Genomic DNA, 55825 nt, shown 5'->3' with positions numbered 1-55825 from the left:
TCGAGCAGCAGGACGTCGGGCTTCGAGAACAGCGCCTGCGCCAGCAGCACGCGCAGTTTCCAGCCCGGCGCCACGTTGCTCATCGGGCCGTTGTGATCGTTGATGTCGATGCCGATTCCCAGCAGCAACTCGCCCGCGCGGGCCTCGGCCGTGTAGCCGTCGTACTCGGCGAACTTGGCTTCCAGGTCCGCCGCGCGCATGTAGTCGTCGTCGGTGGCGTCGGGGTTGGCGTAGATCGCGTCGCGCTCGGTCATCGCGGCCCACATTTCAGTGTGGCCCATCATGACGACGTCGAGCACGCGCATGTCTTCGTAGGCGAACTGATCCTGGCGCAGCTTGCCTAGGCGAATGTTCGGCTCCAGCATCACGTTGCCGGAACTGGGCTCGAGATCGCTGCCCAGAATCTTCATGAAGGTGGATTTGCCGCAGCCGTTCGCCCCGATCAGCCCATAGCGATTTCCTCCGCCGAACTTGACCGAGATGTTCTCGAAGAGGGGCTTGGGCCCGAATTGCATGGTGATGTTGGCGGTAGACAGCACGGCGCGTCCTTTCGAATGGGGTACGACGAAAAACCTAAGATTTTAGCAGCTTTTGGCAGGGTTTGAGGCTTGTTCAGGCCCGAAAGCCTTGCTCGCGTGCCTCGAAACCATGCGTCGAAACGAATCGGGGCGCAGCGACGGCCGCTGCGCCCCGTGCGTTCCCGCGACGCTCCGCACGCGGCGGACGCGCGCCCGTAGTCAGGTGCGCTCGGCGATGAACGCTTTCACGACGTCTGCATCAGCAGGAACGATATCGAACCTTTGTGGCAGTTTTTCAAGTCCCGCGAACGCCGCCGGGCGCTCCGGCTCGCGCTTCAGCGCTTCGCGGATCGTCTCGCCGAACTTGATCGGCTGCGCGGTTTCGAGAACGATCATTGGCACGCCGGGCTTCAGATTTTCCCGCGCGACCTTCACGCCGTCCGCCGTGTGGGTGTCGATCATCGTGTGATAGCGCTCGAAGACGTCGCGAATGGTGTTCACGCGCTCGTCATGGCCGCTGCGGCCCGACACGAAGCCGAATTCCTTCACGCGCGCGAAGTCGCCGCTCGCGGCGAGGTCGAAGCCGTCCTTTTCCTCGACGTCGCGGAACAGTTGCAGCACGCGCGCCGGATCACGTCCAAGCAGGTCGTACACGAAACGCTCGAAGTTCGACGCCTTCGAAATGTCCATGCTCGGGCTCGTCGTGTGATACGTCTCCGCCGCGCCGCGCACGCGATACACGCCGGTGCGGAAGAATTCGTCGAGCACGTCGTTTTCATTCGTGGCGACGACCAGCTGGTCGATCGGCAAACCCATCATGCGCGCGATGTGTCCCGCGCACACGTTGCCGAAATTGCCCGACGGTACCGTGAACGACACCTGCTGGCTGTTGTCCGTGGTCGCCGCGAAATAGCCGCGGAAGTAGTACACGACCTGCGCGACGACGCGCGCCCAGTTGATCGAATTGACCGTGCCGATCTTGTGGCGCGCCTTGTAGGCGTGATCGTTCGACACCGCCTTTACGATGTCCTGGCAATGGTCGAAGTTACCTTCCACCGCGAGGTTGAAGATGTTCGGATCCTGCAGCGAGAACATCTGCGCGGTCTGGAACGCGCTCATCTTCTTGTGAGGCGAAAGCATGAACACGCGCACGCCGGCCTTGCCGCGCATCGCGTATTCGGCGGCGCTGCCGGTGTCGCCGGAGGTCGCGCCGAGGATGTTGAGCGTCTCGCCATGTTTCGCCAGCGCGTACTCGAACAGGTTGCCGAGCAGCTGCATCGCCATGTCCTTGAACGCGAGCGTCGGACCGTTCGACAACTCCAGCAGCGACAGCGCCGTGCCATTCTCCACGCCGAGCGTCCTGAGCGGCGTGATCTGCACCGCGCTTTCCTCGTGGCGCACGTTGCTGTACACCTGCGCCGTGTAGGTCTTGCGCGTGAGCGAGCGGAGATCGGCGGCGGGAATGTCGTCGCTGAAGCGGGAGAGCACTTCGAATGCGAGATCCGCGTACGACAGCGTGCGCCAGCGCGCGAGTTCGTCGGCGCTGATTTTCGGATACTCCGCCGGCAGATACAGCCCGCCGTCTTTCGCGAGTCCGCCCAGCAGGATATCGGAGAACGTGTGGCGCTCGCTGCTGCCTGCGCCGCGCGTCGAAATATAGTTCATGTCACGTACCTGATCAGTTGAGCGCTTCCATGCGCAGCTTCGTCACCTTCGAGACCACCGTGGACAGCGCCTCAATCTCCGCGATCGCCGCGTTCACGTTCTTTTCCACCGTCTCGTGCGTGATGAGGATGATGTCGGTCTCGCCCTTGCCGGCGCCGTCCACTTCCTCGGATTCCTTCTGCAACAGCGCGTCGATGGAAATGCCCTTGTCCGCCAGGATGCGCGTGATGTTGGCGAGCACGCCGGTCACGTCGGCGACGCGCAGACGCAGGTAGTAGCCGCTCGTCACGTCGTCGATCGGCAGGATGGGCGTGTTCGACAGGCTGTCCGGCTGGAACGCCAGATGCGGCACGCGATGCTCCGGATCGGCCGTATGCAGGCGCGTCACGTCGACGAGATCCGCGACCACCGCCGACGCCGTCGGCTCCGCGCCCGCGCCCTTGCCGTAGTACAGCGTGGTGCCGACCGCGTCGCCATGCACGACGACCGCGTTCATCGCGCCCTCGACGTTCGCCAGCAGGCGCTTCGCCGGGATCAGCGTGGGATGCGTGCGCAGTTCGATGCCCTGCTCCGTGCGCCGCGCGATGCCCAGCAGCTTGATGCGGTAGCCGAGGTCTTCGGCATAGCGGATGTCGATGGCGGCAAGCTTGCTGATGCCTTCCACATACGCGCGCTCGAACTGCACCGGCACGCCGAACGCGATGGCGCTCATGATCGTGACCTTGTGCGCGGCGTCGACGCCTTCGATGTCGAAGGTCGGATCGGCTTCCGCATAGCCCAGTTCCTGCGCGGCCTTGAGCGCGGTCGCGAAGTCGAGCCCGCGATCACGCATTTCGGAGAGGATGTAGTTCGTGGTGCCGTTGATGATGCCGGCGATGTACGCAATACGATTTGCCGTCAGTCCTTCGCGCAGTGCCTTGATGATCGGAATGCCGCCCGCCACCGCGGCCTCGAACGCGACCATGACGCCCTTCGCGCGCGCCGCCTCGAAGATCTCCGTGCCGTGCACCGCGAGCAGCGCCTTGTTGGCGGTGACCACGTGCTTGCCGTTCGCGATCGCGCGCAGCACGAGTTCGCGCGCGTAGCCCGTCCCGCCGATCATTTCGCAGACGATCGCGATGGCCGGGTCATCCACCACCGCATTGAAGTCATCCGTCACCGCGATGCCCTGCGCCGCGGCCGCTTCGGCCTTGGTCGGCGTGCGCACGGCAATGCGCGTGATTTCGATGCCGCGGCCCGCCCGGCGTGTGATTTCTTCCTGGTTGCGGCGCAGCACCGTGAAGGTGCCGCTGCCGACCGTGCCGAAGCCCAACAGTCCTACTTTGATCGGTTCCATGCAGCGTGCTTCTTAAAAAGGGAAATTAAGCGGAGTGGCGTTTGCGATAGCCGTCGAGGAATCGTGCGATGCGATTCACGGAGTCGGCGAGGTCGTCGACATTCGGCAGGAAAACCACGCGGAAGTGATCCGGCGTCGGCCAGTTGAAGCCCGTGCCCTGCACCAGCAGCACGCGCTCCTCCAGCAGAAGGTCCGTAATGAATTGCTGGTCGTCCTGGATCGGGTACATCTTCGGATCGAGGCGCGGGAACATGTAGAGCGCCGCCTGCGGCTTCACGCAGGTCACGCCCGGAATGGCCGTGAGCATCTCGTAGGCGAGTTCCCGCTGCTTGTAGAGGCGTCCGCCCGGCAGGATCAGGTCGTTGATGCTCTGGTAGCCGCCGAGCGCCGTCTGGATCGCGTACTGGCCGGGAACGTTCGGGCACAGGCGCATCGACGCCAGGATGCCCAGCCCTTCGAGATAGTCCTTCGCGCGGCGGCGGTTCTCTTCGATCAACCCCGAAATGGCCATCCAGCCCGCGCGATAGCCGCACGAACGATAGCTCTTCGACAGGCTGTTGAAGGTCACCGTGATCACGTCTTCGGAGAGCGCGGCCATCGACGTGTGGGTGAGTCCGTCGTAGATGATCTTGTCGTAGACCTCGTCGGCGAAAATGATGAGGCCGTGCTCGCGCGCGATGGCGATGAGGTCCAGCAGCAGCTGATCCGAGTACAGCGCGCCGGTGGGATTGTTCGGGTTGATGACGACGAGCGCCTTCGTGTTCGGCGTGATCTTCGCGCGGATGTCGTCGAGGTCGGGCATCCAGCCGTTGCCCTCGTCGCACAGGTAGTGGCGCGGCGTGCCGGACGAAAGGCTCACCGCCGCCGTCCACAGCGGATAGTCGGGCGCGGGCAGCAGAACCTCATCGCCGTCGTTGAGGAGCGCCTGCATGGCCATGACGATCAGCTCGGAGGCGCCGTTGCCGATGTAGATGTCGTCCAGTCCCACGCCTTCCACGCCTTTTTGCTGCGTGTAATGCATGATCGCCTTGCGCGCGGCGAACACGCCTTTCGAATCCGAGTAACCCGACGAACCCGGCAGGTTGCGGATCATGTCCTGGATGATTTCGTCGGGGGCCTCGAAACCGAACGGGGCCAGATTGCCGATGTTGAGCTTGATGATGCGGTGGCCTTCTTCCTCGAGGCGCTTCGCGTGCTCGAGCACGGGTCCGCGAATGTCGTAGCAGACGTTTTGCAGCTTGTTGGATTTCAGAATCGGTTTCACGGCTGGCGCTCTGGTCTGGATGTGTGGACGGACGTGGTCTGGTTCGGTGCGGCTTGGGCGTCGTGCCCGCTGATTTTGCCCGCTGGCGTTGCCCGACTAAGGTTGCGCGATTCCGGCCCGGTCATCCGTGCGGCCAGCCTCGCGCGCGGACAGCGGCGGATGAGCGTGCCGGAGCGGGATTGGGGCCTCACTGAAGACTGGGCTTCGAAGTCACATTTGCAATGGACCTTCGAAGCCAGCCGCTTGAGTCCCGGGCAAGCCGCCCAGGCGCGGGACGACATATTCTAGACGCAGCGCCGGGTAGGCTTGAGCGTTGCGGACCGGGGGCTAAGCCGGAAGCGGCGATTGCGCGCGGAGGCGGCTTGTGGCGGCAGCGAGCGCAACGGGCGCCGCGAGCGGGCCCGGCAGCCGGAAAGTTATAATTTACTGATTATGGCTCAGTTCCGCAATGCACCAAAGCCGCGCCGCCGCGCCCTGCGGGCGGGCACGAGGGACCTGCACGGCGCGTCCGCTGGCTTGCACGTTGCGTAATGCTGGCTGAGCCCTTCATCCCTTCCCTGCCGGATCACTGTTTTGAAACTTCACCAGGATTCCACCAGCGCGCTCAATACGATCACGAGCTACGGAGACGGTTTCGTCGCGATCAACCTCGAACGGCACGAAGGCAGCGTGATCGTGATGCCTGAAACGCCGGTGACCGCATGGCCGGTTGCATCGTTCGACGCGTTGACCGCCGAGCACTTCCAGGCGCTGGTCGACGCCGCCCCCGAGGTGGTCATCTTTGGCAGCGGCACGCGCCTGCGCTTTCCGCATCCGCATCTCACGGCGAGTCTGGCGCGCCATCGCATCGGCGTGGAAACGATGGACTTCGGCGCCGCCTGCCGGACCTACAACATCCTGATGTCCGAGGGCCGGCGCGTGGCGGCGGCCTTGTTGATCGAGGGTTGATCGAGCCTGGCGCAAGCGCCGGGATGCGCTAAGGAACCGTTAAGGATATGACTGGCAGACTCCGGCCGCGCGCCTGAATTCGGCGCTGCCTTCGGTGCAGGCGAGCACGCTCCAGCAGTTTGCGCCGTGGCGTACTGCTAAACTCCCGCCCGGCATTCATGGCAACGGACCGCAAGACGCCGGACCGGCGCGGCGGCAACGCAGACGCGCCCGACGCCGCGAACGCCCCGAACCGCCGGGCGGTTGCTGCCCCTTTCGTTCCACTAGCGCCGCGCATCGCGGCATCGGACAGGTCGACTTCATGAACGATACGCCTTCGCGGCTACCGCTCACCCGTCTCACGCTCATTCTGCTGGTTCTGGCGCTCGCGCTCGTCTGGTTCGGGCCGCTGGGCTATCGCCATCTGGTGCCGAGCGACGAAGGCCGCTACGCCGAAATGGCCCGCGAAATGTTCCTGACCGGCGACTGGATCACGCCGCGCTACAACGGCTACAAGTATTTCGAGAAACCGCCCCTGCAAACCTGGGCGAACGCGCTGACCTTCGCGTGGTTCGGCATCGGCGAATGGCAGGCCCGGCTTTATACGGCACTCACGGGCTTTGCCGGCGTGCTGCTGGTCGGCTATACCGGCACGCGCGTCTTCAATGCGATGACGGGCTTTGCCGCCGCCGTCGTGCTGGCCACCTGTCCGTACTGGAACCTGATGGGCCACTTCAACACGCTCGACATGGCCCTGTCGTTCTGGATGCAGGTCACGCTGTGCGCGCTGCTGCTGGCGCAGCGCCCCGGACTGCCGCCGCGCGCCGTGCGCGGCTGGATGTGGCTGTGCTGGGCCGGCATGGCCGCGGCGGTGCTGTCGAAGGGCCTGGTCGGGCTGATCCTGCCGGGCGCCGTCCTGATCCTCTATTCGCTCGTCGCGCGCGACTGGGCGCTGTGGAAGCGCCTCTATATCGGCAGCGGGCTGATCGTGTTCTTCGTCATCGTCGCGCCGTGGTTCGTGCTCGTGCAGATGGAGAATCCCGAGTTCTTCAATTTCTTCTTCATCGTCCAGCAGTTTCAACGCTATCTGACGCCCGAGCAGAATCGCCCGGGCGCGTTCTATTACTTCGTGCCCGTGCTGCTGGTCGGCTTTCTGCCGTGGCTGTCGGTGGCCGCGCAGAGCGTGTGGCACGGCATCCGCACGCCGCGCCAGCCGAACGGCTTCGCGCCCGTGACCTTGCTGCTGGTCTGGTCGGCGTTCATCTTCCTGTTCTTCAGCGCGTCGCACTCGAAGCTCCTCTCCTACGTGCTGCCCGTCGCGCCGGCGCTGGCGCTCGTGATCGGGCTCTATCTGCCGTCACTCACGCGGCCGCGCTATCGCATGCATCTGATCGGCTATGCGCTGTTCCTGATCGCGGCGGCGCTCGGCGCAATTTTCCTCGGCCGGGCGGGCAGCGCCAACACGCCGAACGCGCTCTATCGCGCGTTCCAGCTCTGGGTGTGGGCGGCGCTCGGCGTAGCCTTCGTCGTGACGCTGGTCGCGCTGTGGCTGAACCGCCGCAGCGTCCTGGCGGGCGCAACCGGACTCGGCGCCGCGTGGCTGCTGCTGGGCACGATCGCCGGCTCGGGCCACGATGTCTTCGGCACGCAGAGCTCGGGCGTGCAACTCGTGCCGGCCGTCAAGGCCGCGATGGCGAAACTGCCGCCCGACACACCCTTCTATTCGATCGCCAAACTCGATCACACGATGCCCTTCTACCTCGGCCACACGATGATCATGGTCGGCGAAGCGGACGAACTGAGCTTCGGCGTGCATGCGGAGCCGCAGAAATGGGTGCCGAGCATCGACGAGTGGATCAAAATCTGGGATTCGGAGCACGCGGCGCTCGCGCTGATGCCGCCCTACCGTTACGACGAACTGGAGAAGCTTCACGTGCCCATGCAGGTGATCGCGCGCGACGAGCGTCGCGTGATCGTCGAGAAACCGCAGCCCTGAGCCTTCGAATGCCTTACGGTCGCGCCGGATGATCGCACGGTCGTGCGGCAACCGGCGGCGAACCGGTTATCCTTGACCCGCACCCGACCTTTCACGATGAACCTGATTTCCTTCATTTGCATCATCATCGGCGTATCGTTGAACGCATGCGCGCAGTTGCTGCTCAAAGCCGGCGTGAACGCGGTGGGCCATTTCGACTTCACGCCGGCCAATATCGTGCCGGTCGGCATCAAGATTGCCACGCAGCTGCCCATCATCGGCGGGCTCGCCTGCTACGTGCTGAGCGTGGTCGTGTGGATCGTCGGGCTGTCGCGCGTGGACGTGTCGATCGCCTATCCGATGCTCTCGCTCGGGTACGTCGTCAACGCGTTCGCGGCCTGGTACCTGTTCGGCGAAGTGATGTCGATGCAGCGGCTCATCGGCATCGGCATCATCCTGGTCGGCGTGGTGGTGCTCGCGCGCGGCTGAAGCGCGGCCCGCCTCGCGTCCCGACCCGCGGCGGCCCTGTCCGGATCAATCATCAATTACAACGCATAGTCCATGACCCAAACCTCGCGGCCGTTCCTGCCTTTCGTGAAGCCTGACATCGACGAAGAAACCATCCAGGGCGTGGTCGACGTGCTGCGTTCGGGCTGGATCACCACCGGCCCGCAGAACCAGCAGTTCGAAGCGGAGCTGTCGGCGTATTGCGGTGGCCGGCCGGTGCGCGTGTTCAACTCCGGCACCTGCACGATGGAAATCGGCCTGCGCATCGCGGGCGTCGGCGCAGGCGACGAAGTCATCACCACGCCAATGACCTGGGTGTCCACGGCGAACGTGATCCTCGAGGTGGGCGCGACGCCGGTGTTCGTCGACATCGATCCGGTCACGCGCAATCTCGACCTGAACCTGCTTGAAGCCGCCATCACGCCGCGCACGAAAGCCATCATGCCGGTCTACCTGGCGGGGCTGCCGGTGGACATGGACCGGCTCTACGAGATCGCGCGGGCGCACGGGCTGCGGGTGATCGAGGACGCGGCGCAGGCATTCGGTTCCAGCTGGAACGGCAAGCGCATCGGCGCGCTCGGCGACCTGGTTTCGTTCAGCTTCCACGCGAACAAGAACCTGACGTCGATCGAAGGCGGCGCGCTCGTGCTCAACAACGAGGACGAGGCGGAGCTCGCGCGCAAGTATCGCCTGCAAGGGATCACGCGCACCGGCCTCGACGGCATGGACTGCGACGTGCTGGGCGGCAAGTACAACCTGACCGATGTCGCGGCGCGCGTCGGGCTGGGCCAGCTGCGCCAGATCGACCGGTTCACGGAAAAACGCCGCCAGCTGGCGCGCGCGTACTTCGACGCGTTCGAAGGCGGCGCGGCCGTGCGGCTCGGCGTGGGCCTGCCGCCGCGCAACTTCAGCGACGCCAACTGGCACATGTTCCAGATCGCACTGCCGCTGGAGCGGCTGACGCTCACGCGCGCCGAGTTCATGCAGGAGATGAAGGAACGCGGCGTCGGCACGGGCGTGCACTATCCGGCGCTGCATCTGTTCACGCTGTATCGCGCGCGCGGTTTTCACGAAGGCATGTTCCCGCATGCCGAGAAGCTCGGCGCGGCCACGCTCACGCTGCCGCTTTTCACGCTGATGGAAACGGGCGACGTGAATCATGTCGTGAGTTCCATCGATGCGATCTGCGAGCAGTTCGGAAAGTGAAGGCGCACTGAGAAAGGCAAGCAAATGCAGCACAAGCCAATAACGGGCAACCCAGGGACAACCAGCGCAACATGAGTCATTTCGATTTTCCGGCGACTTCCCCCGAGCTTTCGGTGATCATCCCCGTCTACAACGAGGAAGCCGGCCTCGCTGCGCTGTTCCAGCGCCTGTATCCGGCGCTCGACGCGCTCGGCACGTCGTACGAGGTGATCTTCATCAACGACGGCAGCCGGGACAAGTCGGCGGCGCTGCTTGCGAAGCAGTTCCACGCGCGCCCCGACACCACGCGCGTCATTCTGCTGAACGGCAACTACGGCCAGCACATGGCGATTCTCGCGGGCTTCGAGCAGTCGCGCGGCGAGATCGTCGTCACGCTCGACGCCGATTTGCAGAACCCGCCCGAGGAAATCGGCAAGCTCGTGGCGAAGATGCACGAGGGTTACGACTACGTCGGCACGATCCGCCAGCAGCGACAGGACAGCCTGTGGCGCAAGAAAGCCTCGCGCGCGATGAACCGGCTGCGCGAGCGCATCACCAAGATCCGCATGACGGACCAGGGCTGCATGCTGCGCGCCTACAGCCGCCATATCATCGACACGATCAACCGCTGCGGCGAGATCAACACCTTCATTCCGGCCCTCGCCTACACCTTCGCGCAGAACCCGATCGAAGTGGACGTGGCCCACGAGGAGCGCTTCGCGGGCGAATCCAAGTATTCGCTCTACAGCCTCATCCGCCTGAACTTCGATCTGGTCACCGGCTTTTCGGTGGTGCCGCTGCAATGGCTGTCGTTCATCGGCGTGATTCTCTCGGTGGGATCGGCGGGCCTGTTCCTGCTGCTCCTGATTCGCCGCTTCATGTTCGGCGCGGAAGTCCAGGGTGTGTTCACCCTGTTCGCCATCACCTTCTTCATGCTCGGCGTGATCATCTTCGCGCTCGGCCTGTTGGGCGAATACATCGGGCGCATTTATCAGCAAGTGCGCGCGCGGCCGCGCTATCTGGTGCAGACCATCCTCGAGGAACGCGACGGCCTGCCCACCGCCACGCGGCCGCTGCAGGACGCCGTGCAGCAGGTCGCCGTGGTCACGCGCGAGGAAGACGGCGTATGAAGCCGCGCGCAGTCGTCTTCGCCTATCACGACGTCGGCGTCCGTTGCCTGCAAGTGCTGCTCGCGCGCGGCGTGGAGGTCGCGCTCGTGGTCACGCACGAGGACAGCGCGAGCGAGAACATCTGGTTTGGCAGCGTCGCGCAGGTTGCGGCGGAGCATGGCATCGCCACGCTCACCCCGGCCGATCCGGAGTCGCCCGAGCTTCACGAAGCCGTCGAACGCCTCGCACCCGACTTCATCTTCTCGTTCTACTACCGGCACATGCTGCCGGTGGCGCTGCTGTCGCTCGCGCGGCGCGGCGCGTACAACATGCACGGCTCGCTGCTGCCGAAGTACCGCGGACGCGTACCCACCAATTGGGCGGTGCTCAACGGCGAAACCGAGTCCGGCGCGACGCTGCATGAAATGGCCGCGAAGCCCGACGCCGGCGCGATCCTCGCACAGACGCCGGTGCCCATCCTGCCCGACGATACCGCCGCGCAGGTCTTCGACAAGACCGTGGTCGCCGCCGAGCAGACGCTCTGGCGCGTGCTGCCCGCGCTGCTGGCCGGCGAGGCGCCGCGCCTGCCCAACGATCTCGCCGCCGGCAGCTACTACGGCGGGCGCAAGCCGGAAGATGGGCGCCTCGACTGGACCCAGCCGGCCGCGCGCGTCTACAACCTGATTCGCGCCGTGGCGCCGCCTTATCCGGGTGCGTTCACGGATCTCAACCCTGACCGCTTCATCGTCGCGCGCGCGCGGCTCGTGCCGGAAACCGGCGCGCCGGGCATCGCGCCGGAAAGGCTCGGTGAGCTGCGCGGTTTGCCCCCGGGCCTTGCCGTGACGGATAATGCGCTGTTCGGCGTGTGCGGCGATGGCCGCGTCATCGCCATCCACGAATTGCGCCATCGGCCGCTGTCCGCCGACGGTCAGCCCGTGGGCGACGAGCGCGCCGTCAGCCCCGCCGAATTCGCCACTGCTTTCGGCCGCCTCACTCAATCCTCTCGTCATTCATGAAAAAAGTTCTGATCCTGGGTGTCAACGGCTTCATCGGCCACCACCTGTCCAAGCGCATCCTCGAGACCACCGACTGGGAAGTCTTCGGGATGGACATGCAAACCGATCGTCTGGGCGACCTCGCGAATCACGAGCGGATGCACTTCTTCGAAGGCGACATCACGATCAACAAGGAATGGGTCGAGTATCACGTCAAGAAGTGCGACGTGATCCTGCCGCTGGTCGCCATCGCGACGCCCGCCACCTACGTGAAACAGCCGCTGCGCGTGTTCGAACTCGACTTCGAGGCGAACCTGCCCATCGTGCGATCGGCCGTGAAGTACGGCAAGCACCTGGTGTTTCCGTCGACGTCCGAGGTGTACGGCATGTGCACCGACGAGCAGTTCGACCCGGAGAACTCGCAGCTCTCCTACGGCCCGATCAACAAGCCGCGCTGGATCTACGCGTGCTCCAAGCAGCTGATGGACCGCGTGATCTGGGGCTACGGTATGGAAGGCCTGAACTTCACGCTGTTTCGTCCGTTCAACTGGATCGGCCCGGGCCTCGACTCCATCTACACGCCGAAGGAAGGGTCGTCGCGCGTGGTGACGCAGTTCCTCGGCCATATCGTGCGCGGCGAGAACATCAGCCTCGTCGACGGCGGCGCACAGAAGCGCGCGTTCACCGACATCGACGACGGCATCGGCGCGCTGATGAAGATCATCGAGAACAAGGGCGGCGTGGCCAGCGGCAAGATCTATAACATCGGCAACCCGACGAACAACTTCTCGGTGCGCGAACTGGCGGGCAAGATGCTGGCGCTCGCCAACGAGTTCCCCGAGTACGCGGACATGGCGAAGAAGGTGCAGCTCGTCGAGACCTCGTCGGGCGCGTACTACGGCGAGGGCTACCAGGACGTGCAGAACCGCGTACCGAAGATCGACAACACGATGCAGGAACTCGGCTGGGCCCCGAAGGCCAGCATGGACGACGCGCTGCGCAAGATCTTCGAAGCGTATCGCGGGCATGTGGGCGAGGCCCGCAAGCTCGTCGAGCAAGCGTAAGCGCGAGGACGCCGCGTGGCCCGCATTGTCCTCAAGATCGACGTCGATACCCTGCGCGGCACGCGCGAAGGCGTGCCCAACCTCGGGCGTCTGCTCGACCAGTACGCCGCGCGCGCCACCTTTCTCTTCAGCCTTGGTCCGGACCATACCGGCTGGGCCTTGCGCCGCGTGTTCCGGCCAGGCTTTTTAAAGAAGGTGTCGCGCACCTCGGTGGTCGAGCACTACGGCCTCAAGACGCTGATGTACGGCGTGCTGCTGCCGGGACCGGACATCGGCCGCGAAGCCGTGTCGGAGATGCGCGCCATCCACGAAGCCGGCTTCGAATGCGGCATCCATACGTGGGACCACGTGTACTGGCAGGACAACGTGCGCGCGCGCGACCGCGACTGGACCGTGACGCAGATGCAGCAGAGCCATGCGCGCTTCATCGAGATCTTCGGCGCGCCGCCGGTCACGCACGGCGCGGCCGGCTGGCAGATGAACGGCCACGCGTTCGAGCAGATCGACGCCTGGGGCATGCGCTACGCCTCCGACGGCCGCGGCCACACGCCCTACATCCCCGTGCTCGACGGCCGCACGCTGAACCATGTGCAGATGCCCACCACCTTGCCGACGCTCGACGAAGTGCTCGGCGTGGCGGGCGTCGACGAAAGCAATGTCGCGGCGTATCTGCTGAAGCACACCGAGAACAACCCGCACGACCAGGTGTTCACGCTGCATGCGGAACTCGAAGGCCAGAAACTCGCGCCCGTGTTCGGGCAACTGCTGGCCGGCTGGCGCGCGCAAGGACACGTCTTCGCCACGATGGGCGATTATCATGCGGCGCTGGACCGCGCGACGCTGCCCACGTACCCTGTCACGTGGGGCGAGATTCCGGGCCGCGCGGGCGAACTCATCGTCCAGCCGGGTTGAATTGATGCCCGGGCAGCGTGCGCGGCGCGTGTCCAGATCGTCTCCCTCACCAACAATCCACAACAACGGAGAAGCCTTCGTGTCAGTCGCTGTCGACCAGCCCGTCCCCGATTTCACCGCGCCCGCAACCGGCGGCGAGTTCACCCTCTCCTCCCTGCGCGGCAAGAAGGTCGTGCTGTTTTTCTATCCGAAGGACAACACGCCGGGTTGCACGACCGAAAGCCTGCAGTTCCGCGACCACTACGAGCAGTTCCAGAAAGCCGGCGCGGAAGTGGTCGGCATCTCGCGCGACAGCGTGAAGTCGCACGACAACTTCAAGGCCAAGCTGGAACTTCCCTACACGCTGGTGTCGGACGGCGACGAAGCCATCTGCGCACAGTTCGATGTCATCAAGATGAAGAAGATGTACGGCAAGGAAGTGCGCGGCATCGAGCGCTCGACCTTCCTGATCGACGCGCAGGGCGTGCTGCGGCAGGAGTTCCGCGGCGTGCGCGTGCCGGGGCACGTCGAGGCCATCGTGGAGGCTGTACAAGCCATTTGAGGCACGATATATTGGTTCGCAATGAGCGCCTGTCCCTTCACTTTCCTCCTTCCCGGCACGAGCCGTCGTGCGCCCTGCGGCGCGGTCGGCATGGATCCGGGTTATCCGGGCGGTGAGGCAGCGGGTCGGCGCAGGCGCTCTGAAAGAGAAGTCAGCCGCGGGTTCCGGTAGTCGGAACGGCGGCTTTTTTATTGGATATCGCGCGGAAGCCACGCAGTTCCCCGCCGCGCGATAACCCACGGACGCACTCCCGAGGAGCAGATCGACACCTAGGCGAACCGGCGTTTTCGACATTGAAGCGCGCCGCCGGGCGCAAACTGCGGCACGCGTCTCGCTGCGAGGGCGGACGAGCAGGATGCGACAGGCGGCGCACGATACACGACCCGATTCCTTTCGAGGGAACACCATGCCTTTGCCTACCGCCCCGGCCAAGCTCGGCCATCTCCTTCCGTCCGACGAGTACAAGGCCAAAGCGCGGCCTTCGAAATCGTCGAAGAAGCCCGCTGCAGCGAGCGACGACGATGCCCACGGCGGCGCCGCCACCGCTACCGCCGAACGTCCCGCGAACGCGGCGCACACGCTGCGCGCCATCGCCAGCGAAGTGCTGATCCAGGTTCCCGCCGAAGCGCAGGTGGATGCGGCCGTGCCGCCGCCCGCGCCCGGCACCATCCCGACGCGCGGCCGCAAATCGCGGCAGACCGCGGCGTTGTTGCAGCCGGCGCCCGCCGTCCGGTCGAAACAGGACGAACCGCAAGCACACGTTGAACACGCGGAAGTGCCCGTGGCTAGCGCGAAGGACACACGTGCGGTGCCCAAGCGCCGCAAGGGCGCCGCCGCCGAAGCCGAATTGCGCAAGCTGTTCGTGCTCGACACGAACGTGCTGATGCACGATCCAAGCTCGCTGTTCCGCTTCGAGGAACACGACGTCTATCTGCCGATGATGACGCTCGAAGAGCTCGACAACCACAAGAAGGGCATGTCGGAAGTGGCGCGCAATGCGCGTCAGGTGAGCCGCACGCTGGACGGACTGGTCGCGCATGCAGGCAAGATGACGGAAGGCATTCCGCTCGCCGCGCAAGGCAACCGTGACGCGCTCGGCCGCCTCTACTTCCAGACGACGCTCACCGACATCGAGCCGGTCGAGGGCCTGCCGGTCGGCAAGGCCGACAACCAGATTCTCGGCGTCGTGCGCGCGTTGCAGAAGGAGCGCCCGGAGAGCCAGGTCGTGCTGGTGTCGAAAGACATCAACATGCGCATCAAGGCGCACGCGCTCGGGCTGCCCGCCGAAGACTACTTCAACGATCAGGTCCTGGAAGACAAGGACCTGCTCTACTCCGGCGTGCGCGCGCTGCCGCAGGACTTCTGGACGCGGCATGCCAAGGGCATGGAAAGCTGGCAGGACACCAAGACCGGCACCACGTACTACCGCGTGACCGGTCCGCTGTGCTCGTCGATGCTCGTCAACGAGTTTGTCTATCTCGAGCCGCAGAACGGCGAGCCGTCGTTCCACGCCGTGGTGCGCGAACTCAACGGCAAGACCGCGCTGCTGCAGACGCTGCGTGACTACGGCCATCACAAGAACAATGTGTGGGGCATCACCGCGCGCAATCGCGAGCAGAATTTCGCCCTCAACCTGCTGATGAACCCGGAAGTCGACTTCGTCACGCTGCTCGGCCAGGCCGGCACCGGCAAGACGCTGATGGCGCTCGCCGCCGGTTTGGCGCAGGTGCTCGACGACAAGCGCTACAACGAGATCATCGTGACACGCGCCACCGTGCCGGTGGGCGAGGACATCGGCTTCCTGCCGGGCACCGAGGAAGAGAAGATGCAGCCGTGGATGGGCGCCTTCGACGACAACCTCGAAGTGCTCCAGAAAACCGACGACGCCGCCGGCGAATGGGGCCGCGCCGCGACGCAGGAGCTGATCCGCTCGCGTCTCAAGGTGAAGAGCATGAACTTCATGCGCGGCCGGACCTTTGTTGACAAGTACGTGATCATCGACGAAGCGCAGAACCTGACGCCGAAGCAGATGAAAACGCTCGTCACGCGCGCGGGCCCGGGGACCAAGATCGTGTGTCTCGGCAATATCGCGCAGATCGACACGCCTTACCTGACCGAAGGCAGTTCGGGCCTCACGTATGTCGTGGACCGCTTCAAGGGCTGGACGCACGGCGGGCACGTGACGCTGGCGCGCGGCGAACGCTCGCGACTCGCCGACTACGCGTCGGACATCCTGTAAGCGGTTTGATTGCAATGCACGGCCCGGCGGAGCGATCCGCCGGGCCGTTTTTCATGGGGCTTCAGTTCTTTTCGCCGTTCCGCGACGGCAACACTTATGGCCGAATCCTCATGTAAAACTTCAACAGCGCTTGCCGCACGCCCGTGCGACGGGCTAGTATCGGCACACTGCCATCCTTGGGCGAGCCTGCGCTCGCCTTTCTGCAATGCGTCGAATCTGGTTGCCGCTTCTCGTGTCCGTGCTGCTCGCCGCGTGTGGTTCCGCGCCGCAGCAGGCCACGCGCAAGCCCGCGTCCAGTACCGCCGCCACGCGTACCTTCAAGCCGCCGCCCGGTTTCCCGACCTTCGTCGATCACAGCATCGGGCGCGAGGAAATCTCCATCCAGGCGATGTCGCTCGTCGGCGTGCCGTATCGCTGGGGCGGCAACACGCCGGATGCAGGCTTCGATTGCAGCGGCCTCGTGCGCTATGTCGTCGAGCGCGCCGCGTCCGTCGATCTGCCGCGCACCACCGGCGAGATGAGTTCGCGCGGCGAATCGGTCGAACCGGACGAAATCGCCGCCGGCGACCTGATCTTCTTCAATACGACTGGGCGGGCGCATTCGCACGTCGGCATTTACGTGGGCAAGCTGCGCTTCGTGAACGCGCCATCGACGGGCGGCACGGTGCGTCTCGATTACCTCACGAATCCATACTGGGCCAAGCGTTTCGACGGCATCCGCCGCGTCGCGGCGCCGAAGGCCGCACCGACGCCATTCGATGGCCCGACTTATCTGGCATCGCCTGCGCCTGCCGCACCTGCCGCGTCTCCCGCGGTTCAAGCCGCCGCGCCGGCCGCGCAACCTGCACCGACCTACGCGCGCCAGACGGCGCCGGCCCCGGTAGCCGCAAGCGCCGACGCCTTCGAGCCGCCGCCTTCGTCGCTGAGCGCGGCGCAGCGGCAATCGCAAGCCGCTGGCGCGATTGCGCCCGCCGCCACGGCCGCGATCAACGCGTCAACCGATCCGATCCAGGCCGCCGCCGACGCCTTCGAGCCGCCGCCGTCCAACTCGCGCGCCGCGCAGCAGCAGGCACGCACGGCGCAAACGGCCTATGACAACGCCAACCTCGCCCCCGCAGAGCCGCCCGTGCGCGTGATGCGCGCCTCGACCGGCTCGCTCGCCGCGCCGCGTCCTGCACCGAACGACGACCCCATCGCCCGCTTCGCCACCGGCACGAACTGACGCGGGCCGCGCGCGTCTGCTATCGTGTTCCGAACGATTTCACCACGGAGCGCAACACCATGGATCTGGGACTGGCGGGCAAGGTCGTGCTGATTACGGGCGGCAGCAAGGGTATCGGTTTCGCCTGTGCCAAGGCGTTCGCCGCGGAAGGCGCGAAAGTGGCCATCGTCTCGCGCGATGCCGCCAATCTCGCCCGCGCCCGCGAGCAGCTCGCGAGCAGCGGCTATCACGTGCATCTGGCGCGCGCCGATCTGCACGAAGCGCACAGCGCGGACGACGTCGTCGAGGAAGCGAGCGCGGCGCTCGGCCCCATCGACATCCTGATCAACAGCGCGGGCGCCGCAAAACGCTACGATCCCGACACGCTCGACGCCGCCGCGTACAAGGCCGCGATGGATGCCAAGTACTTCTCTTACGTGTATCCCCAGCAAGTGGTGCTCAAGCGAATGGCCGAACGCCTGCGCGCCGATCCGCAAGCGGAGCCGGGCGCCATCGTCAACATCATCGGGATGGGCGGGAAGATGGCCAGCGACATCCACATCGCGGGCGGCGCCGCCAATGCCGCGCTGATGCTCAATACCGTGGGGCTGGCGCATCACTATGCGAAGCTCGGCATCCGCATCAACGCGATCAATCCGGGCTCCACGCTGACGGAACGCGTCGAGGAAGCGCTCGATCTCGAAGCCAAACGCCAGGGCGTCACGCGGGATCAGGTTCTCGCCGACAGTCAGGCGAAGGTGCCGTTCGGACGCTATGCGAAGCCGGAGGAAATCGCCGACGTCGCGCTCTTCCTGGCGAGCCGCCGGGCGAGTTACGTCTCGGGCGCGCTCATTCCGATGGACGGGGTCTCCTCGCCGATCATCTGATCCATGCCCGCCCCGCCATGACGCGGGGCGAACCGTTCCAAGCGACGCTTAAAGGAACCGGTGTCCGAGCCACCAGCCCGCTGCGGCGAGCGCGGCGGAGGCCGGAATGGTCAGAATCCACGCCCACACAATGTTGCCCGCGACACCCCAGCGCACCGCGCTGAACTTCTGCGTTGCGCCGACGCCGACAATCGCGCCGGTGATCGTGTGCGTGGTGGACACTGGAATGCCGAGGAACGACGCGACGAACAGCGTGATCGCCCCGCCCGTCTCCGCGCAAAAACCGCCGACCGGCTTGAGCTTGGTGATCTTCTGACCCATCGTCCGCACGATGCGCCAGCCGCCGAACAACGTGCCCAGGCCCATCGAGAGGTAGCACAGGCCGATGACCCAGATCGGCGGCGCATCGGCGGTGGCGGACGCGTAGCCGGTGGCGATCAGCAGCATCCAGATGATGCCGATGGTTTTTTGCGCGTCATTGCCGCCGTGACCGAGCGAATACAAACCCGCCGAGACCAGCTGCATGCGGCGGAAGCGCCGGTCGACCTTCGAGGGCGGCGTGCGGAAGTACAGCCACGACACCAGCAGCATGAAGAACGAGCCGAGCACGAAGCCCAGCAACGGCGAGATGAAGATGAACGCGACCGTCTTCAGCAGGCCGTCCCAGTTGAGCGAGCCCCAGCCCGACTTGGCGAGCGCCGCGCCGACCAGCCCGCCGATCAACGCATGCGACGAACTCGACGGAATGCCGTAGATCCAGGTGACGATATTCCAGCCGATCGCCCCGACGAGCGCGCCGAAGATCACATAGTGGTCGACGATCTCGGGATCGATGGTGCCCTTCCCGACCGTTTCCGCGACCTTCAGGTGAAAGATGAAATACGCGATGACGTTGAACGCCGCCGCAAAGGCAACCGCTTGTTGCGGCTTGAGCACACCGGTCGAGACGACCGTGGCGATGGAGTTGGCGGCGTCGTGGAAACCGTTCATGAAGTCGAACGCGAGTGCGACGACAACGAGCAACACGACTGCCCAGATGGCGAGTTGAATCGAATGCATCAGTGAGTATGGGTTTGACCGGTGTTGTGCGCGCCGTCGATCAGGCGTTTTCCAGCACGATGCCTTCGATGATGTTCGCGACGTCTTCGCACTTGTCGGTGATCGTTTCGAGCAGCTCGTAGATCGCCTTCAGCTTGATGAGCGTCTTCACGTCGTCTTCCTCGCGGAACAGTTTCGACATCGCCGAGCGCAGCACGCGATCCGCGTCCGACTCGAGCCGGTCGATGTCCTCGCAGATCTTCAGGATTTCGCTCGCGCGCTTCATGTCGGACAACAGCCCGACCGCTTGCTGCACGCGCTCGCACGTCGCCGTGCTGATGTGCGCGAGCTGGCTCGCCTCCGAGGTCACCGCACGCACGTCATACAGCGAAATGGCCGTGGCGACGTCCTCCATCAGGTCGAGGATGTCGTCCATCGTGGTGATCAGCTTGTGGATCTCGTCGCGGTCGAGCGGCGTGATGAAGGTCTTGTGCAGCAGGTCGATGGTTTCATGCGTGAGTTTGTCAGCGCGCTTCTCGTTCGCCTGCACTTTCTGCTTGTGCATCTCGGCTTCGTCGAGGTTGTCGATCAGCAGCTCGAGCTCGCGGCTGGCCTCCACGATGCACTTAGCGTGCGCGTTGAAGATTTCGAAGAATTTGCCCTCAGTGGGCATGAAACGACCGAACATGAAAATCCCGATCCCGATTAATGGGTCAATTTAAAGGCAGACATCAAACTGACATATTGTACCCGTGCGCGCACCCCGACGTGCCGCGCTCAAGCGCCGCGAATCATGGCGTGCACCCGGGACAGGCAAGCAGTCGTCGTGCCGCCGCGTGCGCTTCGCACCTTCCAGGATGCTTGCGCCACGGCACTTGACTACCTTTTATCTACTGCTGAAAGGCAGCGACTTCACTCGCTGCCGTAGAAGGTCTGCGAGCCTGCGAAATTGTCAAATTTCGTAAACTGGCCGTGGAACGTCAGGCGCACCGGTCCGATCGGACCGTTACGCTGCTTGCCGATGATGATTTCCGCCGTGCCCTTGTCCGGGCTGTCGGGGTTATAGACTTCGTCGCGATAGATGAACAGGATCACGTCCGCATCCTGTTCGATGGCGCCCGATTCGCGCAGGTCCGACATGATCGGGCGCTTGTTGGGACGTTGTTCCAGACCGCGGTTCAGCTGCGACAACGCGATCACGGGCACGTCGAGTTCCTTGGCGAGACTCTTCAGCGACCGCGAGATTTCCGAGATTTCGGTGGCGCGGTTTTCGCCGGCGCTGCCCGAGCCCGACATCAGCTGCAGATAATCGACGATGATGAGGCCCAGCTTGCCGCACTGGCGCGACAGACGCCGCGCGCGCGAGCGCAGTTCCATCGGGTTGAGGCCGCCGGTTTCGTCGATGAACAATTGCGCCTCGCTCATCTTCTGCACGGCGTGCGTGAGTTTCGGCCAGTCTTCGTCGGTGAGGCGGCCCGTGCGCATGCGATGCTGGTCGAGCCGGCCCACCGAGCCGAGCATACGCATGGTGAGCTGCGTGCCGGGCATTTCCATCGAGAACACGGCGACTGGCAGGCCATATTCCACGGCCACATATTCGCCGATGTTCATCGACAAGGCCGTCTTGCCCATCGACGGACGTCCCGCCACGATGATCAGCTCACCGCCATGCATGCCCGAGGTCATGCGGTCGAGGTCGACAAAGCCGGTGGGCGTGCCGGTCACGTCGCTGGGGTTGGCGGTGTGGTACAGCGTGTCGATGCGCTCGACGACTTGCGTCAGCAGCGGTCCGATTTCGAGAAAGCCCTGCGTGCCGCGCGCGCCGTCTTCGGCGATCGAGAACACGCGCGATTCGGCTTCGTCGAGAATCTGGCGGACTTCCTTGCCCTGCGGATTGAAAGCGTCGGCGGAGATTTCGTCTGCGACCGAGACCAGCCGGCGCAACACCGCGCGGTCGCGCACGATTTCGGCATAACGGCGGATGTTCGCCGCGCTCGGCGTGTTCTGCGCCAGCGCATTCAGATACGCGAGCCCGCCCACTTCCTCGGCCTTGCCGGCCATCGTCAGCGCTTCGTGGACGGTGATGACGTCCGCGGGACGCGTGGCCGCGATCAGCTTGCCGATGTGTTCGTAAATGATGCGATGGTCGTAGCGATAGAAATCGCCTTGCGCCATCACGTCGGCGATGCGGTCCCACGCGGCGTTGTCCAGCAGCAGGCCGCCGATGACCGATTGTTCAGCTTCGATCGAATGCGGCGGGACCTTCAGCGCGTCGAGTTGCGGATCTTTGGACGGAGCGTTCATGGGGTGGAATTATCGGACAATGGCCGAGCGTGGACAATAAAAAATGGCAGGAGCCGTTCAGCTCCTGCCATTTCTGATCCGATTCGCGAGGCGCGATGCCTCGCATCAGACTTAAGCGTGCTCGCCGAGCACCGACACCGTGACGTCGACCAGCACGTCCGTGTGCAGCGCCACTTGAACCGGATGGTCGCCGACCAGCTTGATCGGGCCATTCGGCAGGCGCACTTGCGCCTTTTCGACTTCGGCGAAGCCTTGCGACTTCAGCGCTTCAGCGATGTCCGCGTTCGTGACCGAACCGAACAGACGGCCGTCGACGCCTGCCTTTTGCGAGATCTGCACGGTGAAACCGCTCAGCTTTTCGCCTTGGGCTTGAGCCGCAGCCAGCTTTTCGGCGGCGTTCTTTTCGAGTTCGGCGCGGCGAACTTCGAATTCGGCGATGGCGTCCTTGGTCGCGCGGCGTGCCTTCTTGCCGGGGATCAGGAAGTTACGTGCGTAGCCGTCCTTGACCTTGACGATGTCGCCCAGGTTGCCCAGATTGACGACCTTTTCCAAAAGAATGATTTGCATTTTTGGCTTTCCCTATTGCGTCGTCTGATTAGGCCTTGTGCAGGTCGGTGTACGGCAGCAGCGCGAGGAAACGTGCGCGCTTGATGGCCGTGTCGAGCTGACGCTGATAATGCGACTTCGTACCGGTCAGACGAGCCGGCGTGATCTTGCCGTTTTCGCCGATGAAGTCCTTCAGCGTTTCCGTGTCCTTGTAGTCGATCTGATCGACACCGGCTGCCGTGAAACGGCAGAACTTCTTGCGCTTGAAGAGCGGGTTTTGTTGCTGACGACGCTTGTCAAACTTCTTATTAGTCGGGCGGGGCATGATTAGTCCTTTCCAATGTCCTGCAATTCTGTGATGTGAAACACCAGGGTTCGCGCGTTACGGCTCTTTTTGGCCAGAAAGCCGGTGAAGCGTGTTTCGACGCCCATCGGACAGCTTTCCAGCCTGCCGCTCGCCTCTCCGGCTGCGACCGCCTGAAGCGTCAGTTCGATTTTCCGGGCGATGCCCGCTTCGACGACTTCCGCGGCGTGTTGCAACGTGCAGCTTGCAATCGGGATGCCGGCGGGCGTGTACCGCACCGGTTCGCGTTCCACGACGCTTGCTGTCAGTTGCAGCCGATTCACTTGAACCTTGGTGGCTGTGACGAACTGATTCGCCTTAAGCCTGCGCTTCGGACGGCTGGCTGGCCGCCTTCTTGGCTTCTTCGCGCTGCACTTCCTTCATCATCGGCGACGGGCCGGTTTCGGCCTTCTTCATCTTGACGATCAGGTGACGCAGAACGGCGTCATTGAACTTGAATGCGTGTTCCAGCTCTTCCAGCGTGGGCTGGTCGCACTCGATGTTCATGCAGACGTAATGAGCCTTGGCGAGTTTCTCGATCATGTAGGCCAGTTGACGACGGCCCCAGTCCTCGACGCGGTGGATCTGGCCACCGTGCGACGTGATCGTGCTCTTGTAGCGCTCGATCATGGCGGGCACTTGCTCGCTTTGATCGGGATGCACGATGAAGACGATTTCGTAATGACGCATATTCACTCCTTGTACTGACTTGTGGATTTAAGCCGCCCGGGCGTCGGACCGGTGCGGCAAGTGAGAAGCCCGAGACTATAGCGTGGAATGCCGCTTCTCGCAAGCCACATAGCCTTTTCTCAGCCGATTTCAGTAGTGATTTCAGGCAGTTAGCGGTGCTTGGCCGTCGCAGTCTCCATGTGAACCGGTTCGCCCGGCAAGGTGAGCGGACGGCTCCAATAACCCGATTGCGCGAAAATTTCCTTAAGATAATCAATGAAGTAGCGCACGCGCGCGGGCACGTAACGCTGCTGCGGGTAGACCGCGAGGATGTCGTAGTCAGGCAGTTCGAAGTCGTCCAGCACGGTTTCGAGCTCCCCGGATTCCAGTTGCCGCTGGATCTCCCACGTCGATCGCCAGCCCAGCCCCAGCCCTTCCGAGGCCCAGCGGTGCAGCAGTTCTCCGTCGTTGCAATCGAGCGTGCCGGCCACGCGCACCGTCACGATCTTGCCGTTGCGGCGGAAATACCATCCGCGGTTCTGGCCGCCTTGCAGATTGAACGCCAGGCAATTGTGGTTCGGCAGGTCCTCGAGCGTTTTCGGCCGGCCGTGCTTCCTGAAGTACGCCGGCGTGCCGCACACGACGCGCCGGTTGCCGGCCAGCTTCACCGCGACGAAGTTCGGATCGACGGCCCCGCCGATGCGTATCGACAGGTCATAGCCCTCGCGCACGAGATCCACGACGCGGTCCGTCAGATTGAACGACATCTGCAATTCGGGCTTGTCGGCGAGGAAGCGCGGCGCGTGCGGCGCGACATGCATGCGCCCGAACGCCGCCGGCGCGGACACGATCAGATGCCCGCCCACCGCGCGCCGTCCGGCCGCGAGTTCGTTCTCCGCCTGATCCCATTCCGCCAGCAGATTCCTGCAGCGGTCGAGAAACGCGGCGCCTTCCTCGCTGACCACCAGCCGCCGGGTCGAGCGATACATCAGCTTCACGCCGAGGCGCTTCTCCAGCGCGTCGATGCGCCGCCCGAGAATCACCGGCGAAACGCCTTCCTCCAGCGCCGCCGCAGCCAGGCTGCCGGCCTCGGCCACACGCACGAAGGTTTCGATCTGCTTGAAACGGTCCATCTGTCGTCTCCGGACGCGCACCGGCCGCTCAGCCGCGCCACGTCGCCATTCGATACTTTTTGTTTGGTAAAAAGCGACTCGCGCTGATCTTATCAAACCTTTTTCACAGACTTAAAGTGCATCGAACCCTGCATGAAAGCAGACAGCCATTTCCCGATTTCGGATTTCAGTTAGCGCCCCCAGGAAGGAGACAACCATGCCCAAGATGAGAGCCGTCGATGCAGCCGTCCTCGTGCTGGAAAAAGAAGGAATCGATACCGCGTTCGGCGTGCCGGGCGCGGCCATCAACCCGTTCTACTCGGCGATGAAGAAGTCGGGCGGCATCAGCCACGTGCTGGCGCGCCACGTCGAAGGCGCCTCGCACATGGCCGAAGGTTATACCCGCGCGGCGCCGGGCAACATCGGTGTGTGCATCGGCACGTCGGGACCGGCGGGCACGGACATGATCACCGGCCTGTATTCAGCTCAAGCCGACTCCATTCCGATCCTCGCGATTACCGGTCAGGCGCCGCGCGCGCGGCTCTACAAGGAAGATTTCCAGGCCGTCGACATCGAATCGATCGCCAAGCCCGTGACGAAATGGGCCGTCACCGTGCGCGAGCCGGCGCTCGTGCCGCGCGTGTTCCAGCAGGCATTCCACCTGATGCGCTCGGGCCGTCCGGGCCCGGTGCTGGTCGATCTGCCGATCGACGTGCAGATGGCCGAGATCGAGTTCGACATCGATACCTACGAACCGCTGCCGGTCTACAAGCCGAAGGCAACGCGCGCGCAGATCGAGAAAGCGCTGACGATGCTCAACGACGCCGAGAAGCCGTTGATCGTCTCCGGCGGCGGCGTGCTCAACGCGACGGCTGAAGACCTGCTCGTGAAGTTCGCTGAAACCATCGGCGTGCCGGTGATTCCGACGCTGATGTCCTGGGGCGCGATCCCCGACGACCATCCGCTGATGGCCGGCATGGTCGGCCTGCAAACCTCGCACCGCTACGGCAATGCGACGATGCTCGCCTCGGATTTCGTGCTCGGCATCGGCAACCGTTGGGCGAACCGCCATACGGGCAGCGTCGAGGTGTACACGAAGGGCCGCAAGTTCGTGCACGTCGATATCGAGCCGACGCAGATCGGGCGCGTGTTCGGGCCGGATCTCGGCATCGTGTCGGACGCGAAGGCGGCACTGGAACTGTTCGTTGAAGTGGCGCAGGAGTGGAAGGCGGCCGGGAAGCTGAAGGATCGCGGCGCGTGGGTGGCGGACTGCCAGCAGCGCAAGCGCACGATGCAGCGCAAGACGCACTTCGACAACGTGCCGATGAAGCCGCAGCGCGTCTACGAGGAAATGAACCTCGCTTTCGACCGCGACACCTGCTTCGTCACGACGATCGGTTTGTCGCAGATCGCAGGCGCCCAGTTCCTGCACGTGTTCAAGGCACGCAACTGGATCAACTGCGGCCAGGCCGGCCCGCTCGGCTGGACGATTCCGGCAGCGCTCGGCGTGCGGGCGGCCGATCCGCAACGCAAGATCGTCGCGCTCTCGGGCGACTATGACTTCCAGTTCATGATCGAAGAGCTTGCGGTCGGTGCGCAATTCAAGCTGCCGTATGTGCATGTGGTCGTGAACAACTCGTATCTCGGGTTGATCCGTCAGGCGCAGCGCGGCTTCGACATGGACTACTGCGTGCAGCTCGCGTTCGACAATATCAATGCGCCCGAACTCGAAGGCTATGGCGTCGATCACGTGGCGGTGGCCGAAGGCCTCGGCTGCAAGGCGCTGCGCGTGCACAAGCCGGAGGACATCGCGCCCGCACTGAAACAGGCGCAGGCGCTGGCCGCGGAACATCAGGTGCCGGTGGTCGTCGAGATGATTCTTGAACGCGTGACCAACATCGCGATGGGCACGGAGATCGACGCGATCAACGAGTTCGAGGAACTCGCCGAAAGCAAGTCGGATGCGCCGACTGCCGTCACGCCGCTGGACTGATTCCCCTGCTTCGCCGCCGCGCGTTCGTTGAAGGTACGCGCGGCCTTCATCACTGACCGACCATCAGGACCGAACCATGCCGAAATTTGCTGCGAACCTGACCATGCTGTTCAACGAAGTCCCGTTCCTCGACCGCTTCGCGGCCGCGGCGAACGCGGGCTTCAGCGCGGTCGAGTTCCTGTTCCCGTACGCGTTTTCGATCAGCGATATTCAGCAACGCCTGAAGGACCACGATTTGAAGATCGTGCTGCACAACCTGCCCGCCGGCAACTGGGACGCGGGCGAGCGCGGCATCGCCTGTCTGCCGGATCGCGTGGCGGAATTCCGTGAGGGCGTGCCGCGCGCCATCGAATACGCGAAGGCGCTGAATGTGTCGCAGCTGAACTGCCTCGTCGGCATTCCGACGGCGGGCCTTTCGGCGGAACAGGCGCGCGCGACGATTATCGAGAACCTGCGCTTCGCCGCCGCCGCGCTCAAGAAAGAGAACATCCGTCTGCTGGTCGAGCCGTGCAACAACCACGACATTCCCGGTTTCGCGCTGAACCGCTCGAAGGACGGGCTCGACGTGATCCGCGCGGTGGGCTCGGACAACCTGTTCCTGCAGTACGACATCTATCACATGCAGCGCATGGAAGGCGAACTCGCGGCGACCATCAAGAAGCATCTGCCGCAGATCGCGCACATCCAGCTCGCCGACAACCCCGGCCGCAACGAACCGGGCACCGGCGAAATCAACTACGCATTCCTGTTCCGGCTGCTCGACGAGATCGGCTATCAAGGCTGGATCGGCTGCGAGTACAAGCCGCTCAACGGCACCGAAGCGGGCCTGGGCTGGCTCGAACGCATCGGCGGCGTGACGGCAGGCAGCGCAGCGTAACCCAGGACACCAGTACACAAGGAGGAGCATCCAGTATGGCAACGATCGGTTTCATCGGCCTCGGCATCATGGGCGCGCACATGGCGCGCAATCTCATCAAGGGCGGCCACGCGCTCGTCGTGAACGGCAAGTTTCCGGTGCCGGACGACATCCGCGCGCAGACGAAGGTCGTGGAAGACTCGGCCGCGGTCGCGAAAGCCAGCGAGATCGTCATCACGATGGTGCCCGACACGCCTGATGTCGCCAATGTGCTGTTCGCCGACGACGGCGTCGCCAAGGGTCTTTCGAAGGGCAAGCTCGTGATCGACATGAGCTCGATCGCCCCGCTCGACACGCAGGAATTCGCGAAGAAGATCAACGCGCTCGGCTGCGACTATCTCGATGCACCGGTCTCGGGCGGCGAAGTCGGCGCACGTGAGGCGACGCTCACCATCATGGTCGGCGGTCCGGAAAAGTCCTTCGAGATCGCGAAGCCGCTGTTCGAACTGATGGGCAAGAACATCTCGCTGATCGGCGACAACGGCGCGGGCCAGACCTGCAAGGTGGCGAACCAGATCATCGTCGCGCTGAACATCGAGGCGGTCGCCGAAGCGCTGCTGTTCGCCGCGCGTTCGGGCGCCGATCCGGAGCGCGTCCGCCGAGCGCTGATGGGCGGCTTTGCGTCGTCGCGCATCCTCGAAGTACACGGCGAGCGCATGACCAAGCGCACCTTCAATCCGGGCTTCCGGATTGAACTGCATCAAAAGGATCTGAACCTCGCACTCGACGGCGCGCGCAAGATGGGCCTCGCCCTGCCCCACACGGCCAGCGCCCAGCAACTCTTCAGCGTGTGCGCCGCGAACGGCGGCAAGGCATGGGATCACTCGGCGCTCGTGCGTGCGCTCGAAATCATGTCCAACTTCCAGGTGGCCGACGAGCCGGCGCAAGCCAAAGCCGCCGCGTAACGCGCGGCGCCTGAACCGTGGGGCGTCCCGCGTATGGGCACGCGGGACAAATGCCGTCCTGGGCTGAGGGCGGCAAGTGGGGTCCGAGAGCGGCACCCGGCGTTGCGCCGGGTAAGCCTTGGTCGGTCAGACGGAGTGTCGTCGGGTGTCCGCGTCGGATTGCCATGCATCGATTCCTGCCGCTTGCACAAAGCGGTGCTGCAACTGCTGTGTTTTCCTTTGTTGAAACTCAGAACTATCTGGTGGTGCGCGCGACTAAACTGCCTGAAAGTTCGCAGACCGTTTCACCACGTCAACCAAGGAGGCAAGCAATGGGAATCCTCAGTTTTATCAAGGAAGCAGGCGAGAAACTCTTCGGCGCAGCCACGCCGGCCGCACAGGCCGCGACGCCTGCCGCAGCGCCGGATGTCGCCGCGCTGAACCAGAAAGCAGGCGAAGCCATCGCCACCTATATCCGCTCGCAAGGCCTCAACGCGGATAACCTCGATGTGAAATACGATGGCGCGTCGCACACGGTCACCGTGTCGGGCCAGGCGCCGGATCAGGCGACCAAGGAGAAGATTCTGGTCGCCGCGGGCAACGTGCAGCACGTCGACAAGGTGGACGACCAACTGACCGTGCCTAATTCGGAACCCGAGTCGCAGTATTACACCGTCGTGTCGGGCGACAATCTCTGGAAAATCGCCGAGAAGTATTACGGCAGCGGCGCGAAGAACGATCAGATCTTCGAGGCAAACAAGCCGATGCTGAAAAGCCCCGACAAGATCTATCCGGGACAGGTGTTGCGCATTCCTCCGGCTGCGTGAGCCTCAGGCGCACATCATGAAAAACGCGAGCCATGAGCTCGCGTTTTTTTGTTCAGTACGTATCAAATACGCGTTGCAGGTCGTTCCCGCCTCTGGCCAGCGCCAGCATCAACAGCACGCGCGCCTTGTACGGGTTCAGCGTGCCCGCGCCGACCGTGCCCAATGTGTCATCCGGGGCCGCGCCATTGCGCATCACATGGCCCGATCCCACGCGCGACGCACGCACCACCGCCACGCCCCGCTTCACCGCATCGGCGAGCGCCTGCGTCAGCGTGGCGTGCATCGAGCCGTTGCCCGTGCCCGCCACCACGATCCCCTTCACGCCCGCCGCCACGAGTGCATCGACGGTCACGCGCGACGCGTCCGCATAACTCGCGACGATCTCCACCATCGGCCATTGATCGGTTACGGCGAATTCGCTCGCCACGGTATGCGGTCGCACGGCCGTGCGCTGGAACTCGACGCGTCCGTCCTGCACGAAACCCAGCACGCCGGTTTCGGGAGAACGGAAGGCATCGACGGCATAGGTGCTCGTCTTGGTCACATCGCGGGCGCAGTGAATCTGATTGTTGAACGCCACCAGCACGCCCTTCCCCGCCGCGTCCCGCGATGCCGCCACCGTCACCGCGTTGAGCAGGTTCAACGGACCGTCGGCGGACAGCGCGGTGGACGGCCGCATCGCCGCCGTCAGCACGACGGGCTTCGCGTGCTTCACCGTCAGATGCAGCAGGTAAGCGGTTTCTTCGAGCGTATCGGTGCCATGCGTGACCACGATGCCGTCGATGTCGTCCTGCGCCAGCAGCGCGTCGATGCGGCGTGACAGCGTCGTCCAGAGCGCGGCGCTCATGTCCTTGCTGTCGATGCTCGCAATCTGTTCCGCGTGAATGCGTGCGACTGAACCGAGTGCGGGCACGGCGTCGAGCAGTTTGTCGACGCCGACGACGCCCGCCTTGTAGCCCGCGGTTTTCGAGGCATCGCCGGCCGATCCGGCGATGGTGCCGCCGGTTGCCAGCACGGCAATGCGAGGGAGGGAGGATGGTTTCATGCCGGCGATTGTAAATCAGCCGGCATGGGCATCACGCGTAGATCAAGCCGCTTCGCGCAGCTGCGCGGCGATCTGCGCTTCGTCGAGTTGCGGGGCGAACATCTCGATCAGACGGTACGCATAGGCGCGCAGGAACGCGCCCTTGCGCAGGCCGACGCGCGTCGTGCTCGCCTCGAACAGATGCTGCGTATCCAGCGCGACGAGTTCCGAATCGCGCTTTGCGTCGTAGGCCATCGCCGCAACGATACCGATGCCCATGCCGAGTTCCACGTAGGTCTTGATGACGTCGGCGTCGATCGCGGTGAGCACGATGTCGGGAATCGCGCCGACACTCGCGAACGCCTGGTCGACATGCGAGCGGCCGGTGAAGTCCGTGTCGTAGGTGACGATCGGATATTCGGCGATGTCCTCCAGCGAGAGATTCTCGCGCCCGACCAGCGGATGATCCTTCGGCACCACCACCGTGTGATGCCACGAATAGCACGGGAACGTGACGATGTCCGGATAGCGGTCCAGCGCCTCGGTGGAGATGCCGATGTCCGCCTCGCCGTTGATGATCATCTGCGCGATCTGCTGCGGGCTGCCCTGACGCAGCGCGAGATGGACCTTCGGGAACACTTCCGTGAACTGGCGGATCACCTTGGGCAGCGCGTAGCGCGCCTGCGTATGCGTGGTCGCCACGACCAGATGGCCGTTGTCCTGATCCGCGAACTGACGCGCGACGCGCCGCAGGTTCTCGGCGTCGAGCAGCATGCGCTCGATCAGCTGATGCACTTCCTTGCCCGGTTCCGTCAGCCCGGTGAGGCGCTTGCCGCGGCGCACGAAGATATCGACGCCGAGTTCGTCCTCGAGGTCCTTGATCTGTTTCGATACGCCCGATTGCGACGTGTACAGCACGTTGGCCACTTCCGTCAGGTTCATGTTCTGACGCACGGCCTCGCGCACGAAGCGCAGTTGCTGGAAGTTCATGGGAGTCTCTCCGTGATGCTTTTATCGCTTGTTCTGTGTGCTTCTGTGTGTCATTGCGCCGGAAACACGCGCAGCGTGCGCGGCACCGCGGTCACGCCGTCTCCGACTTCGAGCCTGAGCGCCCGCCATGCCTCGCGATCCAGTTCGGCTTCGATCACACCGCCCGCGTTGCCTTCCAGCTCCACGCGCACCGAGCCGCCAAGCGTCACGACGCGCCGCACGCCAACCGTGATGCCGTCGCGATGCGCGCCGTCCGCCGGATACAGCGCGAGATCGTGCGGCCGCACGTAGGCCAGCGCGCGGCCGCTGAAATGGGCCTCCGCGGCGATCGGGCTGGCGGCGCCGTCGACGGTGAAGCCGTTGCCATCGACCTGCCCTTGCAGGCGGTTCGCCGCACCGAGGAACTCGTAGACGAACGAAGTCTGCGGATGATCGTACACGTCCTGCGGGCTGCCGACCTGCTCCACATGGCCGTGATTCATCACGACGATGCGGTCGGCCACTTCCAGCGCCTCTTCCTGGTCGTGCGTGACGAACAGCGTCGAGATATGCAGGTCGTCATGCAGACGCCGCAGCCAGCTGCGCAGTTCCTTGCGCACCTTGGCATCGAGCGCGCCGAACGGTTCGTCGAGCAGCAACACCTTCGGCTCGACGGCCAGCGCCCGCGCCAAGGCAATGCGCTGCCGCTGTCCGCCCGACAGCTCGGAAGGAAAGCGTTCCGCGAGCCAGTCGAGCTGCACGAGCTTGAGCAGTTCATGCACCTTCTCGCGGATCACGGCCTCGCTCGGCCGCTCGCGGCGCGGCTTCACGCGCAGGCCGAACGCGACGTTCTCGAACACCGTCATGTGACGGAACAGCGCGTAATGCTGGAACACGAAACCGACCTGGCGCTCGCGGGCACCCACTTCCGCGACGTCCTCGCCGTGCAGCACGACCTGGCCCGCATCGGCGAATTCGAGGCCGGCGATGACCCGCAGCAGCGTGGTCTTGCCGCAGCCCGACGGCCCGAGCAGCGCGACCAGTTCGCCGGCGGGAAAGTCCAGCGAGACCTGGTCGAGCGCGGTGAAATCGCCGAAGCGTTTTTGCAGATTGCGAACGATGATGCTCATGATGATGTCGGCCTGTCAGTTCTGTGCGGGGGCGGTGGCGGAGGCTTTGGCTTCGCTCACGGACTGCGTCATGCGCCGCTCCGCGAGGAGCTTGAGCGCGAGCGTCACGAGCGCGAGCAGCGCAAGCAGCGACGCCACCGCGAACGCTGCCGAGAAGTTGTATTCGTTGTAGAGAATTTCGACGTGCAGCGGCATGGTGTCGGTCTGGCCGCGAATGTGGCCGGAAACCACCGAGACGGCGCCGAACTCGCCCATGGCGCGCGCGTTGCAAAGGATCACGCCGTACAGCAGGCCCCATTTCACGTTGGGCAAGGTCACGCGACGGAAGATCTGCCAGCCCGATGCGCCCAGCACGTGCGCCGCTTCTTCTTCGTCGTTGCCCTGTGCCTGCATCAGCGGGATCAGTTCGCGCGCGACGAACGGGAACGTGACGAAGATCGTCGCGAGCACGATGCCCGGCACCGCGAAGATGATCTGCACGTCGTGCGCGGCGAGCCACGGACCGAACCAGCCTTGGGCGCCGAACATCAGCACGTAGATGAGGCCGGAGATCACCGGCGACACCGAGAACGGCAGATCGATCAACGTGGTGAGCAGCGCCTTGCCGCGAAACTCGAACTTCGCGATGGCCCACGAAGCCGCCAGCCCGAACACGAGATTGAGCGGCACGGCGATCGCGGCGGTCAGGAGCGTCAGCTGGATCGCGGACCAGGCATCCGGGTCCTTCAGAGACTCGAAGTAGTAGTCGAGGCCCTTGGCGAAGGCCTGCGCGAACACGGCCGCGAGCGGCACGACGAGAAAGAACGCCAGGAACGCGAGCGCGATGCCCGTGAGCAGCCAGCGCACCGCGCGCGGTTCGGTGACGGGATTGAGCGTGTGCGTGTCACGCTGCGATGTGGTTTGCAATGGCAGGACCTTGCTCATGCCGGTTCTCCTGCCGTCGCCTGCGTAACATGCACCGGCGCGGCGCCGGTCTTGCTCGTGCGCCGTTGCAGGAACCACTGCAAGGTGTTGATGAGCAGCAGCATCAGGAACGACACGCACAGCATCACGACGGCGAGCGCGGTGGCGCCGGCATAGTCGTATTGTTCGAGCTTCGTGATGATGAGGAGCGACGTGATCTCAGACTTCATCGGCACGTTGCCGGCGATGAAAATCACCGAGCCGTATTCGCCGAGCGCACGCGCGAACGCCAGCGCGAAGCCCGTCAGCAGCGCCGGCAACAACGACGGCAGCACCACCCGGCGGAACGTCAGCCAGCGCGATGCGCCGAGGCATGCGGCGGCTTCTTCCTGCTCGCGCTCGAAGTCCTCCAGCACCGGCTGCACCGTGCGCACGACGAACGGCAAGCCGATGAACGTCAGCGCGACCAGCACGCCAAGCGGCGTGAACGCAACCTTGATGCCGAGCGGCGCGAGATACTGGCCCACCCAGCCGTTGCTCGCATAGACCGCGGCGAGCGAAATGCCCGCCACCGACGTGGGCAGCGCGAACGGCAGGTCGACGATGGCATCGACGATGCGCTTGAATGGGAACGTGTAGCGCACCAGCACCCACGCGACGAGAAAGCCGAACACGGCGTTGATGAGCGCGCCGCCGAGGGCCGCGCTGAAGGTCAGCCGGTACGAGGCCAGCACGCGCGGCGACGTGACCGCGCGCACGAACTGGGCCCAGTCGAGCGTCGCGGTCTTCGCGAAGGTGGCCGCAAGCGGAATCAGCACCACGAGGCTCAGGTAAGCCAGCGTGATGCCGAGGGTCAGGCCGAAACCGGGCAAGGCGCTCGGTTTCCTGAATGTGAAGGTCGTCATCCTTGAGTCTTCCTTTTGCGCCGGGGGAGGCGCGTGCTGCCGGGGTACTGCTTGAGGGGTACTGCTTGAGCGACGCGCGGCGTCATGGGTGCGCCGCGTCGTCGGAACCTGTCCTTACTGCGGCTGATAGATCGAGTCGAACACGCCGCCGTCGGCAAAGTGCGTCTTCTGCGCCTTGGCCCAGCCGCCGAACGTGTCGTCGATGGTGTAGAGCTTCAGCTTCGGAAACTGTTTCGTGAGGTCGGCCGGCACCGTCTTCGAACGCGGACGATAGAAATTGCGTGCGGCAATCTGCTGGCCTTCGTCGCTATACAGATACTTGAGATACGCCTCGGCGAGCTTGCGCGTGCCGTGCTTGTCGACGACCTTGTCCACCACCGCGACCGGCGGCTCCGCCAGGATGCTCACCGAAGGCACTACGATCTCGAACTTGTCCGGACCAAACTCCTTCAGCGACAGGAACGCCTCGTTTTCCCACGCGATCAGCACGTCGCCCTGGCCGCGCTGCACGAAACTTGTCGTCGCGCCGCGCGCGCCGGAATCGAGCACGCCCGCGTTCTTGTAGAGCTTCGTCACGAAATCCTTCGCGGTCTGCTCGTTGCCGCCCGGCTTGTGCTGCGCATACGCCCACGCGGCCAGATAGTTCCAGCGCGCGCCGCCCGAAGTCTTCGGATTCGGCGTGACGATCGACACGCCCGGCTTCGCCAGGTCGTCCCAGTCCTTGATGTGCTTTGGATTGCCCTTGCGCACCAGGAACACGATGGTCGAGGTGTACGGCGAGGCATTGTCCGGCAGGCGCTTCTGCCAGTCCGCATTGACGAGGCCCTTGCCCGCGAGCGCGTCGATGTCATACGCCAGCGCGAGCGTGACGACGTCGGCCTGCAGACCGTCGAGGACCGCACGGGCCTGGCCGCCGGACCCGCCGTGCGACTGCTTGAAGGTGACGGTCTCGCCCGTCTCGGCCTTCCACTTCTTCGCGAAGGCCTGATTGAAGTCCTGATAGAGCTCGCGCGTCGGATCGTAGGACACATTCAGGAACGATGTCTCCGCGCTCGCGGACGCAGCCATGCCGATGCCCGCCGCCGTCAACGCCGCCGCCGCGAGCAGGCGGCGCGCGCCCTGCCCCAAACCCCATTTCAAGCTTTGCATTCCCCGTTCTCCGTCTTATCGAATTGACGGAATCAGTCTAACGATGCGTCTATATGATTAGAAATAATCGTTTCTCACTTTTTTATACGTAAAACTGCTAAGAAGCTTATTCCTGTGCATGGGAAGCCGCTCCGGCCGCACATCGAGCGCGCCGGGGGCCCGCACGGCCGAACTTAAAGTAAAGCTTGAAAAGCGCCGAATACTGTATAAAAATACAGTCACCTGTCCATCCATACAGTGTCCGAGGGGTCCGAGCCAGTGAACAAGACATCCAAACTCACCGCGCGGCAGCAGCAGGTGTTCGAGCTGATCCAGCGTGCGATCGAGCGTACGGGCTTCCCGCCCACACGCGCCGAGATCGCCGCCGAACTCGGCTTCAGTTCGGCCAACTCGGCCGAGGAACATCTGCGGGCGCTCGCGCGCAAGGGCGTGATCGAGCTCGCGGCGGGCTCGTCACGCGGCATCCGGCTGCTGGCCGAGTCAGCGCGCATCGAGCGGCTGGAAGACCTGCCGCATCAGTTCACGCTGCCGCATGCGAGCATCATGCAGCTCTCGCTGCCGCTGGTCGGCCGGGTCGCGGCCGGTAGTCCCATCCTCGCGCAGGAGCACATCTCTCAGCACTACGCCTGCGACCCCGCGCTGTTTTCGAGCAAGCCGGACTACTTGCTGAAGGTGCGCGGACTGTCCATGCGCGACGCGGGCATTCTCGACGGCGACCTGCTCGCCGTGCAGAAGCGCACCGAGGCGAAGGACGGGCAGATCGTCGTCGCGCGTCTGGGCGACGACGTGACGGTGAAGCGCTGGAAGCGTCATCGCGACGGCGTCGAACTGATCGCCGAGAATCCGGACTACGAGAACATTTTCGTGCGCTCCGGCACCGGCGAATTCGCGCTCGAAGGCATTGCGGTCGGCCTGATTCGTTCCGGCGAGTTCTGACATCCCGGCATCAAGCGTTGGTGAGGCCAAGACTCGCAAAAGATTCGAAATTTTGATGTCCCGCTTGTCTTAAAGAGACAATAAATGTCCTGGACAAAGCGGAATATCACCTCACCAACCGCAGCAACGCTCACTCGGGCGTTCAACCGAAAACCAGCATGACGGCCACCGTTCGCGGCGCGCTGCTGTGCGTCCTATCGTCTGGAGAGTCACCATGGAACGTTTCGCCCGCTTGTTGCCCTTCCGCCAATTCGACCGTCTGCGCCATCTGCGCACGCTGATTTCGTGCGGCATGCCGCGCGCCGAAGCCACGCCGGATCTCTTCGAGACGGACATGCCCGCACTGCCGTCGCGTCAGCCCGCTTTTGCGCGGGTTTCGCTGAACAGCGCCGTGCACGCGGAAGCGGCGGAACGCGCACCGGTGCGCGTTTATCGTGGACAATCCCGCGTGATTCTCGTTGGCAAGATCGACGAAGTGTCGCGCATGCTCGACCGCTGCATCGCGGAGGAAAGCGCAGGGCTGGCGGGCGGAATCCTGGCGTAAGCGGGTCCGGCAGTCGCTGAATTCTGGTTCGAGGGATTTATCGGGTGCATGCGCGGTCAATCGGGATTCACGTTCCGCACGAGGCCTTTCCGTCGCATGTCCCGCACGACCCGCTTCACCCTGACCACGCTCGTCGTCCTGATCGTCATCGGACTGTTGGGCTATATCTATGCATCGCCGTATATCGCGCTAAATCGCCTCAAGCGCGCCGCCGATGCGCGCGACGCGCAGACAGTCAACCAATATGTCGATTATCCCGCGCTGCGCGCGAGCCTCAAGGAACAAGTCGCTGCCTTGCTCACACGGCGCGTGGACATCCAGAAGAGCGGCAATCCGCTCGCGATCATCGGGGCGATGATCGGCGCGGCGGTGGTCGGTCCGCTGGTGGATACCTACGCAACACCTGACGGCGTCGCGGCCATTCTCAACGGCATCCCGCCGCGCGGCACACCCGGCGAACGTCCGTCGCCGGCCGGAACGAACGAGGCGGCGATATCATCGGGAGCGCCCGCATCGGGCAACATCGCTCCGCCGCCCGAAGCGGTGCCGCAACCGCCCGCCACGACCGCGGGCTATCAAGGCTTGAGCACTTTCGTCGTGACCTATCAGCACGGCGCAGGCGACGCCCGCTACTCAGCCATCTTTCACCGCGATGGCCTCGTGTCGTGGAAGCTCGTTGCGGTGAACCTGAACGGCTGAAGCCGCGGGTAGAGCGTCCGTCAGGCGCCCGCTTCGGCCTTGGCCGGCCGGGCCGCCATGGCGGCGTCTTCTTCCGCCTCGGTCGATTCACCCGCCTGACACACAGCGACCAGAATGCTGCACTTCACGCGGTCGAGCAGCGGCGTGTTCCCCGCGCCCATCCACCAGCGCGCGAGCCCATTGCGGCAACGGTGCCCGACGACCACCAGATCCACGTTCAACTGATCGGCGAGCGCCGCGATCTCGTCGATCGGATGGCCGAACGCGAAGTGTCCCTGCGCCGCCAGGCCGCGTTCGCGCAACCAGTCCACGCCTTCCTGGAGGATGTCGCGGGCGGCATCCTCGAAGCGGCCGCAGGCCATGTCGGTCAGCAGCCCGGCGCTCTGCGCAATGCTTGAGCGCATGTCGACGACGGCCAGAATGTGCGTCTCCGCCTTCAGGTCGAGCGCGAGATTCGCGCCCTGACGCAGCGCCTTGCGGCCCTCTCTGGAGCCGTCATAGCACAGCAGGATTTTTCGATAGCTATCCATCTTGACCTCCCTGGCCAGACTTGCCCTTCGCGCCGGCGCTCCGGATCGGAACGAGGCAGGTGAAGGCAATGCGATTTCCCGTAGTGTCGCGTCTTCATCATCGTGTGTCGCTCAAGGCGTCACAACGGTGGAAAACGCTAACCGGACGCTTATGCCGTTCATGCAAGCTGGCGTCGTGCCAGCCGTGCAACATCCTTGCCCGACAAGCCTCGAACGGTACAGACGGAATCAGCCACGCGGTCCACGCACGGATTCGAAACGGGCTTGCCGCTCGCGACGGCGCGTCGAGCGCCAAGCTGGTGCATTGGATTACACTAGCCCGCTGGATTTCCCATCGCTTTTCTTCGCGCAACACCAATGCATGACTGATCAAACATTGCAGCAGCCATCGCGTGCCGGCCTTCACGATGACATCAGCGCCAGTGCACCCGCCATCGAGTTCAGCGAGGTCAGGAAGCACTACGGCGCGCGCACCGTAGTGGACGGCCTCTCTTTCGACGTGCGCCCCGGCGAGTGCTTCGGCCTGCTCGGCCCGAACGGCGCCGGCAAGACCACGACGCTCAAGATGCTGCTCGGCATCACGTCGCCGGACAGCGGCTCGATCCGGCTCGTCGGCGAACCTGTTCCGGCGCGCGCCCGCTTCGCTCGCGAACGCGTGGGCGTAGTGCCGCAGTTCGACAACCTCGATCCCGATTTCACCGTCCGCGAAAACCTCGTCGTGTTCGGCCGTTACTTCGGGCTGAAGGGTGCGCGCATGGACGCACTCGTCCCGTCGCTGCTCGAATTCGCGCGGCTGGAGAGCAAGGCCGATGCGCGTGTCGGCGAACTCTCGGGCGGCATGAAGCGGCGCCTTACACTTGCGCGCGCACTCGTCAACGACCCCGACGTGCTCGTGATGGACGAACCGACCACCGGTCTCGATCCGCAAGCGCGCCATCTGATCTGGGAACGGCTGCGCTCCCTGCTCGCGCGCGGCAAGACCATCCTGCTGACCACGCATTTCATGGAAGAAGCGGAGCGTCTGTGCAACCGTCTGTGCGTGATCGAGGAAGGACGCAAGATCGCCGAAGGCAGGCCGGCCGAACTGATCGAATCGGTGATCGGCTCGGACGTGATCGAGATCTACGGACCGGATCCGAAAGCGCTCGCCGCCGAACTTGAACCGCTCGTCGCGCGCATGGAAGTGAGCGGCGAGACGCTGTTCTGCTACGTCGATGACCCGCAACCCGTGCACGCGCTCGTCCGCGGCCGCGCCGGCGTGCGTTATCTGCATCGCCCGGCGAACCTGGAAGATGTGTTCCTGCGCCTCACGGGCCGCGAAATGGTGGACTGAACCGCACAAGCCCATGAATACCTTCGATCAATCCAGCGCCAAGGCAAAAGCCGCACGCCGGAAACAAGCGCAAGCCCAGGCGGACAACCTCACGCCGCTCTTGAGCGCGCTGCCCGCCAACGCCACCCACTGGATGTCCGTATGGCGGCGCAATTACCTGGTGTGGAAGAAGCTCGCGATCGCCTCGATGATCGGCAATCTCGCCGACCCGATGATCTATCTGTTCGGCCTGGGCCTGGGTCTCGGCCTGATGGTCGGGCATGTCGACGGCGTGTCGTATATCGCGTTCCTCGCGGCGGGCACGGTGGCGTCGAGCGTGATGATGTCGTCGAGCTTCGAGGCGATGTATTCGGGCTTCTCGCGCATGCAGGTTCAGCGCACCTGGGAAGCCATCATGCACACGCCGCTCACGCTTGGCGACATCGTGCTGGGCGAGATCGTGTGGGCCGCGAGCAAGTCGGTGCTGTCGGGCGTCGCGATCATGATCGTCGCGGGCGCGCTCGGCTACGCCAGTTTTCCGTCGATGCTGATCGCGGGGCCGGTCATCGTGCTGACCGGGCTCGCTTTCTCCAGCACGGCGATGATCGTGACGGCGCTCGCGCCGAGCTACGACTTCTTCATGTTCTACCAGACGCTCGCGCTCACGCCGATGCTGCTGCTCTCCGGCGTGTTCTTCCCGATCGCGCAATTGCCCGCGCTCGCGCAGCACGTGACGCAGGTGCTGCCGCTCTATCACGCGGTGGAGTTGATCCGTCCCGCGATGCTCGGCCGTCCGCTCGATGGCTGGGCGCTGCATGTGCTCGCGCTGGCCGCCTATGCCGTCGTGCCGTTTTTCCTGTGCGCGTGGCTCTTCAGGCGGCGCATGATGAAATGAAAACGGCGCCGGACCGCGAGGGTCCGGCGCCGCTGTTTCAAACAGCCAGAGTGACGGCCCGCTATTTCACCGGAAACTCATGATGCCCGCCGAAGCCGAAGCGCATGGCCGACAGCATGCGCTCGGGGAACGACTCGGCGTCCCGCGAGCGGAAGCGCGTGTACAGCGCCGCCGACAGCACCTGCGCCGGCACCGCCTCCTCGATTGCCGCCTCGATGGTCCAGCGTCCTTCGCCACTGTCGGCGACCTCGGCTGAATAGCGGTCGAGCGAACCGTCGCCGGCGAGCGCGCCCGCCGTCAGGTCCAGCAGCCACGACGACACCACGCTGCCGCGCCGCCACACTTCGGCGACATCGGCGAGATCGAGCGAATAGCGCTCGTTCTCGGGCAGTTCGGTCGAGTCCTTGCGTTCGAGCACGTGGAAGCCTTCGGCATACGCCTGCATCAGGCCGTACTCGATGCCGTTGTGAACCATCTTGACGAAGTGCCCCGAACCCACCGGCCCGCAATGCATGTAGCCGTTCTCCACGCGCGCGTCGCGGCCCTCGCGTCCGGGCGTCTCCGGAATGTCGCCGCGTCCGGGGGCGAGTGTCGCGAGAATCGGATCGATGCGGCGCACGACCGCCTCTTCGCCGCCGATCATCATGCAATAGCCGCGCGTCAGGCCCCACACGCCGCCCGAGGTGCCCACGTCGACGTAATGCAGGCCCTGCTCCCGCAACTGCGCCGCGCGGCGGATGTCGTCCTTGTAGAAGCTGTTGCCGCCGTCGATGATCACGTCGTCCGCCGTCAGGATCTTGCGCAGGTCGCCCAGCGTGTCCTCGGTGATCTTGCCCGCCGGAAGCATCAGCCAGACGACGCGCGGCGCTTCAAGTTTCGCGACGAGATCGCCGAGATCCTTCGCCCCGGTCGCGCCCTCGCCCGCAAGCGTGGCGGTGACCTCCGGGTTGTGGTCGTACACGACGCACTGGTGTCCGTCGCGCATCAGGCGGCGCCCGATGTTGCCGCCCATGCGCCCCAGTCCCACGATGCCGATCTGCATGTCCGTTACTCCTTGCCGTTGGATTTCACACGTTCGATCTGTTTCTTCGCAGCGTCGACGACCGCTTCCGGCGTGAAGCCGAACTTGGTCTTGAGCGCCTTCAACGGCGCCGATGCGCCGAACGTATGCATGACGATCTGCGCCCCGAGCCGGCCGACATAGCGGTCCCAGCCGAGCGTCGCCCCCTGCTCGGCGCACACGCGCGCATGCACGTCCGACGGCAGCACCGACTCCTTGTAGGCCTCATCCTGCTTTTCGAAGATGTCCCATGAAGGCATCGACACGACCCGCGCCGCGATGCCTTCGGCCGTGAGCTTCTCGAAGGCCTCGACGCACAGCGACACTTCGCTGCCGCTCGCCATCAGGATGACCTCGGGTTTCTTGCCGCCGTCGGCGTCGGCGAGCACATACGCGCCGCGCCGCACGCCTTCCGCCGAGCCGTATTTCGAGCGGTCGAAAGTGGGCAGCGGCTGGCGCGTCAGCACGAGGCAGGACGGCTCCTTGTTGTGCGTCAACGCGACGCGCCACGACTCGCCCACTTCGTTCGCGTCCGCCGGGCGCAGCAGCGTGAGTCCGGGTACCGCGCGCAGCGACGCGAGCTGCTCGATCGGCTGGTGCGTCGGACCGTCTTCGCCCACGCCGATTGAATCGTGCGTGAAGATGTAGATGACCGGCACTTCCATGATGGCCGAGAGGCGGATCGGCGGCTTCATGTAGTCGCTGAAAATCAGGAAGGTCGAGCCGTACGGCCGCAGGTCGGACAGCGCCATGCCGTTGCAGACGGAGCCCATGCCGTGCTCGCGGATGCCGAAGTGCAGGTTGCGTCCGGAGTAGTCGTCATGCTCGAAGCTGCCGGCGCCCTCGAACTTGAGGTTCGTCTTCGTGGAAGGCGACAGGTCCGCCGCGCCGCCGATCAGCCAGGGGATGCGCTGCGCAATCGCGTTCAGCACCTTGCCCGACGAGTCGCGCGTAGCGAGGCCCTTCGGATCCGCGTCGAAGTTCGGAATCGCGTCTTCCCAACCTTCGGGAAGCGTGTGATTCAGCATCTGCCAGGCTTCCTTCGCGAGTTCGGGATGGCTCTTTTCGTAGGCGTCGAAGCGCTGCTTCCATTCGGCATGCAGCTTCTTGCCGCGCGCGCCCATGCCTTCGGCCAAGTGCTGCATCACGCCGTCGGGCACGTAGAACTGCTTGTCCTCGGGCCAGCCATAGAACTTCTTGGCCAGCTTCACTTCGTCCTCGCCCAGCGCCTCGCCGTGCGCGCCCGCCGTGTTCTGCTTGTGCGGCGCGCCCCAGCCGATGATGCTCTTGACGATGATCAGCGTCGGCTTGTCCTGGGTCGCCTTCGCCTCCTTGAACGCGGCTTCGAGCGCGGCGCCGTCGTTGGCGTCATCGACGTGCAGCACGTTCCAGTTGTAGCCGTGGAAGCGCGAAGCAACGTCGTCGCTGTAGGCGAGTTCCGTGTGGCCTTCGATGGTGATCGTGTTGCTGTCGTAGATCCACGTCAGGTTCGACAGTTTCAGGTGCCCGGCCAGCGACGCCGCTTCGTGCGAAATGCCTTCCATCATGTCGCCGTCGCCGCACAGCGTCCAGACGTGATAGTCGAACAGCGTGTCGCCGCCCTGGTTGAAGTGGGCTTCCTTCCAGCGCGCGGCCATCGCCATGCCCACGCTGTTGCCGAGACCCTGCCCTAGCGGGCCGGTGGTCGTCTCGACGCCGGTCGTCATGCGGAATTCGGGGTGACCGGGCGTCTTGCTGTCGAGTTGACGGAAGTGCTCGATGTCGTCGAGCGAGATCGCAGGCTTGCCGGTGGGCTTGCCGTGTTCGTCGACTTCCTTCACGCCGGCGAGATGCAGCATCGAGTACAGCAGCATCGACGCATGGCCGACCGAGAGCACGAAGCGGTCGCGGTTCGGCCACAGCGGCGCGTCGGGATCGTAGCGCAGATGGTTCTGCCACAGGTGGAACGCCACGGGCGCGAGCGCCATCGGCGTGCCGGGGTGGCCGGAATTGGCCTTCTGCACGGCGTCCATCGACAGCGTGCGGATGGTGTCGATCGCCAGGCGATCGAGGTCTTTTGCTTGAGGTGATGCTTGAGACATGAGCGACGACTCCTTTGCGAAGAGCGCGCTGTGGCTTGAGGCGCCGCAGCGGGCAACCAGGACCATCGAGCAAGTGTAGTGCCTTGCAGCCGGCACGGCACCGCGAGTGTTGCGAGGGACGCGCCGTGGCGCGCGGCGATGCGGCGCTACGGGCGTTCAGACGGCATTCAGACGGCGTTGCGTTGAGGCAGGACGCGGGCGCGCGGTACTTCCTGTCCTGCTTTGTTACCTTGCGACGTGCGGTACGTTCTTGCGGGTAATGTCTTCAAGCGGTTTCCTGCGCGTCGGACAATGAAGCGCCGCTTTGCCTCGGGGTGTTCAACCCGCGAGGCACGCCGCCGCGAGAACCTCCATGCTGACACATTCACGGCGCGGCCTGCAAAAAGCGTGGCAAATCCCTGAACGCGCAGGAAAATCCGCGGCGCGTCCGGGAGACGCGTCCGGCCAACCTCAGGGCGCCGGATTCGGCTGACGCTCGTGCAGCGCGTCGATCTCGGCCAGGATTTCTTCCGACAGTTCGATCTCCACGCTGCCGATGTTTTCCTTCAGCTGCTCCATGGTCGTCGCGCCGATCAGCGTGCTGGTCGTGAAGGGCCGCTGATTGACGAACGCGAGCGCGAGTTGCGTGGGCGTGAGGCTGTGGCGCGCGGCGAGTTCGACATAGGACGTGATGGCCGCGACCGACTGCGGCTTGCTGTAGCGCTGGAAGCGTTCGTACAGCGTGATGCGCGCGCCGGCCGGACGCGCGCCGCCTTCGTACTTGCCGGAGAGCCAGCCGAAGGCCAGCGGCGAATACGCGAGCAGGCCGACGCCATCCCGGTGCGTGAACTCCGACAGCCCCAGTTCATAGGTGCGGTTCACGAGGCTGTAGGGATTCTGAATGCTGACGATCTTCGGCAAGCCGGCTTTCTCGGCCGCGCGCAGGAACTGCGCGACGCCCCACGGCGTTTCGTTCGACACGCCGACATGGCGAACCTTGCCTGCCTTCACGAGTTCGGCGAGCGCGGCGAGCGTCTCCTCGATGGGCACCGAGTATTCGTCCTCAAGGTACGGATACGACGAACGGCCAAAGGTCATCGTGCTGCGGTCGGGCCAGTGCAGCTGATACAGATCGACGTAATCGGTCTGCAGGCGCTTCAGGCTGCTGTCGATGGCTTCGTTCAGGTTCTTGCGGTCGAACTGATTGCCCGCGCCGCGAATGTGACGCGGATTGTGGGGCTGGCGCGCGGGCCCGGCGATCTTGGTAGCGAGCACGATATCGGCGCGCTTCGCCGGGTTCCGCGCGAGCCACGTGCCGATGTATTGCTCGGTGCGGCCTTGCGTCTCGGGGCGCGGCGGCACCGGGTACATTTCGGCGGCATCGAGCAGATTCACGCCCTGCGCCAACGCGTAGTCGATCTGCTCGTGCGCATCGCGCTCGGTGTTTTGCTCGCCCCAGGTCATGGTGCCGAGCCCGATCAGACTCACGTCGATACCCGAATCACCCAGTTTCCGAAACTTCATTGTCCAATCCCTCTTGTTGGCGTTATGTCTGCCCATCGTCAGTGCTTGGTCAGCGCTTGATCAGCACTTCGTCAGCACTTCGTCAGCGCATTGCCAGCCTTGGCTGCGGCCGGCCTTCAGGCAAGCGCGAAAGCTACCATAGGCGCGCAAGCTCTGCTGTCGCGGCTAGAATGGCAGCCTCGTCCAACGTCCATCCGCCCGTTCAGGAATGCCCGAACCGATGCCGTCCAAAAGCGACCGCGACCGCCAGCGCAGCGCGTCGCTCATCGTCACGCTGGTCGCTGCGACCTTCTTCATGGAGAACCTCGACGGCACGATCATCGCCACGGCGCTGCCGCAAATGGCGCGCTCCTTCAACGTGCATCCCGCCGACATGAGTCTCGGCATCACGGCGTATCTGCTGACGCTCGCCGTCTTCATTCCGATCTCCGGCTGAGCCGCCGACCGCTTCGGCCTGCGCACCGTGTTCGGCAGCGCGATCGCCGTGTTCACGGCCGCGTCCGTCCTGTGCGCAACCACCTCGACCCTGCCCGCGTTCGCCGTGGCGCGCGTGTTGCAGGGCATCGGCGGCGCGATGATGGTGCCGGTCGGACGGCTCGCCGTGCTGCGCGCGACGCCCAAGGAAGGGCTGATGCGCGCCATCGCCATCATCACGTGGCCGGGGCTCGTCGCGCCGGTGATCGGGCCGCCGCTGGGCGGCTTCATCACCACGTATTCGTCGTGGCGCTGGATCTTCTATCTGAACGTGCCGCTCGGGCTGATTGGCCTCCTGCTCACGCTGCGCTACCTCGACAACACCCGCGAGGACGCACGACGCCGCTTCGACCTGCCGGGCTTCGCGCTGTGCGGCATCGCCTGCACCACGCTGCTGTACGCGATGGAACTGAGCGGCCGCGGCGACGCGGACTGGACCTCGATCGGCGTGCTCGTGCTGGTGGGGGGAATCGCGGGCATCGCGTCGTGGTGGCATCTGCGCCGCGCGGCGCAACCGGTCGTGGACTTGTCCGCGTTGCGCGTGAAGACCTTTGCCGTGGCGATGGGCGGCGGCTCGCTGTTTCGCATCGCGATCAGCGCCGCGCCGTTCCTGCTGCCGCTGATGTTCCAGGTCGGCTTCGGCATGAACGCGTTCGAATCGGGCCTGCTGACGCTCGCGGTATTCGCGGGCAATCTCTCGATGAAACTCGTCACCACGCCCGTCATGCGCCGCTTCGGCTTCCGGCACGTGTTGATCGTGAACGGCGTGCTCGCCGCGCTCTCGCTCGCCGCGATGAGCCTGCTCGCGCCGGCCACGCCCAAGTTCGTGATCGCCGCCGTGCTGTTCGCAAGCGGGCTGTCGCGCTCGTTGCAGTTCACGGCCCTCAACACGCTCAGCTTCGCGGATGTGCCCAAGGCTCAGATGAGCGCCGCGTCCGCGCTGTCCAGCACGCTGTTTCAGATGACGATGGGCATCGGCGTGGCCGTGGGTGCCATCGCGCTGCGCTTCGGCGAATGGCTGCATGGGCACGATGCCCATAGCATCGGTCCGGAGGATTTCAGCGTGGCGTTCCTGATCGTCGGGTTGATCGGGCTGATCGGCGTCATCGATCTCTTTACGCTCGCACCGGATGCGGGCGCGCTGGTGTCCGGGCATCGCAAACCCAGGACATGATGCGCGGCGATGTCGAATTTACGCATCCGCACTCTAAAGGCTGATCCGTCCCTGCCGTAAAAGTGCGCTATGAACTCGCACACGCTCGACTCCATCGCCGCCCTGACCGAAACGGTCGCCGTCATCCGCCACGCCAAGGGCCTCAAGAATCCCCACGACTTGACCGCGGGCTCGCTCGAACATGAACTGGCGAGCGCCGCCTTCGCCGACGACTTCCTGCGCGCCCTCGACGCCGAGCCGGGCATCGGCGCCTGGTGGCCGATGTGACGGTTCACGCGGCATGGCCGGATGCCGGTCCATGCCGCATCGGATGAGATCAGAGCTGGCTCATCCCGCCGTCGATCACGATCTCCGTCCCGACAATGAAGCCTGACTCCGGCGCGGCGAGATGCAGGACCGTCGCCGCCACTTCGCTCGACTTGCCGAAGCGGCCGAGCGGAATCTGAGCTTGCAGCTGCGCACGCGCGTCATCGACGATGCCGAGCTTCTCGTGCAACGGCGTCGAGACCGGACCTGGGCTCACCACGTTCACGCGCACGCCGCGCGGCAGCAGTTCCGCCGAGAGGGTCCTCGCCAGCGACACGAGCGCCGCCTTGCTGGCCGCATAGACCGATGACGTCGGCATGCCGATGTGCGCGTTGATCGAACCGTTCAGCACGATCGATGCACCTTCGTTGAACAGCGGCAACAAGGCCTGGATCTGGAAGTACGGTCCCTTCACGTTGATCGAGAAGGTATCGTCCCAGGCTTTTTCGTCGATCTCGGTGAACGGCGCGAAGATGCCGATGCCCGCGTTGACGAACACGGCATCGAGACGGATGTGGGCGTTTGAAAGTTGTTGCGCAAGCTCGCGCGCGGCGGCGACCGTGCCAGCGACGTTGCGGATGGCGAGCGCATGTTCGCCGAGCGTGGCGCGCGCCTCGGCGAGTGAAGCCTCGTCGCGTCCCGTGATGACAACGCGCGCGCCTTCAGCCGCGAACGCCTGCGCGGCCGCCAGGCCGATGCCGCTGTTGCCGCCGGTAACCAGGACTGTCTTGCCTTCGAAGCGGTTCATGACGTTCTCCTTTGTGAACGTTGATCAGTGTGAAGGCATTATGGGCGCGCGCTTGCGCGTTGCCGTACGAGCGGTTTGGCGAACTCGTTCGAAGACATCGAACGAGTTTTGTCCAGCTTATATTTGCACCTTGATGTGACGAACCGGCTCAGCGGTCGTTCGACATGCCCTTCAGGCGGTCGTTGCCGGCATCGCGCGCGGCGTCGGCGGTCGAGAAGCTTTCCTCCGAGACCATTGCGCGTTTGACTTCCTTCGCGGAAAAATCGACGAGCGCGATCACCCAGACAAAACCGCCTGCCTGCTCCGCGGTTTGTACGAACGCGCGCAGATTCCCTTCATTCGACGATGCCATACCGACCTCCTCGTTGATGGTGACGCACTGGCGGCGTCGCGGATGCAGCGCCGCTGCGTGTTGCATGGGCTGGACGGGTGCAACCGTCCGTCAGCGTGACGCGTGCGTTGACGGCAGCGCCGCTGGTGCACGCGTAATCGAATGTCGCAGGAAATGGACCGGGACCGCGCCGGATTCAGACGGCGGGAAGATCCTCGAGCGATTTCTCGATCTGCCCGTCCTGGACCCGCGTCTCGATGCCCACGTGGCCGTTCGCATAAGGTAGCGCGCCCACTTTCGGCCCGAGAAACGTCCGTCCGCCGAGCGTGAACAGCGTGCGCACTTCCTTGCCGCTATGGATGGCGTCCACGACCTGCTGAACGTCCACGATGGTGGTGGGCGCGGTCCAGTCGTTCGTGGAGGGATCGAAACTGCCCCATCGCACGCTGGTCACGCGGTCGTTGACCCAGCGCACGCCGTCGATCGCCAAGGTTGCCATGGCTGCCTCCAATTTCGTCCCGGGGAAGGGAAAATCGTAGCATGGTGCGGCGTGGGGGATGGGCGCCCGTTCGAGCGTCGCTCGTTCGCTGGATGCGAATTTGGGCGAAAAAAAAAGCACTGTGAGGACACAGTGCTTTTCTGGTGTAGCGATCAAGCGCTACGAATTCTCGGTGGGGTGGCTGATGGGACTCGAACCCACGACGACAGGAATCACAATCCTGGACTCTACCAACTGAGCTACAGCCACCACTGTTACCGCGATCCCGACTGCTCCGAAACAGCTACCGCAGCAATCAAGAAGCGAGATTATACGAACAATGCTTACGCTTGACTAGCCCTTTTGAGCATCTTTTTCCGGACATCGGCGTTCACGATTCGATTGCTTCCATGACCTCGCGCAGATGCCCGCGCGCTTCGTCGAAGATTGCGAGATCGCCGGTGGCGAGGCGGCGGCTGTCGGACAGGACGCGACGCCATCCGCGCGCGCCCGCAACGCCGCGATACAGTCCGAGCGCATGCCGTGTCACCGCGCCGAGATAGGTGCCGCGTGCGAGCTCGCTGCGCGCGTACGCAATCAACGCCTCCTCGATCTCTTCGCGTGAAGGCACCGGCGTGACAGCACCATAGAACCGTGTATCGACATCGGCCAGCACATACGGGTTGTGATAGGCCTCGCGGCCGAGCATCACGCCGTCGACGTGCTTCAGATGCTCTTCGACTTCGTCCAGCGTCTTGATGCCGCCGTTGATCGAAATTTCCAGATGCGGGAAATCCCGCTTCAGCCGATACGCATAGTCATACTTCAACGGCGGAATCTCGCGATTTTCCTTCGGGCTCAGCCCTTTCAGGATCGCGTTGCGCGCGTGCACGATGAACACCTCACAACCCGCGTCCGCCACGGTCCCAACGAAATCCCGCACGAAAGCGTAATCCTCGACCTCATCCACGCCGATGCGATGCTTGACCGTGACCGGTATCGATACGGCGTCGCGCATCGCCTTCACGCAGTCCGCGACGAGCGGCGGCTCCTTCATCAGGCACGCGCCGAATGCGCCGCGCTGCACGCGCTCCGACGGGCAGCCGCAATTGAGGTTGATTTCGTCATAGCCCCACTGTTCGCCGAGCTTCGCGCTGCGGGCGAGATCGGCAGGCTCGCTGCCGCCGAGTTGCAGCGCGACAGGCGCTTCGGCCGGCGTGAATGCGAGATGACGCGCGACATCGCCGTACAGCAAGGCGCCGGTCGTCACCATCTCCGTGTAAAGCCACGCATGGCGCGACACGAGACGATGCAGCGAACGGCAATGGCGGTCGGTCCAATCCATCATCGGAGCGACGGAGACACGACGGGACTTGAGTTTCGGTACGGCGGCCATGAGCGAATGAGCGACGGGCCCGCTGAACGCGAGCCGCTTGAAAATAAAGGGAATTTGCGATTTTACCGCACTGCGGCGGTTTGGTTGCGGCCGGTTTGTACTGGCGGCCTGGGCAGAAACTTGCTGCATCGTTTCCGTAAACTCAGCCACGCACCTCGCCTGCGCCGCCCGGAGAACCATCATGCCCTGCCATCGTCTCGCGACAGCCGCCCTCTTTCTCGCCGCCGCGCTCGCGGTGCAAGCCGCGCAAGCCCAGACCAACCCGCCAGACAACGGCGCCTCGATGGTCAAGCCGCCGCCCACGACCGGCGCGCCATCCGCGAGCGCGACCCGCCCGGACAACCCCGACAACATGCCGGTCAAGCGCCCCACGCCACCGCCAAACAGCGATCGCATGCTACATCACAGCCCTGCAAGCGACGCAATCGCGAAATAGTCGGGCACGGCGTCTGTAACGGGCTGGCAGCACCCGCGACGCCCCTATAATGGCGCTCGTCACGATACTCCGAGAGAACCGCGGCTCCGGGCTTGAAATGTTTTCAAGCGATCCAAGCGGTCCTGCCAATGCAAAAAATCATTCTGCCGTTCGTTTCCGGTTTCCTTGCCGCACTCTTCTTTCGCGAATCGACCCTGGCGCTGCTGCACGCAGCGGGCGTCATCGATCCAGCTGGCTTTTCCACGGTGCCGTTCCTGCCGCTCGGCATCCCCGAATTCATCGCCAACGCGCTCTGGAGCGCCGTCTTCGGCATTCTGATGGCGTGGCTGCTGCGCGTCGCGCCGGATCGCAGCGCGCCCTGGATCGGCGCGCTCGTGTTCGGCGGCATCGTGTTGACGGCGGTCAGCGTCTTCATCATCGATCCCGTGCGCGGCATCTGGCCTGCCGGCAACATGCTGCCGCGCCTCGCGCCCAGTTTCATCGCCAATGCCATCTGGGGCTGGGGCGCCCTTGTCTTCATGCGCGCCTTCATGGCCGGCACCGACACGCGCTGATTCGCGTTTGCGCTCCGTATAAACAAAAGCGGCCCGATCAGGTTCGATCGGGCCGCTTGCTTGCACACCGGGTCTCGCTTCGTTCAGTCCTTCAGGAGCCTGAGCGGATGCGCCGCCGGCGTCCACGCGCTTTCGAACATGCGCTCGACGTCCGCGGCCTTCACGTCCTCCAGCCGCGCAAGCTTCCATTGCGGCTGATTGTCCTTGTCGACGATGCGCGCGCGGATGCCCTCCACCACGTCGCCACGTTCGAACACGGTGCGCGTCAGGTCGAGATCGCGCCGCAAGGTCTCCGCCATGGTCGAGAACTTCGCGCGGTCGACCTGCTGCAAGGCCACATCGACCGACAACGGCGAACGCTCGCGCAACTCCATGGCCGTCTGCCGCGCCCACTCGTGACCGCCGTCGGCATCGCGCTCGAGGGACGCAAGAATCGACGCGCCATTGCCCGCCGCAAAATGCTTGTCGATCATCGTGCGCGCCTCGGCGAGCGCGCTGCGTTCCGGAATGGGCGCCACCTTGTACTTCGTGGTTTCGCCCTGCACGAAACGCACGATCTCCACGCCGTCGAGAAAGCGCTGATGGCGAAGCGATTCGATCAAGCCGGGCAACGCGCCATCGTCGAGATAGGCGTCGGCCATGCGGGCGTAAAGCGCATCGGCGGCGGCCATGGTTGCGCCGGTGGCCGCGAGATAGCGGCCGATCGCGCCCGGCGCGCGCGCGAGAAACCAGCTCACGCCGACATCCGGAAAGAGCCCGATGCGTGTCTCGGGCATCGCCATTTTGGTGGACTGCGTGACGATACGCAGGCCGCCCGTATGATGCGCGCCCTGCGAAATCCCCATCCCGCCGCCCATCACGACGCCGTTCACCACCGCGATATACGGCTTCGGAAACGTGAAGATCGCGTGATTGAGCTTGTATTCCTCGGTGAAGAACGCGTCGATGGCTTCACGCTTGCCTGCCGTCGCCGATTCGTACAGGAAGCGGATGTCGCCGCCCGCGCAGAACGCGCGCACATGCGGACTGAAGATCACGACCGCGCGGATCGCCTGGTCGTGCCGCCACGCGCGCAGCGCCTCGCTGATCGCGCCCAGCATCGGCGCGGTCAGCGCGTTGAGTGCCTTCGGGCGTTCGAGCGCAATGAAGCCGATGCCGTTGGCGGTGTCGATTCGGATGTCTTCGATGGTCATCGTGTTGAGGTGTCGGGTCGGTTCGCTGAATTGCCTTGAGGTTCTGCTTTCCGAGGTTTGGTTCCCGCGTTTCGCTTGTCGCCGACGCGCACGTCCGCCTGCTTGCACCACGCTTCGAGCAACAGCTCGACCAGCGTCTCAGCCGGCGTGGCGGGCCATGCCGCGCCGTTCAGCTTCAGCGCGACGACGCCATGAAGACTCGCCCAGAGTCCTTCCGCACAGGCCGCGGGTGCGGCGTGCGGTGGCAGGCGTCCGGCCGAGCGTAGTTCGAGGAACGCGTCCGCGATCGGCGCCAGCATCGCCGCGCCGGCATCGGCTGCTTCGGCAACAGCCGGAGCGTTCGTGTCGATGCCATCTGTCGCGGCTTCGAAGGAACCCGCCGGCTCCATGAACATCAGCCGATACGTCTGCGGTTCGGCCAGACCGAATTCGACATACGCACGCGCCATCGCGTGCAGACGGGCGGCCGGTTCCGCAATGCTCGCCTGCGCAACGAACGCCTCACGCAAGCGCAGGTGGCCTTCCATGCTCAACGCCCGCGCGATCTCGCTGCGGCTCCTGAAGTGAAGATAGAGCGCGGCGGGAGAATAATCGATCGCGCCGGCGAGCTTTCTCATCGACAGCGACGCAAAGCCTTCCCGCCTGACGATCTCGCGCGAAACTTCGAGTATGCGCTCGCGCAGCGCCATGCGCTGCGCTCGTCTCTGCTCGGTGCGGGGCACTCGCGGTCCCATGCGAGGCATTGTCGGCACCGTCAATTTCGGAGTCAATGCGCGGCCCCGCCCTGCACCGCCGATGCCTCGGTCAGACCGGCATGCGGTCGTCGTCCGGACGCGCGACCGACTCGTACAGCGGCTCGTCCGAGTCGCGCAAAACGACCGAAGAGAACACGATGCACACCGCGAGAATCAGCACACCGACGGCTGCCCAGATGAGCCATAGCGCATTGGACTCGACAAGCGAGTGAAGAAAGGAATGGAACATGACGACCCCGTGCGATTTTTATAATGTGGCTGCCCTGGTAACGCGCATGGCGTTGAGCAAGTACTATGCCGAGCGAATCGCATCGCGTGCGGCGAGTCTGCAGATGGTACTCCGTTGCGGGATGCCGCGAAAGCAAATGCGTACGCATGTCGGCGCTTCTCCCGGCCCAACAGGCAATGCAAGGCAGGTCTTACATCGCGCCATGTAAGAGTGGAATGTGCTTGCGCTTCAGTGCTGCGTCGGCGTCACCGGACCGGGCGGGAAGTGGCCGCTCTTCAGGAGCACCGGCATGCCGTTCGTCACGCGCAGATGCTCGCTCGCCACCGCTTCGATGTGCGTGCGCCCGGCGTCGAACGCATCGATCCAGCCCGCACTGTCATAGGTCTGCGCGCCGAAATGGTCTTCGAGCGCCTCGACCGATATCGCGCACGGCACGCGCCGGCCATCAACCAGCGCGGCGAATTCGACGGTCAGATTGGAATCGCGATAGTCGCGCGCGTCCTGAAGAAATCGGATGTCCATGATGGTCTCGTAGCTTGGCCGTGACGGCCCGTTCCATGCGACGGTGCGGCAATCCCGAATGGCTCAGGCTTCGCATGAAGCGGTGCGGCGACTATGGTAACTGCGCGCCCGTTTTGCGGTCCATACCCATGCCCCCCGCGGTCGTGCATCACGCGGCCAGCACGTCCTCGTCGATATCGACGACCAGCAGCGAGCTCGCCAGCGGATCGGCATAGTTGAAATCCAGCAGACGGCTCTGCTCGCGCACGCGTTCGCAAACCCGTTCGCGGGCGTCGTCGGCGAGTTGCGGATAGGCGCGCAGCACCTGCGCATCGAAGCGGTAATGCACGCCCCACGCGATGTTGCCAGGATGATTGGCCACCCCGCCCGTGCGCCAGCTGACGAACAGCGAAGGCGCTGCGTCCACGCCGATCTCCGCGATGTCCGCGCCGCTCGGAAACAAGTCGACGAGACCGGTCGCGACGTCGAACAGCACGGCATGTCGCAGGTGAATGGGGCGCATCATGCCGGACGCAGCAAGCGGTCGATATACTCGCGCGCGGCCTGTTCCACATGGGCGAGCGCCTGGGCTTCGGTCGAGAAACGCTGCTCCGGCCCGAGGTCGACGAGCGCCTCGAAGCGATGCACGTCGTCCGGGCCGCCCTGCGCGAGACTCACCGATCCGACGTAGATCGGTCCTGACTCGGTTTGCGGTTCATGCGTCTGCACGAGCCGCGCCGAAGCGCTGATGTAGTAGCCCCGGTACGGCCCCGTGACTCGTTCTGCCATGTTTCTTCCTCCTTTGGCGGACCGCGCGGCGCAGCTTCGCGACGCTTCGGTCAGGCAATTTCAACCGGCAATCAGATCAGTAAGGCGTCGGATCCGGAAATTAGTTCATTCGTTCCCATTGTTTCAGCGACGCCGCGACGTGCTTGCTGCGGCGCGTTCTCTTCAGCCTTGACTCGCAAGCATCGCGCCCGGCAGACGGCTTCGCTAACAAGCGCTTACGTGTCACGTAAGGCGCGTATGGGACAATGCACCTCTCAAAAAAACGCCCTCGCGCGACGGTCCTGTGACCGTCCTGCCAGCGGCGCAACGTCATTCGCTCTCACGAGGTAAAGATGAAGGATCACGGCCGGCGCATGCGCCGACACTCCGCATGCTCAACCCCATCCGGCGCTGCGAACGCTTCCTGGCTGCGTGCCGCCCTGATCGGCGCGGCTGCGCTCGCGGTGGCGAACCTGGGCGCGTGCGCATCGTCGAACGACGCTTCGCTGATCAATCTGCCCGATGGCCAGACCGGCTACGCGGTCAACTGCAGCGGCGCCGATGCCGGATCCAGCTGGGCCAGTTGCTACGTCCTGGCCGGCGAGAAGTGCGGCGCGACGGGCTATGACATCGTGTCGAAGGACAACGAGGAAGGCGGCCCGACCGGCGGCGGCATCACCAACGTGATCTCGGCGAACGTCAAGAACCGTTCGATGATCGTTCGCTGCAAGTAACGCCGCAGCGTTCGCGCGCGGTCCGATCATTCGATGATTCTCAGTGCGCGCTCATCTTCGAGAACGCGTTGAGCACGACGACGCCCGCCACGATGAGGCCCATGCCGAGCAGCGCGGGCAAATCGGGCGTCTGCTTGAAGAGCAGCGCGGCGACCAGCGTGATCAGCACGATGCCCGCGCCCGACCACACGGCATAGACGACGCCGACCGGCAACGCGCGCAGCGTCAGCGAGAGCAGATAGAACGACACCCCGTACCCGGCCACGACGATCGCGGCGGGAAGCGGGCGCGTGAAGCCATCGGAGGCGCGCAGCGCGGAGGTCGCGATGACCTCGGCGACGATCGCGATCGCGAGCAGGACATAAGCGGTTGAGCGCATCGATTCCTTTGAGGGCCTGGGGGTTGCGTGTCGGTCGTCGCGTGTCAGTCCTGACCGAGCGACAGCTGGCTGAAGTCATGGCCAAGTACCGCGCAGAGCGCTTCGACGACCATCTGGTGATCGTCGCGCTGCGCCAGTCCCGAGACCGCAACCGAGCCGATCACGCCCGCGCCCGCGACGCGCAGCGGAAACGCGCCGCCATGCGTGGCGAACTCGGCGGGGTCGAGGCTGAACTTGTCGGCGAGCGTGGTGCCCGCCTGTTGCAACGTAAGGCCGAGCGCATACGAACTGCGGCGGAAGTGTTCCACCGTGCGTGACTTGCGTTCGATCCAGCGCGCATTGTCGGGCGTGGTGCCGTCGAGCGCGATGGTGAAGAGCTTGCGGCCGAAGGTGCGCACATCGATGACCACGGCCGCGCCGCGCGCCACCGCCATCTCGCGCAATTGCGAGCCGATCTGCCACGCCTGTTCGGCATGAAACTGCGGGAACACGAGCGTGCGTTCCTGATGCGCGATGGCCTGCAGAACGTGTGGAATGTCCATGAGCGTGCGACTCCTTGACTGGCTTGCTTGATGGGTGTGTGCCGCGCTTGAGTTGCGGCACCTCTGTGCGTGGCACATGGCCGAGGCTTGCGATTTTGACACGCGCGGATGAGACAGCACCATGTGAACCGGCCATGTATCGGTGCTCAAGCGACTTGAGGCGGGCTTGCCCTGAGCAGGCATTTCGATTCGATATGTATGGAAAGACGAGCAAGCCATTGCGCTCAAGT

59 protein-coding genes, 1 tRNA gene and 1 pseudogene (1 of these 61 cut by a window edge) are annotated in these 55825 nt (G+C 64.5%); 26 read left to right on the top strand and 35 right to left on the bottom strand.

Going from position 1 to position 55825, the window contains the following annotated elements; translation table 11 throughout:
* The 4 genes from QCE63_RS07875 to QCE63_RS07860 all read right to left on the bottom strand — a co-directional run.
* Positions 1-539, bottom strand: the beginning of a protein-coding gene (locus QCE63_RS07875) for an ABC-F family ATPase (RefSeq protein ID WP_309832159.1). It extends 1054 nt beyond the left edge of the window; only the first 539 of its 1593 coding nucleotides appear in the window; it begins with the start codon at positions 537-539; its stop codon lies off the left edge, out of view.
* Positions 540-737: 198 nt separating this feature from the next.
* Positions 738-2183, bottom strand: a complete 1446-nt coding sequence (gene thrC / locus QCE63_RS07870) for a threonine synthase (protein ID WP_309832157.1) — start codon at positions 2181-2183, stop codon at positions 738-740.
* 13 nt (positions 2184-2196) lie between these two features.
* Positions 2197-3519 carry a homoserine dehydrogenase gene (locus QCE63_RS07865; protein WP_309832155.1) on the bottom strand — a complete coding sequence of 441 codons (1323 nt, stop codon included), beginning with the start codon at positions 3517-3519 and terminating at the stop codon, positions 2197-2199.
* Positions 3520-3544: 25 nt separating this feature from the next.
* Entirely contained in the window at positions 3545-4783 is a 1239-nt protein-coding gene (locus QCE63_RS07860; RefSeq protein ID WP_309832153.1) for a pyridoxal phosphate-dependent aminotransferase, read from the bottom strand.
* Between the two features lie 573 nt (positions 4784-5356).
* Between QCE63_RS07860 and QCE63_RS07855 the strand changes: the two genes are divergently transcribed.
* From QCE63_RS07855 to QCE63_RS07800, 12 genes are all read left to right on the top strand, one after another.
* Positions 5357-5731: an Mth938-like domain-containing protein gene (locus QCE63_RS07855; RefSeq protein WP_309832150.1), complete on the top strand. Its 375-nt coding sequence runs from the start codon at positions 5357-5359 to the stop codon at positions 5729-5731.
* 301 nt (positions 5732-6032) lie between these two features.
* Entirely contained in the window at positions 6033-7706 is a 1674-nt protein-coding gene (locus QCE63_RS07850; protein ID WP_309832149.1) for a glycosyltransferase family 39 protein, read from the top strand.
* A 96-nt stretch (positions 7707-7802) separates the two neighbouring features.
* Entirely contained in the window at positions 7803-8174 is a 372-nt protein-coding gene (locus QCE63_RS07845; RefSeq protein WP_309832146.1) for an SMR family transporter, read from the top strand.
* A gap of 72 nt (positions 8175-8246) precedes the next feature.
* Entirely contained in the window at positions 8247-9398 is a 1152-nt protein-coding gene (locus tag QCE63_RS07840) for a DegT/DnrJ/EryC1/StrS aminotransferase family protein (RefSeq protein WP_309832144.1), read from the top strand.
* A 71-nt stretch (positions 9399-9469) separates the two neighbouring features.
* Complete coding sequence (locus tag QCE63_RS07835) at positions 9470-10507, top strand: glycosyltransferase (protein ID WP_309832142.1); 1038 nt, start codon at positions 9470-9472, stop codon at positions 10505-10507.
* Positions 10504-11502, top strand: coding sequence for a formyltransferase (locus tag QCE63_RS07830; protein ID WP_309832140.1), 999 nt, complete (start codon positions 10504-10506; stop codon positions 11500-11502). The genes QCE63_RS07835 and QCE63_RS07830 overlap by 4 nt, the downstream gene beginning before the upstream one ends.
* A complete protein-coding gene (locus QCE63_RS07825; protein ID WP_309832138.1) occupies positions 11499-12545 on the top strand; it encodes a bifunctional UDP-4-keto-pentose/UDP-xylose synthase in 1047 nt (348 codons plus the stop codon). The genes QCE63_RS07830 and QCE63_RS07825 overlap by 4 nt, the downstream gene beginning before the upstream one ends.
* A gap of 15 nt (positions 12546-12560) precedes the next feature.
* Positions 12561-13457 (top strand): polysaccharide deacetylase family protein, encoded by an 897-nt coding sequence (locus QCE63_RS07820; RefSeq protein WP_309832136.1) that lies wholly within the window; start codon positions 12561-12563, stop codon positions 13455-13457.
* Between the two features lie 79 nt (positions 13458-13536).
* Positions 13537-13998, top strand: a complete 462-nt coding sequence (locus QCE63_RS07815) for a peroxiredoxin (protein WP_309832133.1) — start codon at positions 13537-13539, stop codon at positions 13996-13998.
* A 406-nt stretch (positions 13999-14404) separates the two neighbouring features.
* Positions 14405-16237: a PhoH family protein gene (locus QCE63_RS07810; RefSeq protein WP_309832131.1), complete on the top strand. Its 1833-nt coding sequence runs from the start codon at positions 14405-14407 to the stop codon at positions 16235-16237.
* A gap of 205 nt (positions 16238-16442) precedes the next feature.
* Complete coding sequence (locus QCE63_RS07805; protein WP_309832129.1) at positions 16443-17459, top strand: C40 family peptidase; 1017 nt, start codon at positions 16443-16445, stop codon at positions 17457-17459.
* Between the two features lie 59 nt (positions 17460-17518).
* Positions 17519-18325: an SDR family oxidoreductase gene (locus QCE63_RS07800; protein ID WP_309808189.1), complete on the top strand. Its 807-nt coding sequence runs from the start codon at positions 17519-17521 to the stop codon at positions 18323-18325.
* 48 nt (positions 18326-18373) lie between these two features.
* Here QCE63_RS07800 and QCE63_RS07795 read toward each other — a convergent pair whose 3' ends face one another.
* The 8 genes from QCE63_RS07795 to QCE63_RS07760 all read right to left on the bottom strand — a co-directional run bounded on the left by QCE63_RS07795 (position 18374) and on the right by QCE63_RS07760 (position 24358).
* Positions 18374-19384, bottom strand: a complete 1011-nt coding sequence (locus QCE63_RS07795) for an anion permease (RefSeq protein ID WP_309832127.1) — start codon at positions 19382-19384, stop codon at positions 18374-18376.
* 40 nt (positions 19385-19424) lie between these two features.
* Positions 19425-20051, bottom strand: a complete 627-nt coding sequence (locus tag QCE63_RS07790; RefSeq protein ID WP_309832125.1) for a DUF47 domain-containing protein — start codon at positions 20049-20051, stop codon at positions 19425-19427.
* Positions 20052-20275: 224 nt separating this feature from the next.
* Positions 20276-21667, bottom strand: a complete 1392-nt coding sequence (locus tag QCE63_RS07785) for a replicative DNA helicase (RefSeq protein WP_309832124.1) — start codon at positions 21665-21667, stop codon at positions 20276-20278.
* Between the two features lie 111 nt (positions 21668-21778).
* Positions 21779-22234 (bottom strand): 50S ribosomal protein L9, encoded by a 456-nt coding sequence (rplI, locus tag QCE63_RS07780; RefSeq protein ID WP_309832122.1) that lies wholly within the window; start codon positions 22232-22234, stop codon positions 21779-21781.
* A gap of 28 nt (positions 22235-22262) precedes the next feature.
* The gene (rpsR, locus tag QCE63_RS07775; RefSeq protein ID WP_309832120.1) at positions 22263-22538 is read right to left on the bottom strand and encodes a 30S ribosomal protein S18; all 276 of its coding nucleotides are present in this window, start codon (positions 22536-22538) and stop codon (positions 22263-22265) included.
* A 2-nt stretch (positions 22539-22540) separates the two neighbouring features.
* Positions 22541-22840 (bottom strand): primosomal replication protein N, encoded by a 300-nt coding sequence (gene priB / locus QCE63_RS07770; protein WP_007000151.1) that lies wholly within the window; start codon positions 22838-22840, stop codon positions 22541-22543.
* Between the two features lie 34 nt (positions 22841-22874).
* Positions 22875-23246, bottom strand: coding sequence for a 30S ribosomal protein S6 (gene rpsF, locus QCE63_RS07765; RefSeq protein ID WP_309832118.1), 372 nt, complete (start codon positions 23244-23246; stop codon positions 22875-22877).
* Positions 23247-23395: 149 nt separating this feature from the next.
* Positions 23396-24358 (bottom strand): LysR substrate-binding domain-containing protein, encoded by a 963-nt coding sequence (locus tag QCE63_RS07760; protein WP_309832116.1) that lies wholly within the window; start codon positions 24356-24358, stop codon positions 23396-23398.
* 196 nt (positions 24359-24554) lie between these two features.
* Between QCE63_RS07760 and gcl the strand changes: the two genes are divergently transcribed.
* From gcl to lysM, 4 genes are all read left to right on the top strand, one after another.
* A complete protein-coding gene (gene gcl, locus QCE63_RS07755; RefSeq protein ID WP_309832114.1) occupies positions 24555-26330 on the top strand; it encodes a glyoxylate carboligase in 1776 nt (591 codons plus the stop codon).
* Between the two features lie 76 nt (positions 26331-26406).
* Positions 26407-27207: a hydroxypyruvate isomerase gene (hyi, locus tag QCE63_RS07750; RefSeq protein WP_309832112.1), complete on the top strand. Its 801-nt coding sequence runs from the start codon at positions 26407-26409 to the stop codon at positions 27205-27207.
* Positions 27208-27242: 35 nt separating this feature from the next.
* Complete coding sequence (locus QCE63_RS07745; protein WP_309832110.1) at positions 27243-28151, top strand: 2-hydroxy-3-oxopropionate reductase; 909 nt, start codon at positions 27243-27245, stop codon at positions 28149-28151.
* A gap of 311 nt (positions 28152-28462) precedes the next feature.
* Positions 28463-28957 carry a peptidoglycan-binding protein LysM gene (gene lysM, locus QCE63_RS07740; protein ID WP_309833723.1) on the top strand — a complete coding sequence of 165 codons (495 nt, stop codon included), beginning with the start codon at positions 28463-28465 and terminating at the stop codon, positions 28955-28957.
* A gap of 52 nt (positions 28958-29009) precedes the next feature.
* Here the strand turns inward: lysM and QCE63_RS07735 are convergent, their stop codons facing one another.
* The 6 genes from QCE63_RS07735 to QCE63_RS07710 all read right to left on the bottom strand — a co-directional run bounded on the left by QCE63_RS07735 (position 29010) and on the right by QCE63_RS07710 (position 35037).
* Complete coding sequence (locus tag QCE63_RS07735; RefSeq protein WP_309832108.1) at positions 29010-30002, bottom strand: asparaginase; 993 nt, start codon at positions 30000-30002, stop codon at positions 29010-29012.
* Positions 30003-30044: 42 nt separating this feature from the next.
* Positions 30045-30971 (bottom strand): CysB family HTH-type transcriptional regulator, encoded by a 927-nt coding sequence (locus tag QCE63_RS07730; RefSeq protein WP_309832106.1) that lies wholly within the window; start codon positions 30969-30971, stop codon positions 30045-30047.
* Positions 30972-31021: 50 nt separating this feature from the next.
* Positions 31022-32080 carry a sulfate ABC transporter ATP-binding protein gene (locus tag QCE63_RS07725; protein WP_309832104.1) on the bottom strand — a complete coding sequence of 353 codons (1059 nt, stop codon included), beginning with the start codon at positions 32078-32080 and terminating at the stop codon, positions 31022-31024.
* Between the two features lie 15 nt (positions 32081-32095).
* On the bottom strand, positions 32096-33004 hold the full coding sequence (gene cysW / locus QCE63_RS07720; RefSeq protein WP_309832101.1) for a sulfate ABC transporter permease subunit CysW: 909 nt from the start codon (positions 33002-33004) through the stop codon (positions 32096-32098).
* Positions 33001-33888 (bottom strand): sulfate ABC transporter permease subunit CysT, encoded by an 888-nt coding sequence (gene cysT / locus QCE63_RS07715; protein ID WP_309832099.1) that lies wholly within the window; start codon positions 33886-33888, stop codon positions 33001-33003. Before cysT ends, cysW begins: the two co-directional genes overlap by 4 nt.
* A gap of 114 nt (positions 33889-34002) precedes the next feature.
* A complete protein-coding gene (locus tag QCE63_RS07710; RefSeq protein WP_309832097.1) occupies positions 34003-35037 on the bottom strand; it encodes a sulfate ABC transporter substrate-binding protein in 1035 nt (344 codons plus the stop codon).
* A gap of 258 nt (positions 35038-35295) precedes the next feature.
* Here QCE63_RS07710 and lexA point away from each other — a divergent pair, with 258 nt between their 5' ends.
* The 3 genes from lexA to QCE63_RS07695 all read left to right on the top strand — a co-directional run bounded on the left by lexA (position 35296) and on the right by QCE63_RS07695 (position 37216).
* Positions 35296-35973: a transcriptional repressor LexA gene (gene lexA, locus QCE63_RS07705; RefSeq protein ID WP_309832095.1), complete on the top strand. Its 678-nt coding sequence runs from the start codon at positions 35296-35298 to the stop codon at positions 35971-35973.
* Positions 35974-36187: 214 nt separating this feature from the next.
* The gene (locus QCE63_RS07700) at positions 36188-36517 is read left to right on the top strand and encodes a hypothetical protein (protein WP_309832093.1); all 330 of its coding nucleotides are present in this window, start codon (positions 36188-36190) and stop codon (positions 36515-36517) included.
* A gap of 96 nt (positions 36518-36613) precedes the next feature.
* Positions 36614-37216 carry a DUF2939 domain-containing protein gene (locus QCE63_RS07695; RefSeq protein WP_309832091.1) on the top strand — a complete coding sequence of 201 codons (603 nt, stop codon included), beginning with the start codon at positions 36614-36616 and terminating at the stop codon, positions 37214-37216.
* Between the two features lie 20 nt (positions 37217-37236).
* Here QCE63_RS07695 and QCE63_RS07690 read toward each other — a convergent pair whose 3' ends face one another.
* Positions 37237-37746 (bottom strand): universal stress protein, encoded by a 510-nt coding sequence (locus QCE63_RS07690; RefSeq protein WP_309832089.1) that lies wholly within the window; start codon positions 37744-37746, stop codon positions 37237-37239.
* A 361-nt stretch (positions 37747-38107) separates the two neighbouring features.
* Here QCE63_RS07690 and nodI point away from each other — a divergent pair, with 361 nt between their 5' ends.
* Together nodI and QCE63_RS07680 are read left to right on the top strand one after the other, a co-directional pair.
* On the top strand, positions 38108-39079 hold the full coding sequence (nodI, locus tag QCE63_RS07685) for a nodulation factor ABC transporter ATP-binding protein NodI (RefSeq protein ID WP_309832086.1): 972 nt from the start codon (positions 38108-38110) through the stop codon (positions 39077-39079).
* Positions 39080-39092: 13 nt separating this feature from the next.
* Positions 39093-39953, top strand: a complete 861-nt coding sequence (locus tag QCE63_RS07680) for an ABC transporter permease (protein WP_309832083.1) — start codon at positions 39093-39095, stop codon at positions 39951-39953.
* 61 nt (positions 39954-40014) lie between these two features.
* Here the strand turns inward: QCE63_RS07680 and gnd are convergent, their stop codons facing one another.
* The 3 genes from gnd to QCE63_RS07665 all read right to left on the bottom strand — a co-directional run bounded on the left by gnd (position 40015) and on the right by QCE63_RS07665 (position 44597).
* Positions 40015-40995 (bottom strand): phosphogluconate dehydrogenase (NAD(+)-dependent, decarboxylating), encoded by a 981-nt coding sequence (gene gnd, locus QCE63_RS07675; protein WP_309832082.1) that lies wholly within the window; start codon positions 40993-40995, stop codon positions 40015-40017.
* Positions 40996-41000: 5 nt separating this feature from the next.
* Complete coding sequence (gene tkt / locus QCE63_RS07670; protein WP_309832079.1) at positions 41001-43094, bottom strand: transketolase; 2094 nt, start codon at positions 43092-43094, stop codon at positions 41001-41003.
* 450 nt (positions 43095-43544) lie between these two features.
* A complete protein-coding gene (locus tag QCE63_RS07665; RefSeq protein ID WP_309832077.1) occupies positions 43545-44597 on the bottom strand; it encodes an NADP(H)-dependent aldo-keto reductase in 1053 nt (350 codons plus the stop codon).
* Between the two features lie 220 nt (positions 44598-44817).
* Here QCE63_RS07665 and QCE63_RS07660 point away from each other — a divergent pair.
* Positions 44818-46245, top strand: a pseudogene (locus tag QCE63_RS07660) (MFS transporter).
* Positions 46246-46314: 69 nt separating this feature from the next.
* On the top strand, positions 46315-46512 hold the full coding sequence (locus tag QCE63_RS07655) for a hypothetical protein (RefSeq protein ID WP_309832075.1): 198 nt from the start codon (positions 46315-46317) through the stop codon (positions 46510-46512).
* A 49-nt stretch (positions 46513-46561) separates the two neighbouring features.
* Here QCE63_RS07655 and QCE63_RS07650 read toward each other — a convergent pair whose 3' ends face one another.
* From QCE63_RS07650 to dusA, 5 genes are all read right to left on the bottom strand, one after another.
* Complete coding sequence (locus QCE63_RS07650) at positions 46562-47299, bottom strand: SDR family oxidoreductase (protein WP_309832073.1); 738 nt, start codon at positions 47297-47299, stop codon at positions 46562-46564.
* Positions 47300-47447: 148 nt separating this feature from the next.
* Positions 47448-47651, bottom strand: a complete 204-nt coding sequence (locus QCE63_RS07645) for a hypothetical protein (protein ID WP_309832071.1) — start codon at positions 47649-47651, stop codon at positions 47448-47450.
* 175 nt (positions 47652-47826) lie between these two features.
* Positions 47827-48129, bottom strand: coding sequence for a hypothetical protein (locus QCE63_RS07640; RefSeq protein ID WP_309832069.1), 303 nt, complete (start codon positions 48127-48129; stop codon positions 47827-47829).
* A gap of 173 nt (positions 48130-48302) precedes the next feature.
* Positions 48303-48378: transfer RNA gene (locus QCE63_RS07635), tRNA-His, on the bottom strand.
* 121 nt (positions 48379-48499) lie between these two features.
* The gene (gene dusA / locus QCE63_RS07630; RefSeq protein ID WP_309832067.1) at positions 48500-49504 is read right to left on the bottom strand and encodes a tRNA dihydrouridine(20/20a) synthase DusA; all 1005 of its coding nucleotides are present in this window, start codon (positions 49502-49504) and stop codon (positions 48500-48502) included.
* Positions 49505-49685: 181 nt separating this feature from the next.
* Between dusA and QCE63_RS07625 the strand changes: the two genes are divergently transcribed.
* Both QCE63_RS07625 and QCE63_RS07620 read left to right on the top strand, forming a co-directional pair.
* A complete protein-coding gene (locus QCE63_RS07625; protein WP_309832065.1) occupies positions 49686-49940 on the top strand; it encodes a hypothetical protein in 255 nt (84 codons plus the stop codon).
* A 128-nt stretch (positions 49941-50068) separates the two neighbouring features.
* Entirely contained in the window at positions 50069-50494 is a 426-nt protein-coding gene (locus QCE63_RS07620) for a hypothetical protein (RefSeq protein ID WP_309832063.1), read from the top strand.
* An 83-nt stretch (positions 50495-50577) separates the two neighbouring features.
* Here QCE63_RS07620 and QCE63_RS07615 read toward each other — a convergent pair whose 3' ends face one another.
* The 6 genes from QCE63_RS07615 to QCE63_RS07590 form a co-directional block, all read right to left on the bottom strand.
* The gene (locus tag QCE63_RS07615; RefSeq protein WP_309832061.1) at positions 50578-51687 is read right to left on the bottom strand and encodes an enoyl-CoA hydratase/isomerase family protein; all 1110 of its coding nucleotides are present in this window, start codon (positions 51685-51687) and stop codon (positions 50578-50580) included.
* Positions 51684-52376 carry a TetR/AcrR family transcriptional regulator gene (locus QCE63_RS07610; RefSeq protein ID WP_309832058.1) on the bottom strand — a complete coding sequence of 231 codons (693 nt, stop codon included), beginning with the start codon at positions 52374-52376 and terminating at the stop codon, positions 51684-51686. Before QCE63_RS07610 ends, QCE63_RS07615 begins: the two co-directional genes overlap by 4 nt.
* A gap of 115 nt (positions 52377-52491) precedes the next feature.
* Positions 52492-52671, bottom strand: coding sequence for a hypothetical protein (locus QCE63_RS07605; RefSeq protein WP_309832056.1), 180 nt, complete (start codon positions 52669-52671; stop codon positions 52492-52494).
* Positions 52672-52899: 228 nt separating this feature from the next.
* Entirely contained in the window at positions 52900-53193 is a 294-nt protein-coding gene (locus tag QCE63_RS07600) for a DUF1488 domain-containing protein (protein ID WP_309832054.1), read from the bottom strand.
* A 148-nt stretch (positions 53194-53341) separates the two neighbouring features.
* Positions 53342-53698 carry a hypothetical protein gene (locus QCE63_RS07595; protein ID WP_309832052.1) on the bottom strand — a complete coding sequence of 119 codons (357 nt, stop codon included), beginning with the start codon at positions 53696-53698 and terminating at the stop codon, positions 53342-53344.
* Positions 53695-53961: a hypothetical protein gene (locus QCE63_RS07590; RefSeq protein WP_309832050.1), complete on the bottom strand. Its 267-nt coding sequence runs from the start codon at positions 53959-53961 to the stop codon at positions 53695-53697. Before QCE63_RS07590 ends, QCE63_RS07595 begins: the two co-directional genes overlap by 4 nt.
* A 353-nt stretch (positions 53962-54314) precedes the next feature.
* Between QCE63_RS07590 and QCE63_RS07585 the strand changes: the two genes are divergently transcribed.
* Positions 54315-54674 (top strand): hypothetical protein, encoded by a 360-nt coding sequence (locus QCE63_RS07585; protein WP_404990089.1) that lies wholly within the window; start codon positions 54315-54317, stop codon positions 54672-54674.
* 40 nt (positions 54675-54714) lie between these two features.
* On the opposite strand, the gene QCE63_RS07580 is transcribed toward QCE63_RS07585, so the two are convergent.
* A complete protein-coding gene (locus tag QCE63_RS07580) occupies positions 54715-55053 on the bottom strand; it encodes a multidrug efflux SMR transporter (protein ID WP_309832047.1) in 339 nt (112 codons plus the stop codon).
* A gap of 44 nt (positions 55054-55097) precedes the next feature.
* Complete coding sequence (locus QCE63_RS07575) at positions 55098-55595, bottom strand: heme-degrading domain-containing protein (RefSeq protein ID WP_309832045.1); 498 nt, start codon at positions 55593-55595, stop codon at positions 55098-55100.
* Positions 55596-55825 lie beyond the last annotated feature (230 nt).

The organism is Caballeronia sp. LZ065 (assembly GCF_031450975.1).
GTDB lineage: Bacteria > Pseudomonadota > Gammaproteobacteria > Burkholderiales > Burkholderiaceae > Caballeronia.
The sequence above is the reverse complement of the archived record's forward strand: the minus strand, read 5'-3'. Positions and strand labels throughout refer to the sequence as shown.

Coding starts and splice junctions, on each gene's coding strand:
- thrC (WP_309832157.1), bottom strand. CDS start 2,183: ATGAACTATATTTCGACGCGCGGCGCAGGCAGCAGCGAGCGCCACACG.
- QCE63_RS07865 (WP_309832155.1), bottom strand. CDS start 3,519: ATGGAACCGATCAAAGTAGGACTGTTGGGCTTCGGCACGGTCGGCAGC.
- QCE63_RS07850 (WP_309832149.1), top strand. CDS start 6,033: ATGAACGATACGCCTTCGCGGCTACCGCTCACCCGTCTCACGCTCATT.
- QCE63_RS07845 (WP_309832146.1), top strand. CDS start 7,803: ATGAACCTGATTTCCTTCATTTGCATCATCATCGGCGTATCGTTGAAC.
- QCE63_RS07840 (WP_309832144.1), top strand. CDS start 8,247: ATGACCCAAACCTCGCGGCCGTTCCTGCCTTTCGTGAAGCCTGACATC.
- QCE63_RS07835 (WP_309832142.1), top strand. CDS start 9,470: ATGAGTCATTTCGATTTTCCGGCGACTTCCCCCGAGCTTTCGGTGATC.
- QCE63_RS07830 (WP_309832140.1), top strand. CDS start 10,504: ATGAAGCCGCGCGCAGTCGTCTTCGCCTATCACGACGTCGGCGTCCGT.
- QCE63_RS07825 (WP_309832138.1), top strand. CDS start 11,499: ATGAAAAAAGTTCTGATCCTGGGTGTCAACGGCTTCATCGGCCACCAC.
- QCE63_RS07810 (WP_309832131.1), top strand. CDS start 14,405: ATGCCTTTGCCTACCGCCCCGGCCAAGCTCGGCCATCTCCTTCCGTCC.
- QCE63_RS07805 (WP_309832129.1), top strand. CDS start 16,443: ATGCGTCGAATCTGGTTGCCGCTTCTCGTGTCCGTGCTGCTCGCCGCG.
- QCE63_RS07800 (WP_309808189.1), top strand. CDS start 17,519: ATGGATCTGGGACTGGCGGGCAAGGTCGTGCTGATTACGGGCGGCAGC.
- QCE63_RS07795 (WP_309832127.1), bottom strand. CDS start 19,384: ATGCATTCGATTCAACTCGCCATCTGGGCAGTCGTGTTGCTCGTTGTC.
- QCE63_RS07790 (WP_309832125.1), bottom strand. CDS start 20,051: ATGTTCGGTCGTTTCATGCCCACTGAGGGCAAATTCTTCGAAATCTTC.
- QCE63_RS07785 (WP_309832124.1), bottom strand. CDS start 21,667: ATGAACGCTCCGTCCAAAGATCCGCAACTCGACGCGCTGAAGGTCCCG.
- rplI (WP_309832122.1), bottom strand. CDS start 22,234: ATGCAAATCATTCTTTTGGAAAAGGTCGTCAATCTGGGCAACCTGGGC.
- rpsR (WP_309832120.1), bottom strand. CDS start 22,538: ATGCCCCGCCCGACTAATAAGAAGTTTGACAAGCGTCGTCAGCAACAA.
- rpsF (WP_309832118.1), bottom strand. CDS start 23,246: ATGCGTCATTACGAAATCGTCTTCATCGTGCATCCCGATCAAAGCGAG.
- QCE63_RS07760 (WP_309832116.1), bottom strand. CDS start 24,358: ATGGACCGTTTCAAGCAGATCGAAACCTTCGTGCGTGTGGCCGAGGCC.
- gcl (WP_309832114.1), top strand. CDS start 24,555: ATGCCCAAGATGAGAGCCGTCGATGCAGCCGTCCTCGTGCTGGAAAAA.
- hyi (WP_309832112.1), top strand. CDS start 26,407: ATGCCGAAATTTGCTGCGAACCTGACCATGCTGTTCAACGAAGTCCCG.
- QCE63_RS07745 (WP_309832110.1), top strand. CDS start 27,243: ATGGCAACGATCGGTTTCATCGGCCTCGGCATCATGGGCGCGCACATG.
- lysM (WP_309833723.1), top strand. CDS start 28,463: ATGGGAATCCTCAGTTTTATCAAGGAAGCAGGCGAGAAACTCTTCGGC.
- QCE63_RS07735 (WP_309832108.1), bottom strand. CDS start 30,002: ATGAAACCATCCTCCCTCCCTCGCATTGCCGTGCTGGCAACCGGCGGC.
- QCE63_RS07730 (WP_309832106.1), bottom strand. CDS start 30,971: ATGAACTTCCAGCAACTGCGCTTCGTGCGCGAGGCCGTGCGTCAGAAC.
- QCE63_RS07725 (WP_309832104.1), bottom strand. CDS start 32,080: ATGAGCATCATCGTTCGCAATCTGCAAAAACGCTTCGGCGATTTCACC.
- cysW (WP_309832101.1), bottom strand. CDS start 33,004: ATGAGCAAGGTCCTGCCATTGCAAACCACATCGCAGCGTGACACGCAC.
- cysT (WP_309832099.1), bottom strand. CDS start 33,888: ATGACGACCTTCACATTCAGGAAACCGAGCGCCTTGCCCGGTTTCGGC.
- QCE63_RS07710 (WP_309832097.1), bottom strand. CDS start 35,037: ATGCAAAGCTTGAAATGGGGTTTGGGGCAGGGCGCGCGCCGCCTGCTC.
- QCE63_RS07700 (WP_309832093.1), top strand. CDS start 36,188: ATGGAACGTTTCGCCCGCTTGTTGCCCTTCCGCCAATTCGACCGTCTG.
- QCE63_RS07695 (WP_309832091.1), top strand. CDS start 36,614: ATGTCCCGCACGACCCGCTTCACCCTGACCACGCTCGTCGTCCTGATC.
- QCE63_RS07690 (WP_309832089.1), bottom strand. CDS start 37,746: ATGGATAGCTATCGAAAAATCCTGCTGTGCTATGACGGCTCCAGAGAG.
- nodI (WP_309832086.1), top strand. CDS start 38,108: ATGACTGATCAAACATTGCAGCAGCCATCGCGTGCCGGCCTTCACGAT.
- QCE63_RS07680 (WP_309832083.1), top strand. CDS start 39,093: ATGAATACCTTCGATCAATCCAGCGCCAAGGCAAAAGCCGCACGCCGG.
- gnd (WP_309832082.1), bottom strand. CDS start 40,995: ATGCAGATCGGCATCGTGGGACTGGGGCGCATGGGCGGCAACATCGGG.
- tkt (WP_309832079.1), bottom strand. CDS start 43,094: ATGTCTCAAGCATCACCTCAAGCAAAAGACCTCGATCGCCTGGCGATC.
- QCE63_RS07665 (WP_309832077.1), bottom strand. CDS start 44,597: ATGAAGTTTCGGAAACTGGGTGATTCGGGTATCGACGTGAGTCTGATC.
- QCE63_RS07655 (WP_309832075.1), top strand. CDS start 46,315: ATGAACTCGCACACGCTCGACTCCATCGCCGCCCTGACCGAAACGGTC.
- QCE63_RS07650 (WP_309832073.1), bottom strand. CDS start 47,299: ATGAACCGCTTCGAAGGCAAGACAGTCCTGGTTACCGGCGGCAACAGC.
- QCE63_RS07645 (WP_309832071.1), bottom strand. CDS start 47,651: ATGGCATCGTCGAATGAAGGGAATCTGCGCGCGTTCGTACAAACCGCG.
- QCE63_RS07640 (WP_309832069.1), bottom strand. CDS start 48,129: ATGGCAACCTTGGCGATCGACGGCGTGCGCTGGGTCAACGACCGCGTG.
- dusA (WP_309832067.1), bottom strand. CDS start 49,504: ATGGCCGCCGTACCGAAACTCAAGTCCCGTCGTGTCTCCGTCGCTCCG.
- QCE63_RS07625 (WP_309832065.1), top strand. CDS start 49,686: ATGCCCTGCCATCGTCTCGCGACAGCCGCCCTCTTTCTCGCCGCCGCG.
- QCE63_RS07620 (WP_309832063.1), top strand. CDS start 50,069: ATGCAAAAAATCATTCTGCCGTTCGTTTCCGGTTTCCTTGCCGCACTC.
- QCE63_RS07615 (WP_309832061.1), bottom strand. CDS start 51,687: ATGACCATCGAAGACATCCGAATCGACACCGCCAACGGCATCGGCTTC.
- QCE63_RS07610 (WP_309832058.1), bottom strand. CDS start 52,376: ATGGCGCTGCGCGAGCGCATACTCGAAGTTTCGCGCGAGATCGTCAGG.
- QCE63_RS07605 (WP_309832056.1), bottom strand. CDS start 52,671: ATGTTCCATTCCTTTCTTCACTCGCTTGTCGAGTCCAATGCGCTATGG.
- QCE63_RS07600 (WP_309832054.1), bottom strand. CDS start 53,193: ATGGACATCCGATTTCTTCAGGACGCGCGCGACTATCGCGATTCCAAT.
- QCE63_RS07595 (WP_309832052.1), bottom strand. CDS start 53,698: ATGATGCGCCCCATTCACCTGCGACATGCCGTGCTGTTCGACGTCGCG.
- QCE63_RS07590 (WP_309832050.1), bottom strand. CDS start 53,961: ATGGCAGAACGAGTCACGGGGCCGTACCGGGGCTACTACATCAGCGCT.
- QCE63_RS07585 (WP_404990089.1), top strand. CDS start 54,315: ATGCGCCGACACTCCGCATGCTCAACCCCATCCGGCGCTGCGAACGCT.
- QCE63_RS07580 (WP_309832047.1), bottom strand. CDS start 55,053: ATGCGCTCAACCGCTTATGTCCTGCTCGCGATCGCGATCGTCGCCGAG.
- QCE63_RS07575 (WP_309832045.1), bottom strand. CDS start 55,595: ATGGACATTCCACACGTTCTGCAGGCCATCGCGCATCAGGAACGCACG.